Source organism: Streptomyces turgidiscabies Car8 (genome assembly GCF_000331005.1).
Lineage (GTDB): Bacteria > Actinomycetota > Actinomycetes > Streptomycetales > Streptomycetaceae > Streptomyces > Streptomyces turgidiscabies.
Map to the genome: position 1 here is coordinate 1 of NZ_AEJB01000332.1, position 40,462 is coordinate 40,462.

Here is a 40,462-nt window from a genome sequence, read left to right on the forward strand (position 1 = left end):
GAGACGTACGACGTCTACCTGCGACCGCTACTTCTTCCTGCCGCGCTTCTCGCGCACCCGCACCGAGATGTGGATCGGCGTGCCCTCGAAGCCGAACTCCTCGCGCAGACGGCGCTCGATGAAGCGGCGGTAGCCCGCCTCGATGAAGCCGGAGGCGAAGAGCACGAACCGCGGCGGCTTGACGCCCGCCTGGGTGCCGAACAGGATGCGCGGCTGCTTGCCGCCCCGGATCGGGTGCGGGTGGGCGGCGACCAGCTCGCCGAGGAAGGCGTTCAGCCGGCCCGTCGGGACCCGGGTCTCCCAGCCCGCCAGGGCGGCCTCGATCGCGGGGACCAGCTTCTCCATGTGGCGGCCGGTGCGCGCCGAGACGTTGACGCGGGGCGCCCACGCCACCTGGGCGAGCTCGGTCTCGATCTCCCGCTCCAGGTAGTAGCGGCGCTCCTCGTCGAGCGTGTCCCACTTGTTGTACGCGAGGACGATCGCACGGCCCGCGTCGACGGCCATCGTGACGATCCGCTGGTCCTGGATGGAGATGTTCTCGGAGCCGTCGATCAGGATGACGGCGACCTCGGCCTTCTCCACGGCGGCGGCCGTACGCAGCGAGGCGTAGTAGTCGGCGCCCTGCTGGAGGTGGACGCGCTTGCGGATGCCCGCCGTGTCGATGAACTTCCAGGTGACGCCGCCGAGTTCGATCAGCTCGTCGACCGGGTCACGGGTGGTGCCCGCGATCTCGTTGACGACGACGCGCTCCTGGCCCGCCACCTTGTTCAGCAGCGAGGACTTGCCGACGTTCGGGCGGCCGATGAGGGCGATGCGGCGCGGGCCGCCGACCCCGGTGCCGAACGTCTGCGCGGGAGCCTCGGGCAGCGCCTCCAGGACGGCGTCCAGCATGTCGCCGGTGCCACGGCCGTGCAGCGCGGAGACGGGGTGCGGCTCGCCGAGACCGAGGGCCCAGAGATACGAGGCGTCGGCCTCGCCGCTCAGCCCGTCGACCTTGTTGGCGCACAGGACGACGGGCTTGCCGGCCTTGCGCAGCAGCCGGACGACAGCCTCGTCGGTGTCGGTCGCGCCGACCTTGGCGTCGACGACGAAGACGACGGCGTCGGACGCCTCGATCGCGTACTCGGCCTGTGCGGCCACGGAGGCGTCGATGCCGAGGACGTCCTGCTCCCAGCCGCCGGTGTCGACGAGCTTGAAGCGCCGCCCGGCCCATTCGGCCTCGTAGGTGACGCGGTCGCGGGTGACGCCGGGCTTGTCCTCGACGACGGCCTCACGGCGCCCGATGATGCGGTTGACGAGTGTCGACTTGCCGACGTTCGGCCGCCCCACGACGGCGAGGACGGGCAGCGGCCCGTGTCCCGCCTCGTCGAGCGCGCCCTCGACATCAGCTACATCGAAGCCCTCGACCGCGGCGAGCTCCATGAACTCCGCGTACTCGGCATCGCCAAGCTCTCCGTGCTCGTGCTCTCCCGAGCCGTCGGAGGGAATGTGGTCGTTCATGAAGTCCGTACCTCGTTCATCGTGGTGATCGGTGTAACCCCCCGTTATCGGGTGATCCACTACTCAAACTGCTCAAGTACTCAAGTGTCGCTCAGCGCCCGGCGGGGCGCCCGGCGTTTTCCTGACGGCCGGTGAGCCGTCTGGCGTTCTCCAGGTGCGCGGTGAGCTGCTTCTGGATGCGTACGGTCGCCTCGTCCAGCGCCGCGCGCGTACGCCGCCCGGTGCCGTCGCCCGCCTCGAACGGGTCACCGAAGACCACGTCGACGCGGCTGCGCAGCGGCGGCAGCCCCTTTATCAACCGCCCGCGCCGGTCGGTACTTCCCAGGACGGCCACCGGAACGACCTGCGCACCGCTGCGCACGGCGAAGTAGGCCAGACCGGCGCGCAGCGAGGCGAAGTCGCCCTCGCCACGGCTGCCCTCGGGAAAGATCCCGAGGACTCCGCCGTTCGCCAGCACCGCCAGGGCCTGGGCGATCGCCGTCCGGTCGGCGGTCGAGCGGTCCACCTTGACCTGTCCGAGGGCGTGCATGGCGGGCCCGAGCAGCCCGATGAACGCCTCTTTCTTGACCAGGAAGTGCGACGCCCGGGGCGCCACACCGATGACCATCGGGCCGTCGATGTTGTGCGAGTGGTTCACGGCGAGGATCACCGGACCGGTCGCGGGGACCTTCCAGGCGCCCAGGACGCGCGGCTTCCACAGCCCGTACATCAGACCGACACCGATACGCCGCCCGACCTCGGCACCCCGCTGCGTGGGAACCTCGGCCGCCTTCGACTCCCTCGACGTCTTCGACGGAACGCTCACTTCGCGTCCCGCTTCTCCTCGACGAGGGTGACGACGCATTCGATGACCTGCTGCAGAGTCAGCTCGGAGGTGTCGACCTCCACCGCGTCGTCCGCCTTGGCGAGCGGCGAGGTCTTACGGCTGGAGTCGGCCGCGTCCCGCTTCAGCAGCGCCTCACGGGTGGCGTTGACGTCGGCACCCTTCAGCTCACCGCTGCGGCGGGCGGCACGCGCCTCCGGGGACGCGGTGAGGAAGATCTTCAGGTCGGCGCCGGGCAGAACGGTCGTCCCGATGTCCCGCCCCTCGACGACGATCCCCTTCTCGGCCGACGCGGCGATGGACCGCTGCAGCTCCGTGATCAGCGCACGCACCTCCGGTACGGCGCTCACCGCGCTGACCTTGGAGGTGACCTCCTGGGTACGGATCGGACCACCGACGTCGGTGCCGTCCACGGTGATCGTCGGGTTCTCCGGGTCCGTACCGGAGACGATCTCGGCCTTGCCCACCACGGCGGCGATCGCGGAGGGGTCCGTGAGGTCGATCCCGTTGGTCACCATCCACCAGGTGATGGCCCGGTACTGCGCCCCGGTGTCCAGGTAGCTCAGCCCGAGCTGCGCGGCGACAGCCTTCGACGTGCTCGACTTGCCGGTGCCGGAGGGCCCGTCTATGGCGACAATCACTGCGGCGCGATCCACTGTGGAGGCACCTTTCCTGGTCCGGGGTGGTGGGGCGGGGGCGCATGGCACCCCGGACAAGGTTACTGGGTACTGGTCACTCATCCGGCCGCAAGCCCTTCTGGCCCCGGCCCGCACCCCCAGCCCGTCCGGCGATTGAGGACAAGGCCCGTTCAGGGCCGGAGCGGGGGCCTGGGGACGGCAGCCCCCAGCGACGCCCACACCAACACCGCTCACGACTGCCGAATCGCCCACCCACGCTCCCGCAGCGCAGCAGAAAGCACGGGTGCGGCCGACGGCTGCACCATCAACTGCACAAGCCCCGCCTGCTGCCCCGTCGCATGCTCGATCCGCACATCCTCGATGTTGACCCCCGCCCGCCCCGCATCGGCGAAGATCCGGGCCAGCTGCCCGGGCTGGTCGTCGATGAGCACGGCCACGACCTCGTACACCAGCGGAGCGGCCCCGTGCTTGCCGGGCACCCGCACCTGCCCCGCGTTACCGCGCCGCAGCATGTCCTCGACCCCGGACACACCCGCACGGCGCTTCGCCTCGTCGGAGGACTGGAGGGACCGCAGTGCCTGAACCGTCTCCTCCAGGTCCGCGGCGACGTCCGTGAGGAGGTCGGCGACCGGCCCGGGGTTGGCGGAGAGGATGTCGATCCACATGCCGGGATCGGAGGCGGCGATCCGGGTCACGTCCCGGATGCCCTGCCCGCACAGCCGTACGGCCGCCTCCTCCGCGTTCTCCAGCCGCGCGGCGACCATGCTGGAGACCAGGTGGGGCATGTGGGAGACAAGGGCGACGGCGCGGTCGTGGGCGTCCGCGTCCATGACGACGGGGACCGCACGGCAGTGCGAGACCAGTTCGAGGGCGAGGTTCAGCACCTCCGTGTCGGTGTCCCGCGTCGGGGTCAGCACCCAGGGACGGCCCTCGAAGAGGTCGCCGGTCGCGGCCAGCGGGCCGGACTTCTCGCGGCCCGACATGGGGTGCGAGCCGATGTAGGACGCCAGGTCGAGGCCCATCGCCTCCAGCTCGCGGCGCGGGCCGCCCTTGACGCTGGCCACGTCGAGGTAGCCGCGCGCGACACCCCGGCGCATCGCGTCGGCGAGGGTGCCTGCCACGTGCGCGGGCGGAGCGGCGACGATCGCGAGGTCGACCGGCCCCTGCGGCGCCTCGTCCGTCCCGGCGCCCAGCGCGGACGCCGTACGGGCCTGCTCGGGGTCGTGGTCGGCGAGATGGACGACGACGCCCCGCGAGGCGAGGGCGAGCGCGGCGGACGTACCGATGAGGCCCGTGCCGATGACGAGTGCGGTTCTCACTGGGCGATGTCCTTGCGCAGGGCCCCCGCGGCACCGAGGTAGACGTGCGCGATGTCCGCGCGGGGCAGGTCCGACTCGATGTGGGCGAGGATCCGTACCACCCGCGGCATCGCGCCCTCGATGTCCAGCTCCTGGGCGCAGATCAGCGGTACGTCGACGATGCCGAGCTTGCGGGCCGCGGCGGCCGGGAAGTCGCTGTGCAGGTCGGGGGTGGCCGTGAACCAGACGCTGATCAGGTCGTCCGCGGTGAGGCTGTTGCGCTCCAGGACCGCGACGAGCAGTTCACTGACCCGCTCGTCCATGTGCCCGGCCTCGTCCCGGTCCAGTTGGACGGCGCCCCGCACCGCTCGTACCGCCACGGTGATGCTCCTTGCTGATGTACGTGGGTGGAGCTGATGTACGTATTCGTATCTACGTATCGGCTCTTGGCGCATCCAGCCTAGTCAGCCCGCATGAAGAGGACCCGCGGCGCCCGCCCGCTGAGACGCGCCCCCGCCTCACACCGGGCTCTGCCAATGTCACCCGATTCGCCCCAATCCGCGACTTGGGGTGCGAACACGCCCGTGCGCTCTGGACGCGGGGGCCCAGGTCCGCTCTCATGGCAGGAAACTCGCCTCGGGGGAGGCCCGATGAAGCGCACCGGACCGCTTTTCACACTGCTCGCGGGACTGTTGTTGGCCCTGTTCATGCTGTCGCTCAACGCGACGACAGGAACGAAGCCGGCGTCCACGTCCCAGGCGGACTCACCCGGCTACGAGGTGTCACCGTCACCGTCACCTCCGAACACGAAGGCGTCTCCTTCGCCTTCCCCGCCCGTGACCCCGTCACCGACTTCGTCTCCGTCGCCCACCAAGGCCCCCGCGCCGAACGCGGACTACGCGGGCCGTACGGACGACGACTCCTCCGCGGTGTCGGTCTCGCTGCGCGACGGCAAGCGATCGCGTACTTCTGCGACGGACGTGACAAGGAGTCGTGGCTGAAGGGCGATGCCGAGGCCGACGGTTCCATGAAGCTCACCGGCGAGGGCGGCTCCGTACTGAACGGCACCCTCAAGGGCAGCAGCATCCGCGGCACGGTCGACATCGAGGGCGGGCACTACGCCTTCACCGCGGACAAGGCGGTCAAGCCGTCGGGGCTGTACCGGGCGACCGCGACCGTGCGGAACGCCAAGATCGACGGCGGCTGGATCGTGCTGTCGACCGGGGAGCAGGTCGGCATCCTCAACCGCGACGGCAAGCCCTCCCCCGCGCCCCGCATCGACCCGGAGACCGGCGCGGTCACGATCGACGGCCGGCGGCTCACGGCCCGCCCGGTCACACCCTGAGCCCCCTTCCCCGACTCCTCCCGCTCCTCCCACTCCTCGCAGGGAGCCGAACATGACCGTGGACCCGAACGCCGCAACCCAGAGCTTCCCTCCGCGCCCTCCTGCCCCCAGCGGCCCGAGCGCGGCCCGCTATCTCGTCCCGGCGCTCGTCGCCGCCGCCGTGGCGGTGGGCCTGGGGGTGTACGGCAAGGTCCACGACCCGGAGGGCACCGCCTTCAACCTGGCCGGGTTCAGCAGCACGGGCGCGGTGAAGTCGTGGCTCGCGACGACGGCGTTCGGCTTCGCGCTCGTCCAGGTCGTGTCGGCGCTCATGGTGTACGGGAAGCTGCCGGGCCCGAGCTGGTCGGCGGTGCTGCACCGCTGGTCGGGGCGGATCGCGTTCCTGGTGGCCGTTCCGGTGGCAGTGCACTGTCTGTACGCTTTCGGATATCAAACATACGATTCACGTGTGATGTGGCACTCCCTCCTGGGATGCTTCTTCTTCGGCGTCTTCAGCGCGAAGATGCTGCTGCTTCGCTGGGACCGGCTGCCCGGCTGGCTGCTGCCGGTCGTCGGCGGACTGGTCTTCACCGTTCTGACGATCATCTGGCTCACTTCCGCCCTCTGGTTCTTCCGCAACATCGGAGTGACGACATGACGCAAGGCCCGACGCGCCGCACGATCCTCCTCGCGACGGGCGCGGCGGCGCTCACAGCGGGATGCAGCGAGTACGGCGACGAATCCGGGTCGTCGACGGTCTCCGCCGGCTCCCCCGGTCAGGAGCTGGCCACGACGGCCGACATCCCGGTCGGTGGCGGCAAGATCTTCAAGGACGAGCAGGTCGTGGTGACCCAGCCCAAGGACGGCGAGTTCAAGGCCTTCACCTCGATCTGCACGCATCAGCAGTGCCCAGTGGCCAATGTCGAGGGCGGCACCATCAACTGCACCTGCCACGGCAGCAAGTTCAACATCGCGGACGGTTCGGTGGCCAACCCGCCGGCTGCGCGGCCACTGGCGGAGAAGAAGATCACGGTGACGGGAAATTCGATCCGCCTGGCGTGACCTTCCCCCGTACGCTCCCGGAATGAGCCCGCAATCCGACCCCCAGAGTTCCGAGACCCCCGAGAACCTGGTGCGCGACCACACGGTCTACGCCTGTGTGATGGGTTCACGCGCCTTCGGCCTGGCGACGGACGGCAGCGACACGGACAGGCGCGGGGTCTTCCTCGCGCCCACTCCCCTGTTCTGGCGCTTCGAGAAGCCGCCCACGCATGTGGAGGGCCCGGCGGAGGAGCAGTTCAGCTGGGAGCTGGAACGCTTCTGCACCCTGGCTCTGCGGGCCAACCCGAACATCCTGGAGTGCCTCCACTCGCCCCTCGTGGAGTACGCCGACGACATCGGCCGTGAACTCCTCGCCCTGCGCGGAGCGTTCCTCTCCCGCCAGGCGCACGAGACGTTCGCGCGCTACGCGCTCGGCCAGCGCAAAAAGCTGGAGGCCGATGTCCGCGTCCATGGCGCCCCGCGCTGGAAACACGCGATGCACCTGCTGCGCCTGCTGATGAGCTGCCGCGACCTGCTGCGCACGGGCACGCTGACGATCGACGTCGGTGACGAGCGCGGTCCGCTGCTGGCGGTGAAACGGGGTGAGGTGGGCTGGCCGGAGATCGAGTCCCGGATGAACCGCCTCGCGGAGGAAGCCGAACAGGCCTCCCGCACCAGCCCGCTCCCCGAGGAACCGGACCGCCGTCGCGTCGAGGACTTCCTGATCCGCACCCGCCGAGCCTCAGCTCACCAGCCGGACCCGCACGACGAGGTCGTGCAGGGCGTCGTACGCGGTGGGGACGTCCGGCAGCCCTGAGGCGGCCTGCGCGTCGTCCAGTACGCGGTGCAGCCGCTCCACATCGGCCGCCACGCGCGCGTGGCCGACGTCGGCCACCCCGTGTTCCCGCTCGGCCTTGGCCGCGACGAGCTCGGGCAGATACGCGGGGGCCTCGCCGATCTCCCCGACGAGCGTGGGCAGATGGGCCTGTACCTCGCCACTGCGCATCAGGTGGACGCCGGTGAGCAGCACGCGGAACGTGTAGAGCAGCGGCTTGAGTTCGCCGGTCTTCTCGAAGAGCCGCCACTGCGTCACCGCGAAGCCTCTGTAGTGGTGCGCGTGGTGGCCGGTGAGGACACCGGGGGCGAGCGCGGCCAGTTCCCTGTGCGTGTCGGACGTGTGCACGACCAGCGGGGACAGCAGCCTCAGCGGCGCGGCATCAGCCACCCACAGCCCGTCCGGCGTTTGAGGACGAGGCTCCTTCAGGGCCGAAGCGGGGGTCTGGGGGCGCAGCCTCCGGCAAGGACCCATACCGACATGACGCGCTACTCCGGCAGCGCACCGTTCATCCGTCAAGCGTCCCAGAGCGCGCCCAGCGTCTGCAGGTCACCCCCGTACTCGATACGGTCCGCCCAGGGGGTCGGCCAGGCGTCGGTGCCGTGGTGGGCGCCGGCGAAGGCTCCGGTCAGGCAGGCGATGGAGTCCGAGTCGCCGGAGGTGCAGGCGGCGCGGCGCAGGGCCGTGAGGGGCTCGTCGGGGAAGAGCAGGAAGCACAGCAGGCCGGTGGCCAGGGCCTCTTCGGCGATCCAGCCGGCGCCGGTGGCGATGCAGGGGTCGTCCTCGGGCGAGGCGGTACGGACGGCGAGCTGGAGCTTGTCCAGGATCGCCAGGCACTCGTCCCAGCCGCGGGCGATGAAGTGCTCGGGGCTCGGATCGTGGCTGTGCGTCCACAGGTCGCCCAGCCAGCGGTGGTAGTAGTGGCTCCGGCTCTCGTGCGCGTAGGTACGCAGCAGGGTCACCAGCCCGGCCGGTTCGGCGCCCTGGGCGAGCAGCCGTACGGCGTGCGCGGTGAGGTCGGACGCGGCCAGGGCCGTCGGATGGCCGTGGGTGAGCGCGGCCTGCAACTGGGCGGCGCCCGCGCGCTGTTCGTCACTCAGGGCCGAGATCAGACCGAGGGGCGCGACGCGCATGTTGGCGCCACAGCCCTTCGAGCCGATCTGGCTGGCCTCCTGCCAGGGCAGCCGCTCGTTCTCCAGCAGGTCGCAGGCGACCAGACAGGTGTGGCCCGGCGCCCGGTTGTTGTCCGGCGACCGGTACCACTTGACGAACTCCTCGCGCACCGGCCGTTCCATCCCCGCCGGGGCGAGCAGCCCCCGATCCATCGCCGCGCGCAGCCCGTGGGCGAGCGCCAGCGTCATCTGGGTGTCGTCGGTGACGATCGCGGGCGTGGGCAGCTCCATACGCCGCCACGGCCCGCACTTGGCGAGGATGGACGGGATGTCGTTGAACTCGGTCGGGAAGCCCAGTGCGTCGCCGAGCGCGAGCCCGATCAACGCCCCGCTGGCGGCGCGCTTCCTGACGGTGGTGGTGGTCATGCGGGGCGTCCTTCCGGTGACGTGGGAGACGGTGACGAAGGGGACGGCGAGGAGGGGGACGGTGAGAACGGGGGCGGGGCCGGCGACGCCGACGTGGTCGGGCGCAGCAGCGGCGGGTGCAGAGTGGCCGCCGTACCCGCGCGGTACAGCGCGGCGGGTTTGCCCCGGCCGCCGGTGAGGCGTGCGGCACCCGGCACGGGCTCGACGAAGCCCGGGGTGGCGAGCACCTTGCGGCGGAAGTTGGGCGGGTCGAGCGCGGTGCCCCACACGGTCTCGTAGACCTGCCGCAGCTCGCCGAGGGTGAACTCGGGCGGGCAGAAGGCGGTCGCGATGCAGGAGTACTCCAGCTTGGCGCCGACCCGGTCGTGGGCGTCGGCCAGGATGCGGTCGTGGTCGAAGGCGAGCGGCCCGAGCGCGTTGTAGCGCAGCCATTGGGCCTGTGCCGCGTCCCCGCCGCCGTGCGGTTCGGGCGCGTGCGGCAGCAGCGCGGCGAAGGCCACGGACACGACCCGCATTCTCGGGTCGCGGTCGGGCTCGCTGTACGTGCGCAGCTGCTCCAGGTGCAGCCCGGACACGTCCGACAGGCCGGTCTCCTCGGCGAGTTCACGCCGGGCCGCCGTCTCCGCGGACTCGTCGGGCAGGACGAACCCTCCGGGCAGCGCCCAGCGGCCGGCGTACGGTTCGTGACCGCGCTCGACGAGCAGCACGTGCAGCGCGCCCGCGCGCAGGGTGAGGACCGCCAGGTCGACGGTGACGGCGAAGGGTTCGAAGGCGTACTTGTCGTACCCCTCGGGGGCCTGGCCCCGAGCCGCTCCGTTCACAGGTGCGGTCATGCCCGCCCACCCCTCCTGCCATCGCTCTTTATGGTCACCATGACCAATAGTCATACCGACTATAAAGAGCGCGAGCGGGACCCACAACCCTTCTTGACGACTCCCATACGCCCAAAGTCCCTCAGCGGCCCTCAGCGGCCCCTCAGGCGCCCCGAAGGGTCGGGAGGGCCCGGGAGGGCACCCGAAGGCCGTCCTGCACCCCCAGCCGCACCCAGGGGCCGTCCCGGCGCACGAAAAACGGCCGGCCCCGGAAAGCTCCGGGACCGGCCGCGAGTGCGGACACATCCGCTCGTCTACAGGTCGACTTCCTGCATCAGCATGCCGACCTCGGTGTTGGACAGGCGGCGCAGCCAGCCCGACTTCTGGTCGCCGAGGGTGATCGGACCGAAGGAGACGCGCACCAGCTTGTCGACCGGGAAGCCGGCCTCCGCGAGCATGCGGCGCACGATGTGCTTGCGGCCCTCGTGAAGGGTGACCTCAACGAGGTAGTTCTTGCCGGTCTGCTCCACGACGCGGAAGTGGTCCGCGCGGGCGTACCCGTCCTCCAGCTGGATGCCGTCCTTGAGCTGCTTGCCCAGGTCGCGCGGGATCGGGCCCACGATGTGCGCGAGGTAGACCTTCTTCACGCCGTACTTGGGGTGCGTCAGCCGGTGCGCCAGCTCACCGTGGTTGGTGAGCAGGATGACGCCCTCGGTCTCGGTGTCGAGGCGTCCGACGTGGAAGAGTCGCGTCTCGCGGTTCGTCACGTAGTCGCCGAGGCACTGCCGGCCCTCGTTGTCCTCCATCGTGGAGACGACGCCGGCGGGCTTGTTCAGCGAGAAGAACTGGTACGACTGCGTGGCCACCGTGAGCCCGTCGACCTTGATCTCGTCGTGCTCGGGGTCGACGCGCAGCCCCTGCTCCACCACGATCTCGCCGTTGACCTCCACACGCGCGTGCTCGATCAGCTCCTCGCACGTGCGCCGGGAGCCGTAGCCCGCGCGCGCCAGGATCTTCTGGAGCCGCTCGCCCTCCTGCTCGGCGCCCGGGAACGTCTTGGGCAGCTTGACGTCCTTCTTCTCGGCGTAGCGCTCCCGGTTGCGCTCCTCGGCCCGCGCGTCGTACTCGCGGGAGGTCGCCGGGACCCAGCGCCCGCGTCCGGTGCTGTTGTGGCCCTGCCTGGGCCCGCCCTTGGCGCCGCCGCGCGCGGAGGCACCGCGCCCGGACTTCGGACCGTCCGGGGTGGCGCCCGGTCCCACGTCGTAGCGGCGCTCCTCGGGGCGCGGCTTACTGGGACGCCCCTGGGGCTGCCCCTGGCCCGGGGCCTGACCCTGACCGCGGCTCTGGCCCTGACCCTGGCCCTGACCGCGCCCCTGACCCGAACCCTGGCCTCGCCCCTGACTCGGACCCTGACCGCGGCCCTGGCCCTGACCGCGCCCCTGACCCTGACCCTGGCCGCGCCTGTCGCCCCCACCGCTGCCGGCGCCGCGAGAGTTACCGCGCCCGCCACCACTCTTGCCGCCACCGCTACCGCTGCCGCTACTGCTTCGCATCAAAATTCCGTCTGGTCGTCTGCGTCGTCTGCACCCGGAGCATCGGGAGCATCCGGATCGAACGACGGAACACCTTCCTGCGTCTCGGCCTCGATCGCGTCCGCCTCCGGAAGGAAGGGTGCGAGCTCCGGGAGTTCGTCCAGGCCTCGCAGGCCCATCCGCTCCAGGAAGTAGTTCGTCGTCGTGTACAGGATCGCACCTGTTTCGGGTTCCGTGCCCGCCTCCTGGACCAGACCGCGCTGCAACAGGGTCCGCATGACCCCGTCACAGTTCACTCCGCGGACGGCCGAGACCCGGCTGCGGCTGACCGGCTGCCGGTACGCGACGACCGCGAGCGTCTCCAGCGCCGCCTGGGTGAGCCGGGCCTGCTGGCCGTCCAGCACGAAGCCCTCGACGGCCGCCGCGTACTCGGGCCGGGAGTAGAAACGCCAGCCCCCGGCGATGAGCCGCAGCTCGAAACCGCGCCCCTGAACGGTGTACTCGTCGGCCAGCGCGCGCAGGGCGTCCGCGATCTGCCGCCGGGGCCGCTGAAGGATCTTCGCGAGGTGCTCCTCGGTCGCGGGTTCGTCCACGACCATGAGGACGGCCTCCAGGGCTGGCCCGAGATCGAGATCGGCGACGGTCCGCGGCCCGGCCGGCACCTCTGTGGTCTCCTCGCTCACGCCTTCTCGTCCTTCCCTGGCTTCACCGGCTCAGGCGGCCGGTCGAACTCGTCGGTGACCGTCGGCTCCCGATCGCCCTCCCCGCCCGTCCAGCGCACCACCAGCTCCCCGAGCGCCGTCTCCTGGTCCAGGACGACGACCTTCTCCCGGTACAGCTCCAGAAGGGCCAGGAAGCGCGCCACGACGGTCAGTGTGTCGTCGGTGTCGTCGACGAGGTCCTGGAAGGTGGCCTCGCCCAGCTCCCTCAGCCGCGCGACGACGATCTGGGCCTGCTCCTGCACGCTCACCAGGGGTGCGTGGATGTGGTCGACGTACACCTGTGGTCTCGGCCGGGGCTGCATCGCCTTCACGGCGAGCTTCGCGAACCCCTCGGCCCCGATGCTGATGACGACCTCGGGCAGCAGTTCGGCGTGGTGCGGTTCCAGTCCGACGGTACGGGGATAGCGGCGGGCCTCGTCGTCGAGGCGGCGGCTGAAGATGTCGGCGACCTGCTTGTACGCGCGGTACTGGAGCAGCCGCGCGAACAGCAGGTCGCGGGCCTCCAGCAGGGCCAGGTCGGCCTCGTCCTCGACCTCGGCGGCGGGCAGCAGCCGCGCGGCCTTCAGGTCCAGCAGAGTGGCCGCGACGACGAGGAACTCGGTCGTCTGATCGAGATCCCAGTCGGGGCCCATCGCCCTGATGTGTGTGATGAACTCGTCGGTCACCTTGGAGAGGGCGACCTCGGTGACGTCGAGCTTGTGCTTGGAGATCAGCTGGAGGAGGAGATCGAAGGGCCCCTCGAAGTTGGCGAGGCGGACCTTGAAGACCCCGTCATCGGGTTCGGCCGCCGGAACCGCCTGAACCGGGGGCTCCGGCAATTCCTCGGCGACCGCGGGGGCCTCCACCGGTACCTCGGAGACCTCGGGGGACGCCTCGACGGGTTCCTCGGCCGAAACGGGTGGCGAGCCCCCCGGACCCCGCCCCAGCACACGCCGACGACCGGCGGAGCCGGGGGCAGGGGCGTCGTTCGAGGTCATGGCCCACGCAGGCTACCGCTAGCGGCCACGCAACCGTCGTACGAGGATGCTCGCGTCCCCACGGGACTCGAGATCCGCGAGCACCACCGCGACCGCCTCGCGCACGATCCGGCCGCGGTCGACCGCAAGCCCGTGTTCGCCCCGCAGCACGAGACGCGCGTGCTCAAGGTCCATCAGCTCCTCGGCGGAGACGTACACCGTGATCTTCTCGTCGTGCCGCTCACGCCCGCTGGGCCGCCGCGAGGGGGCCCGGCCGCGCTTGCGGGACGCCGACACCGACTGGGGCGAGGGACCCTGCTGTCCGGAGGCAGAACCTTCCTGCTCGCCCTGGCGGCGCATCGAACGCTCCGCGGCGGCCTGCCGGCTGCGCGACTCCCCGGCCGGGTCCACGCCGGCGGCGGCATGTTCGTCGCCGTCACCGTCACCGCCCTGGACGGGTACCGAGTGCGGCGCGTCCTCCGAGGCGGCGGCCCCGTCGCTCTCCCCGGCGGGACCCGGAACCCGGGCCTCGCCGCCCGCCTGACGCCTGGGAGAGGACGACTGGAGCGCCATGCCCCCGGTGGTACGGAACAGTTCGTCGGCCCCCGGCAGACTCACTCGGCGTGACACCGGGCGAGCACCTCCCTGGCGAGCTGGCGATAGGCGGCGGCACCGACGGAGTTCGAGGCGTACGTGGTGATCGGCTCACCGGCGACCGTGGTCTCCGGGAAGCGGACCGTGCGTCCGATGACCGTGTGGTAGACGTGGTCATCGAAGGCCTCGACGACACGTGCGAGCACCTCACGGCTGTGCACCGTGCGTGAGTCGTACATCGTGGCGAGGATGCCGTCGAGCTCCAGTTCCGGGTTCAGCCGCTCCTGGACCTTCTCGATGGTCTCCGTCAGCAGCGCGACACCTCGCAGCGCGAAGAACTCGCACTCGAGAGGCACTATCACCTTGTGAGCGGCCGTGAGGGCGTTCACGGTGAGCAGGCCGAGCGAGGGCTGACAGTCGATCACGATGTAGTCGTAGTCGGCCATGAGCGGCTTCAGGGCGCGCTGGAGCGTCGACTCGCGCGCGACCTCCGACACCAGCTGCACCTCGGCCGCCGACAGGTCGATGTTGCTCGGCAGCAGGTCCATGTTCGGGACCGCCGTCTTGAGCAGCACCTCGTCCGCGGACATCCCCCGCTCCATGAGCAGGTTGTAGACCGTCAGGTCGAGTTCCATCGGGTTCACACCGAGGCCCACGGAGAGGGCGCCCTGCGGGTCGAAGTCGACCAGCAGGACCCTTCGTCCGTACTCCGCGAGCGCGGCACCCAGGTTGATGGTCGACGTCGTCTTGCCCACGCCGCCCTTCTGGTTGCACATCGCGACGATCGTCGCGGGGCCGTGACTCGTCAGCGGACCCGGGATCGGGAAGTACGGGAGCGGGCGGCCGGTGGGGCCGATGCGCTCACGGCGCTGACGGGCCGCGTCGGGCGCGAGCGTGGCCGCGTACTCCGGATCGGGCTCGTATTCGGCGTCGGGGTCGTAGAAGTGCCCGTCGGGCAGTTCGTCGTAGTCGGCGAAGTGGTTGTGGACCCCGCCACTACCGTCGCCGGCCATGGCGTTCACGTGATGACCATCCATGCTCATGTGTCCTGGCCGAGTCACCTCGGACATCGGGTGACCTTGGTGGGCTGCGAAGGTGCGGACCGCGACGGAGCCGACAGCCGCGAGCCCCGTGGGGCCCGATCCCCGCGCCGGCATTCCTGGTTGACCACCCCCGGGAGTAAATGTCGACTCATTCACAAGTCGTCTTACCTCCTTGGTGACCAGGAAACTTCTCGATAGGTCAGCGTGGCACCATGCCGACGGTTGGCGACTCTATGGCGTGTCGGCCGTTCGCAGCAACACAATCCGCCGGACCCGGCCCGATGTGTCGGCAATGAAACATCCCGCTGTCAAGGGCGTACGGCCGTCGCACGGCAGGGTTCACCGGTGCGCGAATCGGTTGAAGCGTTACGTTCGAGGCGAGTTGAACGAGTGTCGCAAAGTGACCATACACACATCCGGCCGGACCTTGTCGGGCAAGGTCCGGCGGGGTGCGGGGCGTTGACGACCCCTGTTGACGTATCGCCTTTTACCCGTTGATGACTTGGTCGTTTAGTCGACCGGCAGCACCTTCGGGGCGACCCCGAACGTCAGCCGAGCAGTGACTCCAACTCCGCGTGCTCCAGCCCGTGCGCCTCTGCGACCTCCCGGTAGACGACCTTGCCGTCATGGGTGTTGAGACCCCGGGCGAGGGCGGGATCGCGACGCAGCGCCGCCACCCAGCCACGGTCGGCGAGTTCCACGATGTACGGCAGCGTGGCGTTGGTGAGCGCGTAGGTCGAGGTGTTGGGCACCGCGCCGGGCATGTTGGCGACGCAGTAGAAGACCGATCCGTGGACCGGGAAGGTCGGTTCGGCGTGGGTCGTCGGGCGCGAGTCCTCGAAGCAGCCGCCCTGGTCGATCGCGATGTCGACGAGAACACTCCCCGGCTTCATCCGCGACACCAGCTCGTTGGTGACCAACTTGGGGGCCTTGGCGCCGGGGATGAGCACCGCGCCGATGACGAGGTCGGCGTCCAGGACGGCCTTCTCCAGCTCGAAGGAGTTGGACATGATCGCCCGGACCTTGGTGCCGAAGACCTTGTCGGCCTCGCGCAGCTTGTTGATGTCACGGTCGAGCAACGTGACGTGGAAGCCCATGCCGACGGCGATCTGCGTGGCGTTCCAGCCGGAGACGCCACCGCCGATGACGACGGCCCGCGCGGGCTGCGTGCCGGGGACGCCACCGGGGAGCACGCCACGTCCGCCGACCGAGCGCATCAGATGGTAGGCGCCAACCTGCGGGGCCAGTCGGCCGGCGACCTCCGACATCGGGGCGAGCAGCGGCAGGGCGCGGCCGGGCAGCTCGACGGTCTCGTAGGCGATCGCCGTGGTGCCGGACGCGACAAGCGCGTCGGTGCACTCCTTGGACGCGGCCAGGTGCAGGTAGGTGAAGAGCGTCTGATCCTTGCGGAGGCGGTGGTACTCCTCGGCGATGGGCTCCTTGACCTTCAGCAGCAGGTCGGCGGTGGCCCACACCTCGTCGGCCGTCGGGAGGATGCGCGCACCGGCGGCCACGAACTCGTCGTCCGTGATCGAGGAGCCGACGCCGGCGTTCCGCTCGATGACGACCTGATGGCCGTGGCGCACCAGCTCGTGCACGCCGGCCGGGGTGATGGCCACGCGGAACTCGTTGTTCTTGACCTCGCGGGGGATACCGACCTTCACGTCGATCACGGTCCTTGGCTCAGAGGGTGCGGGGGCATAGCAATACATACCCGGACGTGCGGGGGCACACCAGGAGACCGCAGGAGAAGGCGCGGTGGAGCCAGTCTAATGAAGGTGTTCTCGGTGTCTAGCCTTTCAATGCATCAATCTTCGACTGATGCGCTACGGATTTCGTAGGTGTTAGCGCCGTGTTCCAGGTCAGGTTCGCCTTCGGGGAGCTCAGGGCCGCCCTCCTGAGGGTCCGGCTCGTCGCCCAGCAGCCGCTCGGCGGCGCTCCGGTGCAGCCCCGCCGCCACCGGATCCCCGAGGTGCTCGAGCGTGTCGGCCAGCCGCAGCTGAAGCGCTCCCTGCAGCCGTACGTCGTCGGCGCGGCGCGCCCACTCCACCGCCTCCTGGCAGGTGCGCAGCGACTCGTCGGGCCGCCCCGCGTACTCCTGGACCCGCGCCAGCTCGCTCAACGCCCGTGCGTGCGCGCCCACATCACCGTTCTTGCGGTGACCGGCCACCGCGGCACGCCAGTTGCGCAGCGCCTCTCCGTAGCGGCCCGCGTAGGTGTGCGCGGCGGCGATACGGCCGTACAGCCGGGCGGCGTCCTCGCGCTCGTCGCGCGCCAGCCGCTGGGCGAGCGCACGCCCGTACCAGTCGGCGGCGCGGTCGTAGTCCCCGAGCTCCTGGTGCGCGCCCCCTACGGATTCCATCGCGCGGCCGGTCGCGTACGGGTCGTTCGCCTCGCGTCCGGCGTCCAGCGCGGCCCGGTAGCGGGTCAGCGCGTCGTTCGTACGGCCGGTCTGCGCGTCCAGGTCGGCGAGGTTCAGCAGGGCGGCGGCCCGCTCACGGGGCAGTTCGCGGCGCTCGGCGATGTCGAGGACGAGACGGTGGACGCCGTACAGGTCGGGCGCGGCGGCCTGGGTGCCCACGTGCGCGACCATCGCCTTGACCAGGGCGGACATCAGGCGTCTGGCCAGGGTGTCCAGTTCCCCGTCGGCCACGGCGAGGCGGGCCGCGGCGAGCAGGGCGGGCCTGCGGATGGTGAGCCAGTCCGCCGCCGCCCTCGGGTTCGGGAAGCGCAGCGCACTGGGCATGCCGAGGAGCTTCTCGCGGGCCAGTGGGCTGTCGGTCTCGGTGATCGCCCGGCAGGACACCAGCAGCCGTACCGTCCGCTCCAGCATCCGGGCCCGGGCCAGCTGGAGCTCGGCCGGGCGGTCCTGGGACACCGCGAGAGGGCGCAGGAGGGGCATCAGGCAGCCGGGGACCTCGTACTGCGGCAGCGGCGAGTCCACGGCCGTCAGAAGGCTCAGGGCGACGAAGTCGTCCAGGGTGGCGCGCGCGCCGCCGACCGAGCAGCCGGCCAATGCGGAGGCCGTCTGCGGGTCGACCAGGCCGCCGGGGGCGAGGGCGAGCAGTCGCAGTATCCGGGCGGCCGGGGTGGGCAGCGAGGCGTACACGAGGCGGAACACGCGGCTGAGGGCGGTGCCCTCGTCGCCCTCGGCGTGCAGCTGTTTGGCGAGGTCGGAGACGGCCGCCTTGGGCCGGGCCTCCAGCCAGCCGCCGGCCAGCATCAGTGCGGCGGGCTGTCCCTGGCACACCTCGGCGAGGGCTTCGGCGGAGCGCGGGTCCACGGTGACGCGCACCGACCCGGTGAAGCGTTCGAGCAGTTCGACGGCGGACTTGGTGTCGAGGCCGCCCAGGGTGCACGGCCGGACGTCGGAGATCCCGGTCAGTGGGCCCCCGGAGACGGCGACGGCCAGACAGTCCGGGTTGTCCGGCAGGAGCGCGTCGACCTGCTCGGCGTCGGCCGCGTCGTCGAGCAGGAGCAGCATCCGGCGGTCGGCGAGCGCGTCGCGCAGGGCCTCGGACAGCTCGTCCTCGTCGGCGCCGGGCGGGGTGGGCAGCTCCAGGGCGGTGAGCAGCTCGCGGGCGGTGCGTTCGGTCGGCACGCGCGTGCCGTCGGGCTCGGTGAGCCGGGCGCGCAGCACCCCGTCCGGGTAACTGTCCGCGACCTGGCGGACCAGCTCCCCGGCGAGCGCGCTGCGGCCCGATCCGGGCTTGCCGGCGATGAGGAGCACGCGCGCGCGGGGAGCCTTCCGGCCCGCGAGAGTGTCGAGTCCGGCGCGCTCGATGTCGGCGCGCAGTTCCTTCAACTCTCTTGTCCGGCCGAGGAACTGACTGTCCGTAGGAACGGGCGGCCGATCGTTTCCGGACAGCTTCGTGCCGTCTGTGTCCACCGCCTGATCCGTCACGGGCCACACTCCCGTCCACCTGCACGCGCAAGCCCGCCGGGACTCCGGTTCGGGCGTTTCCAGAGCCTAGTTCACGCTCTGCGACGATCTGTGCGGAGCACGGCGGGCAGGTCGCTCGATCGGATCAGCCGATGGTCACACCGGGCGCGGCAGACGGCCCGTACGGGCGTCTCAGGCGTCGAAGGGCCTGGCCGGCCACGGTGCCTCGGCCGGGCGCAGTGCGTCGAGTCCGTCGCCCTTCTCGGCCGCCACCAGCGAAAGGACGCCCACGACCAGACAGTTGCTGTGCACCTCGCCGGCGAGGACACCCCGGACGAGTTCCTCGACGGGCACGCGCGCGTACTCCATGTCGGCCTCCTCGTCCTCGACCTCGAAGCGCTCCCCCTCGGCCTCGGACAGATTCCGGGCCAGGAAGATCCGTACGGCCTCGTCGCAGCCGCCCGCCGTGGGGTAGACGTCGGTCAGCACCCGCCAGTCCTCGGCCTTGACGTGCGCCTCCTCGTACAGCTCGCGCTGGGCGGCGTGCAGCGGGTTCTCGCCAGGTACGTCGAGCAGGCCGGCCGGGATCTCCCACATCCGCTGCCGGACGGGGTGGCGGTACTGACGGATCAGCAGGACCCTGCCTTCCGCGTCGAGGGCGAGGACACCCACGGAACCGGGGTGGACCTGGTAGTCGCGGCCCACGACCGAGCCGTCGGGCATGACCACCTCGTCGGTGCGCACGGAGGTCTTGTTGCCCACGAAGGGGGTCTCCGTCGCCCGGATCTCCCACTCCTCCGGAGTGTCCTTGATGGTGGTCATGTCGACTTGTCCTCCCGCATCCCGCGTCCCGCCCCGTACACAAGAAACCGGCCTGGAAGCCGGCACAGAAAACCGGGGCACGCACCCCCAAAGGCGCGCACCCCGGTCACCGTACAGCCCTGGCTCTACTTGCCCGTCTTGCGTCGGACAGCGGCCTTGACGAGGCCGGCGAAGAGCGGGTGGGGGCGGGTGGGGCGGGAACGCAGCTCCGGGTGGGCCTGGGTGGCCACCAGGTAGGGGTGGACCTCGCGCGGGTACTCGACGTACTCCACCAGCTTGCCGTCCGGGGAGGTGCCGGAGAACTGCAGACCGGTCTGCTTCTCCAGTTCGGCGCGGTAGCTGTTGTTGACCTCGTAGCGGTGGCGGTGGCGCTCCTCGACGTACTCCTTGCCGTCGTACACCTCGCGCACGATGGAGCCCTCGGCGAGCTTGGCCGGATACATGCCCAGGCGCATCGTTCCGCCCATGTCGCCGTCGCCCGCGACGATGTCGAGCTGCTCGGCCATGGTCGAGATGACCGGGTGGGCGGTGGCGGCGTCGAACTCGGTGGAGTTGGCGTCCTCGATGCCGGCCAGGTTGCGGGCCGCCTCGATGACGATGCACTGCAGGCCCAGGCACAGCCCCAGCAGCGGGATCTTGTGCTCACGGGCGTACTGGATCGCGCCGACCTTGCCGGACACACCCCGGTCGCCGAAGCCGCCCGGGATGCAGATCGCGTCCACGTCCTCCAGCTGCTTCCTGGCGCCCGCCGGGGTCTTGCAGTCGTCCGAGGTGACCCACTTGATCTTCACGCGCGCGTGGTTCGCGAACCCGCCCGCGCGGAGGGCCTCGGTGACCGAGAGATAGGCGTCGGGCAGGTCGATGTACTTGCCGACCAGCGCCAGGTTGATCTCGTGGGCGGGGTTGTGGACGCGGTCCAGGAGGTCGTCCCAGGTCGTCCAGTCCACGTCCCGGAAGGGCAGGTCCAGCTTGCGGACGACATAGGCGTCCAGGCCCTCGCGGTGCACGGTCTTGGGGATGTCGTAGATCGAGCGGGCGTCCGGACAGGCGACGACCGCGGCCTCGTCGACGTCGCACATCAGGGAGATCTTGCGCTTGATCGCGGTGGGGACCTCTCGGTCGCAGCGCAGCACGATCGCGTCCGGCTGGATACCGATGTTCCGCAGGGCGGCCACGCTGTGCTGCGTCGGCTTGGTCTTCAGCTCGCCGGAGGGGCCGATGTAGGGCAGCAGCGAGATGTGCACGACGAACACGTTGTCGCGGCCGACCTCGTGGCGGACCTGGCGCACGGTCTCCAGGAAGGGCAGCGACTCGATGTCGCCGACCGTGCCACCGACCTCGGTGATGACGACGTCGACCTCGTCGGTGGCCATCCGGCGGATGCGGTGCTTGATCTCGTTGGTGATGTGCGGGATGACCTGGACGGTGTCGCCCAGGTACTCGCCGCGCCGTTCCTTCGCGATCACCGTCGAGTAGATCTGGCCGGTGGTGACGTTGGCCGAGCCGTCGAGGTCGCGGTCGAGGAAGCGCTCGTAGTGGCCGATGTCCAGGTCGGTCTCGGCGCCGTCGTGAGTGACGAACACCTCGCCGTGCTGGAAGGGGTTCATCGTGCCGGGGTCGACGTTCAGGTAGGGGTCGAGCTTCTGCATCACGACACGCAGGCCACGCGCCTTGAGGAGCATGCCGAGGCTGGAGGCCGTCAGACCCTTGCCGAGCGAGGAGGCGACACCCCCGGTGACGAAGATGTGCTTGGTCGTCGTGGCTGTGCTGTTTCGGAAAGCAGCGGGTGTCATGGCCAAGGCGGGGCTCCCGTGGTCGCGGTCTGGGGTGCGGTACGGCCGCCCGGCCCGGAGCTTTCCGGGTTTTCAGGGGAGGATCCGTCGCTGCGGTTCGGGGGTTTCGTGCCCACCGGTCCACGGGCTACCAGGGTATCAGCGACCCGGGGAGATGGCTTCCGACCACGCTCCGCGCACACGTGGGCACGCATCCCGTACACGAGTCACCATCACCCTGTCCGGCGCTCACCCGAAACAGTGCCCGCTCACCAGAGCTTCACTCTTTCAGCGGACCCTGGTTCTCCGGAGCGGCACGCGGACCGTCTGAGTGCGTCGTATGCTCCTCGGACACTCGCTGCCGAGCCCTTCCGACAACACGGCACCACCCCCGCCCGTGACACCGGAACACCGAGCGCTCGTCAGTCCGTTGAGCAAAGATTGGTGTTTGCTTCACCGCTCAACGATGCTGGACAACGAACCCTTGACCGCAAGATCGAGACCCCCGTTTTTTCCTTCTGGGGGCGACGTGGCCGTTCGACTGGAGTTGCACGTGGCCGGGCTCATCGAAGACTACGCACTCATCGGGGACATGCAGACTGCCGCGCTGGTCTGCCGGGACGGCACAGTCGACTGGCTGTGCCTGCCCCGCTTCGACTCCCATGCCGTCTTCGCGGGACTGCTCGGCACCGAGGAGCACGGCTTCTGGCGCCTCGGTCCCGCGCACGCGGCGGACGCGAAACCCCCCGTGGCGGCCCGTCGCCGCTACCGGGGCGACTCGCTGATCCTCGAATCCGAGTGGGACACCCCACGCGGCACGGTCAGAGTGACCGATTTCATGCCCCCTCGCGACGGCGCCCCGCAGCTGATCCGCATCGTGGAGGGCGTCAGCGGCCGGGTGCCGATGCGTTCGGCCCTGCGTATGCGGTTCTCGTACGGCCGTGTCGTGCCCTGGGTGCACAAGCACGAGGGGCGGACGGTCGCCGTCGCGGGCCCCGACTCGGTGTGGTTCGACACCACCGCCGAGACCTACGGCAAGTCCCTGACGACGTACGCCGACTTCACGGTGGCGCCGGGCGACCGCATCGCGTTCACGATCTCCTGGGAGCCCTCGCACAAGCAGCCGCCCGCGCTGCCCGAGCCGGAGCAGTCCCTCGACGCCACCGAGGAGTTCTGGCGCGAGTGGGTCGAGCAGTGCACGTACCACGGCCCCTACCGGGAGGCCGTCGTCCGCTCGCTCATCACGCTGAAGGCGCTGACGTACGCACCGACCGGCGGCATCGTCGCCGCGCCCACCACCTCCCTCCCGGAGGACATCGGCGGCGTACGCAACTGGGACTACCGCTACACCTGGCTGCGCGACGCGGCCATCACGCTCTCCTCCCTGCTGCGCACCGGCTATCGCGACGAGGCCCGCGCCTGGCGCGAGTGGCTGCTGCGCGCGGTGGCCGGCGACCCGGAGAACCTGCAGATCATGTACGGGATCGCGGGCGAACGGGAGCTGGGCGAGGCCGAGTTGGACTGGCTGCCCGGCTACGAGAACTCGGGCCCCGTCCGGGTCGGCAACGGCGCGGCCCACCAGCTCCAGCTGGATGTGTACGGCGAGGTCACCGAGGCCCTGCACCTGGCCCACATGACGGGTCTGGCCCGCAACGACTACGCCTCCCTGCTCCAGCTGAAGCTGATCCGCTACCTGGAGCAGCACTGGGACGAGCCCGACGAGGGCATCTGGGAGGTGCGCGGTCCGCGCCGCCACTTCGTGCACTCCAAGGTCATGGCCTGGGTCGCGGTGGACCGCACGATCAAGCTCATCGAGTCCGGCGACGCGGACGGCCCGCTGGAGCAGTGGCGCGAACTGCGCGACGACATCCACCGGGACGTGTGTGAGAAGGGTTACGACAAGGAGCGCAACACCTTCACACAGTCGTACGGCTCGAAGGAGCTGGACGCCTCCCTGCTGCTGATCCCGCAGATGGGCTTCCTGCCGCCCGACGACAAGCGCGTCATCGGCACCATCGAGGCGATCCAGCGCGAGCTGTCCACCTCGGACGGCTTCATCCTGCGCTACCCGACATCGGGCGGCGAGGAGAACCTCGACGGCCTCCCCGGCGACGAGGGCGCGTTCCTGGCCTGCTCGTTCTGGATGGCGGACGACCTGGCGATGATCGGCCGGGTCGACGAGGCCCGGAAGCTCTTCGAGAAGCTCCTCGACCTCCGCAACGACCTGGGCCTGCTGGCCGAGGAGTGGGACCCGCGCCTCAAGCGCCAGGTGGGCAACTTCCCGCAGGCCTTCAGCCATGTCCCGCTGATCGACACGGCCCTGCGCCTGACGGCCTCGGGGGCGTACGGCGGCTGAGCACCCCGAAGGGGCGCGGGGCTGTGACATCTGCGGCTCCGCCACGTGGGCGCGACCAGCCACGACGGCGCCGCGCCTCAAAGCGGCGCCCTCAAAGCGGGGCGCCTACCCTGGAAGCACACAAATGCCCCTTATCGGAAGGGGGCCGCCATGGCACCCCCCTCAAAGGCGGGCGCAGCCCTCTCCGCGCTCCGCGAAGACCTCACCGGCGACGTACTCGCCCCGGGCGACCCCGGATACGACGACGCCAGCACCGTCTTCAACGCCATGATCGACAGACGCCCCGCGGCGATCGCGCAGTGCGCGGACGAGGCCGACGTCACCCGCTCCGTCCGTTTCGCCCGCGATCTGGACCTCCCCATAGCCGTCCGCGGCGGCGGCCACAGCGTGGCGGGCATGGGCGTGAACGACGCGGGTCTGGTGATCGACCTGCGCCGGATGCACGACGTGACCGTCTACCGTGCGGCGCAGTCGGTACGGGTCCAGGGCGGGGCGCTGATGAGCCACCTGGACCGGGCGACCCAGCCGTACGGGCTGTCGACCACCGGCGGCCGGGTCTCCACGACCGGGGTCGCCGGCTTCGTGCTCGGCGGCGGCAGCGGCTGGCTCGACCGGCCCCAGGGCCTCGCCGTCGACAACCTCCTCGGCGTCGACCTGGTCACCGCCGACGGCACCCCGGTCCACGCGAGCGCCGAGCAGAACCCGGAGCTGTTCTGGGCCCTGCACGGCGGCGGCGGAAACTTCGGCGTCGCCACCTCGCTCACCCTGCGGCTGCACGAGCTGCCCGCGTTCTCCATCGCGCTGCTGCTCTACCTCCCCGAGTTCGGGCCCGAGGTCACCCGTACCTACCGCGACATGATCGAGGCCGGCCCGGTCGAGGCGAGCGGCGGGGTCATCCATCTCACCGCCCCGCCCGAGGAGTTCGTCCCGCCGCATCTGGTCGGACATCTGCTGTGCGGGGCACTGCTGACGTACGCGGGTACCGAGGAGGACATGCGCAAGCTCGCCGAGCCGCTGCTGGCGCTGCCGCACGAGGTGGAGATCGTCACCGCGATCCCGTACGCCGACTTCCAGTGCATGCTCGACGACCCGCCCGGGATGCGGAACTACTGGTCGGCCGAGTACCTGACGGGCGCGCCCGACGAGCTGGTGGACGTCTTCTGTGCTCTCGGGGACGCCGTTCCCGTGCCCACCGGAACCCAGAGCGCGCTGTTCCCGCTCGGCGGCGCCATCGCCGACGGCCCGCCGGAGTACCCCGTCCCCTACCGGGACGCCCGATGGGCCGTCCACCCCTTCGGCTGCTGGGAGGACCCCGCGGACGACGAGCGCTGTATCCAGTGGGTCCACGACGTCCGGACCCGCGTCCGGCCCTGGAGCACCGGCGCGGTCTACCTCAACTTCATCGGGGACGAGGGCGCGGAGCGCGTGATCGCGGGCCTGGGCGCCGAGAACACGCGCAGGCTGGCGTCGGTGAAACGCGAGTACGACCCGGACAACGTGTTCCGCTTCAACCACAACATCGTTCCGGCGTAGCCGAGCCGCGCGTACCGCTGATGCGCGGATCGTCAGTGCTACGCAGGTGCGGGTAGCGTCCGCTGCATGGACAGCCGTACGGACAGCCGTTTGGAGACCCGGGGCGCCGGCATCACCGTGCGGCGGGCGCTCGACCTGCCCGGGCTGCGCAGCGGGCTGCCGGAGGTCCTGGCGGGCGCCGACCGGCTCGGGCGGACCGTGCGGTGGGTGCACGCGGGCGAGGTCCCGCACATCGCCTCGCTGCTCAAGGGCGGCGAACTGCTCCTGACGACCGGGTACGGGCTCGGCACGCGTCCGGCCGAGCAGCGCGCGTTCGTCCGTACCCTCGCCGAGCGGGGCATCGCGGCGCTCGTCGTGGAGCTGGGCCCGCGCTTCACCCGGCTGCCCGCGGCCCTCGTGGAGACGGCCCGAGCGACCGGCCTCCCCCTGGTGCAGCTGCACCGCGAGGTGGCGTTCGTGGCCGTCACCGAGGAGATCCACACCGAGATCGTCAACGGCCACTACGCGCTTCTCCAGCGGGCCGAGGAGGTCCACCGGCGCTGCACGGAGGCCCTGCTCGGCGGCGGCGGTGTCCCGCAGGTCCTGGGCATCCTGGCGGACTTCAGCGGCAACCCGGTGTTCCTGGAGACGGCCGACGGCCAGCTCCTGTACGCCGCCGGAGCCGGCCCCGAGGGCGCCGACCCGCTCCAGGTGTGGGAGGGCCTGCGCGCCCAGCACAAGGACTCGCCGCCGCCCGCCGGTTCCGCGCTCGTCGACGTCCCCGGGGGCGGCCCCGGCACCGGGTCGGTCCGCGCACGTCTGGTCCTGCTCCCCGTCCTCGAACCGCTTGCCCCCGTGCACCGTATGGCCGCTGAACGGGCCGCGGGCATCCTGGCCGTCGTCCTGATGCAGGCCCGCCAGGAGGAGGAGCTGGCGGCGCGTGGCCGCGGCGACTTCCTCACCGACCTCGCCGAGGGCCGTGTCGACGCGGAGGCCGCGCCCGCGCAGGCCCGCGTTCTCGGCTTCAGGCCGGGCGCCGGGCCGTTGCTGCCGATGGTGATGCGGCTCGGCGACACACTGACCCCGGGCGGGGGCTGGGCGGTGCTGGCCCGCGCGGTCACCGAGGAGCTGGCGTCGGTGGGTGTGCCGGTACTGCTGGGCGTACGGCCCGTTGAGGGCCGGGTGCCGCTGCTGGTGAGCCTGCGCGCGGAGTCGGAGCGCCCGGCGGTCGCCGACCGGGTGGCGACGGCACTGCGGGCGGGTGTGGAACGCGCCGGGATGCAACGCCCGGGCGCCCAGCCGCCGGTCGTCGTGGTCGGGGTCGCCGGCGACTGGGCGGCGGCCTCGGCGGGGCTGCGCCACGCGGCGGAGACGGCGACGGCGGCCCAGGGTCTGCCGGACCTCCCGTGGTACGACGCCCGCCGACTGGACATCGACCTGTTGCTGTGGCGGCTGCGCGACCACCCGGACCTGGCGGCCTTCGTGGAGCGGGCGATCGGTCCGCTGCGCACCCACGACCACCGCTCCAAGCCGCCGTTGCTGCCCACCCTGGAGACCTATCTGGCCCATGCGGGCCGCAAGGCGGAGACGGCCCGCGAACTCCACCTCAACCGCCAGACCCTCTACAACCGCCTCGCCCGGATCGGGGAGTTGCTGGGCACCGACCTGGACGACCCGCAGACCGTACTGGCGTTGAGCCTGGCGCTACGGGCCCGCAGACACCTGCCCTGACCCCCGGCGAGCTCCCGATCCCTCAAGGCAGCGGCCGGGGCTGGGTGAACTCGTCGTAGACACTGAGCACTTGGGCGACGGTCTCGTCCTCGGTGGGCCAGGTGGCGATCTGCCGGACACCCCGCTCCCGGAGAATTTCCCGGCGCTCCGGATCACCGAGAAGCCGTACGACAGCCCGGCCGAGCGCCACCGCGTCGCCGTAGGGGACGAGTTCGGCCGCCTCCCCGACCAGTTCCGGAACGCCTCCCACGGCGGTCGCGATCAGCGGCACGCGCGCGTGGAGGGCCTCCTGGGCGAGGACGGAGCGCGACTCCCAACGGCTGGGCAGCAGGGCGAGGTCGGCGGCGGACAGCAGTTCGCTCACGTCGTCGCGCCGCCCGATGAGCCGGACCGGCAGCCCCTCGTTCTCGATGCGGCCCTGCAACTCGGCCCGCAGCGGCCCCTCCCCCGCGATCACGAGGAGCGGCGCCGGATCGAGACCACGCCACGCGTGTACGGCGTCCAGCAGGACGTCGTACCCCCGGTGCCGGTCGAGGGAGCCGACGGACACGAGCAACGGGCGGGCCGTGGCACCGAGTTCGGCCCGTGTCTTGCACCGGTCGGACTCGTCCCGCCCGGCCCCGCGCGGGGCGGACAGCGCCACGGCGGACAGCCGGACATCCCGGGCACCCCGCCGCCGGGCCCGGTCCACGAGGTCGGAGGAGGTTCCCAGGACGACGGCGGCGGCCTTCACGACCCGCCGCTCCAGCACCCTCAGCAGTTGGGCGCGCGGCCCCTCCGCGTACGCCCGGTTGTGCCAGGTGACGACGAGTGGGGTGCGGCGCCCGCTGAGCGCGAGGGCGGCCCGGAAGGAGGCGTGCAGCCCGTGCGCGTGCACCAGGTCGGCGTTCGAACAGGCCGCGCGCAGCGCCGCCACCGAGCCGGGGTCGCTGCTGCGCGGGATGGGCATGTGTTCGGCGCCGGCGCCCGTGAAGTCGTAGGCGCTGTCGGCGTCGGAGGGGGCGCACACGATGACCCGCACGCCCCTCGCGACGAGCCCCGCGGCCAGCGAGCGCACGTGCGCGCTGCTGGCGGCGTTGCCGCCGCCGAGCACCTGCACGGTGCGCAGCGGCGACTGACCGTGCGGTGAGTGGCTGCTCGCGAGGCTCACGTGGCCGGGGGCTCCTGGTTCGGCGTCGGGCGGTCACGAAGAAAGGACACGGAGAAACGTACAGAAGGTTTGAGCGGAAGGGGTGTACCGCGCTGCTTCCTCCGGGTACGGGGGTATTCCGTACCCCTTCAAGGATGCCAGTACGTACGGGTGTTCCGGACCACGGAGGGGTGGGGCGGGTCACTCGCTCGGGTGAGAGAGACCCCACTAAACGCCAGCTGTTCGAACGTCAGCCGTCCGCCCGGGCCGCCGCCAGCAGTTCCTCCGCATGCGCCCGCGCCGTCTCCGAGTCCTCCTGCCCGGCCAGCATCCGGGACAGCTCCCGTACCCGCTCCTCGCCCTCCAGGACCTTCACGCCCGACCGGGTCACCGAGCCGTCGCTGGTCTTCTCCACCAGCAGCTGCCGGTCGGCGAACGCGGCGACCTGCGGCAGGTGCGTCACGACGACGACCTGGGCGCTCTTCGCGAGCTTGGCAAGGCGGCGGCCGATCTCCACGGCCGCCTTGCCGCCCACCCCGGCGTCCACCTCGTCGAACAGATAGGTGGGGACGGGATCGGTCCCCGCGAACACGACCTCCACGGCGAGCATCACGCGCGAGAGCTCACCCCCGGACGCCCCCTTGGCGATGGGCCGGGCGGGCGCCCCGGGGTGCGGGGCGAGGAGCAGCTCGACCTCGTCGGCGCCGGACGGCCCGTAGGCGACCGTGCGTCCGTCGACCTCGACGCCCTCGGGGTCCTCGGTCTGCCGGATGTCGAACGACACGCGCGCGTGGGGCATGGCCAGCGAGGCCAGCTCGGCGGTCACGGCGGCGGCGAACCGTGCTGCCGCCTCCGTCCGCGCGTCCGTCAACGACTGTGCCATCCCGCCCAGTTCGCCGCGCAACGCGTCCCGCTCGGCGGTCAGCTCGCCGATCCGCTCGTCGTCGCCGTCGAGTTCCAGCAGCCGCGCGGAGCCGTCCTCGGCCCACGCCAGCACACCGGCGACATCGGAGCCGTACTTCCGCGTGAGCGCGGTGAGCGCGGCCCGCCGTTCCTCGACGGCCGCCAGTCGCAGCGGATCGGCGTCCAGGTCGTCGGCGTACCCCGCCAGCTCCCCGGCGACGTCCCCGAGGAGGATGCCGACCTCGCCGATCCGGTCGGCGAGCGCGGCCAGGGCCGAGTCGTGCGACCGTACGGCCTCCAGGGCCCGGTGGGCACCCGCGACGAGCGTGGCGGCGTCGATGCCCTCGGGGTCCTCGGGGTTGCCGGCGAGGGCGGCGTGGGCGACGGTCGCGGCCGAGGCCAGCGCCTCCGCGTGCCCGAGCCGCTCCGCCTCCTCGGCGAGCTCGGCGTCCTCCCCGGCCCGCGGGTCCACGGCGGCGATCTCGTCGAGCCCGTACCGCAGCATGTCGGCTTCCTGGGCCCGCTCACGCGCGCGGGTGGTGATCTCGTCCAGCTCGCCCGCGACGGCCCGCAGCCGCCGGTAGGCCTCCCCGTACTTGGTGAGGGGCGCGGCGACCGCGTCCCCCGCGTACCGGTCGAGCGCCGCCCGCTGCCGGGACAGCTTGAGCAGCCCCTGCTGGTCGGTCTGCCCGTGTACGGCCACCAGCTCGTCGGCCAGCTCGGCCAGCACCCCCACAGGCACCGAACGCCCGCCCAGATGCGCCCGGGAGCGCCCCTCGGCGGAAACGGTACGGCTGATGAGCAGCGCCCCGTCGTCCAGCTCGGCACCGGCCTCCTCGGCCCGTACGACGGCCGCCCCGCCCGGAGGCACGGTGATCCGCCCCTCCACGACGGCGTTCCTGGCCCCGATCCGCACCAACGCCGCGTCAGCCCGCCCACCGAGCAACAGCCCCAGGCTGGTCACGACCATGGTCTTACCCGCACCGGTCTCACCGGTCACGGCGGTAAAGCCGGGCGACAACTCGACGACCGCGTCGTCGATCACGCCGAGCGACCGTATCCGCATCTCCTCCAACACGAACACGACCATACGAGGTCAGCCACTCAATGTGCGACGCCCCCCACCTCGAATGAGAGAACCCGCAGGTAACGAATGGAGATCGGCGTCGCCTTGTCACTCGGGCGAGTGGCCTGACGCAGGGGCGCGGGGAACTGCGCGACAAGCCACGGTGGACCGCACACGCGCACAGACCCCCGCCACCCCCTACAGAGCGCTAGTGAGGCGCCCCCCGCCACCCGGAAACCGGCAACGCGAACTTGGCGACAAGCCGATCGGTGAACGACGCATGATGCAGCCGGGCCAACCGAACCGGCACAGCCCCCCGCCGAACCTCCACCCGCGCCCCGGGCGGCAACTCGACAGTCCGCCGCCCGTCACACCAAAGAACACCCGGCGGAATATGAGGCAGAACCTCCACAGCGAGCACGGAATCCGGCGACGTCACCAACGGCTTCGCGAACAGCGCGTGCGCACTGATCGGCACCATCAGCAGCGCCTCCACCTCCGGCCACACCACCGGCCCACCCGCGGAGAAGGCATAGGCGGTCGACCCGGTGGGCGTCGACAGGCAGATGCCGTCACACCCGAACCCGGTCACCGGCCGCCCGTCGATCTCCAGGACGACCTCGAGCAGCTTCTCCGCTGACACCTTCTGCACGGCCGCCTCGTTCAGCGCCCAGTCGGTGTGCACGATGTTGCCGTTCTGGCTAACGACGACGTCGATGGTCATGCGTTCCTCGACCTCGTACGCCTTCGTCACCACCCGGTCGACAACCTTGTCGAGGTCGTCGCGCTCGGCCTCGGCGAGGAAGCCGACGCTACCGAGGTTGACGCCGAGCATCGGCACCCCGGAGGCCCGGGCGAACTCGGCTCCACGCAGCAGCGTGCCGTCGCCGCCCAGCACGATGAGCAGCTCGCAGCCGTCGAGACACTGGGCCGTGGCCTCCTCGATCAGCTCCACCTCGGGCGGCAACGGCAGGTCGGCCGCCTCGGCCGCGAGCACCCGCACCCCGAGTCCGGAGCGCACCAGCCCCTGGACGACGAGTTCGGCGCTTCTGATCGCGGCCGGCCGCCCGGTGTGGGCGAGCAGGAAAACAGTACGATCTCGGGTCTGAGTCAACGAGGCCCCTCCGCCACTGCACGGTCGACATCGGCCGGGTTGAGTTCAGGTGCGCCGGCCCGCAGCCACAGAAAGTACTCGACGTTCCCCGACGGCCCGGGCAGCGGGCTGGCGGTCACGCCCTGCACCCCGAGCCCCAACTGCCCTGCGCGGGTGGCGACTCCGCGTACCGCCTCGGCACGCAGTTCGGGACTGCGTACGACTCCTCCACTGCCCAGCCGTTCCTTCCCCACTTCGAACTGTGGTTTGACCATCATCACCAGGTCGGCATCGGGTGCCGCGCACCGCGCAAGGGCGGGCAGCACGAGACCGAGCGGGATGAAGGACAGATCCCCCACGACAAGATCCACTGGTTCCCCATCGATCGCTTCGAGCGTCAACTCGCGTACGTTCGTACGGTCCTTGACGGTGACGCGTTCATCGCTCCGGAGAGACCACGCGAGTTGTCCGTACCCCACGTCGACGGCGACGACGTGGGCGGCACCGGCGCGCAGGAGTACGTCGGTGAATCCGCCGGTGGACGCGCCGGCGTCCAGCGCCCGCCGTCCGTCGACCTTCAGCCCCTGCGGGACGAAGACCTCCAGGGCGCCGGCCAGCTTGTGGCCGCCACGGGAGACGTACTCGGGATCGTTGTCGTCGGTCACGACGACGATCGCGGCGGCGGTCTCCACCTGGGTGGCGGGCTTCGTCGCGACGGTCTTGCCGACGGTGACCCGCCCGGCGGCGATCAGCTGGCTCGCGTGCTCGCGCGAGCGGGCGAGCTTCCGCCGCACCAGCTCGGCGTCAAGGCGGCGGCGTGCCACTCCTGCCACGTTCGGTTCAGCTCCTATTGCCGTACGTCGATGGGGGCGCCGGAGGTCCCGGGCGGGCGTCGAGCGCGGTGAGCGTGTCGCGCAGCCCCCGGTGTACATCCTCGTACACCTCGACATGACCGTCAGTGGCGAGGTGGTCGGCGTCACCGAGCCGGTCGAGCAGGGCGTCGACGTCGGCTTCGCCCGTGGGGGTGCGGGGGACGTCCAGCGGGGCCGGCGCGGCGGGGTCCGCCTCGGGTTCGACGGCCGTTTCCGCGGCCACGCCGGGAGCCGGATCCGGAACGGGAAGCTCCGCCGGGCCCGCGGCCGGGGGCACTGAGTCGTTCATGCCCCGACGCTACCCCGAACGGCTGAGGTACCGTCGTTCGCGATGGCCACGAAAGAGGAGTGCCGCAGCGCACTCGACAAGCTCTCGGACAACATGGCGGGCGCGAGCGGGGACGTACGCGAGGCGGCGTCCCTGGACCGCTCGCTGAGCTGCCACATCACCGACCTGGACGTCACCTTCGCAGGGCGCCTTCGGGGCGGCCGTATCGAGGTCCGGGACACCCTCCAGGGTCCGCCCCGGGAGAAGGCCGAGATCCGGCTCAGCATGACCGGCGACGACCTGCTGGCGATGGTCGCCGGGGAGCTGAACTTCGCGAAGGCGTGGGGTTCGGGCCGGGTGAAACTGGAGGCGGGCCTGCGGGACCTGTTCCGCCTCAGGAAACTTCTGTAGCCACCCTCGTACGGGCCTTGCGCGCGGCCGGCACCACCAACGGCGTCCCCGTCTCCGGATCGTCGATGACCTGGCAGCGCAGCCCGAACACCTCTTCGACCAGCCCGGCGGTGACGATGTCGCCCGGCGCGCCCTCGGCGATGACGGAGCCCTCGCGCAGTGCGATCAGGTGCGTGGCGTAGCGGGCCGCGTGATTGAGGTCGTGCAGTACGGCGACCAGGGTCCGGCCCTGTTCCTCGTGCAGCTCGGCGCAGAGGTCGAGGACGTCGATCTGGTGCTGGATGTCGAGATAGGTCGTCGGCTCGTCGAGCAGCAGCAGCGGTGTCTGCTGGGCGAGCGCCATCGCGATCCACACCCGCTGCCGCTGGCCACCGGAGAGTTCGTCGACATATCGATCGGCGAGTTCGGCGACGCCGGTCGACTCCATGGACTCCCGGACGATCCGCTCGTCGTCGTGTGACCACTGACGCAGGATGCCCTGGTGCGGGTAGCGGCCCCGGCCCACCAGGTCGGCGACGGTGATCCCGTCGGGCGCGACCGACGACTGGGGCAGCAGTCCGAGGGCCCGTGCGACCTTCTTCGCGGGCATCGACTGGATGACCTGCCCGTCGAGCAGCACCCGGCCCTCGCTCGGCTTCAGCATCCGCGACAGGGCGCGCAGCAACGTGGACTTGCCGCAGGCGTTCGGGCCGACGATGACGGTGAAGGAGTTGTCGGGGATCTCCACCGACAGCTGCTCGGCGATCACCCGCCGGTCGTAGGCGAGGGTGACGCTCTCGGCGGACAGGCGGTTCACGGTGTGGGTGCCTTTCTCGACGTTCTTGTTCACTTGACCGCTCCCGGTCGGCTCGTTCGCCGGCCGGCTCATATCCGGCCCGCCTTCCGCTCGGTGACCAGCAGCCACAGCAGGTACACCCCGCCGAGCACTCCGGTCACCACGCCCACGGGCAGCTGGTCGGCACCGAAGAGCCGCTGCGAGGCCCAGTCGGCCACGATCAGCAGGGTCGCGCCCATGCACATGGACGCCACCAGGTTCGGGCCGGGTGAGCGGGTCAGCCGCCGGGCGAGCTGCGGCGCGGTCAGCGCCACGAAGCCCACGGGCCCGGCGGCGGCCGTGGCAGCCGCGGTGAGCAGCACGGCGGCAAGCATCAGCACCAGCCGTACGCGTTCGACGCGCACCCCGAGGGCGTACGACACGTCGTCGCCCATCTCCGTCATCCGCAGCCCGCGCGCGTTCGCGAGCACCACGGGTACGAGGACCGCGCACAGCCACAGCAGCGGCCAGACCTGGTCCCAGCCACGCCCGTTGAGGGAACCGGTCATCCACACGACCGCACGGGCCGCGTCGACGAGGTCGGCCTTGGTGATCAGGTAACCGTTGACCGCCGTGACGACCGCCGAGACCCCGATTCCGACGAGCACCAGCCGGTACCCGTGCACGCCCTGCTTCCAGGCCAGCAGATAGATGGCGAGCCCGGTCACCAGCCCGCCCACGAGCGCCCCGGCGGTGACCTGGGCAGCGCTCCCGGAGAACAGCACGATCACGACCAGCGCACCGGCTGTCGAGCCCTGACTGAGACCGAGTACGTCCGGACTGCCCAGCGGATTGCGGGAGATGGCCTGGAACAGGGCACCGCCCAGCCCGAGCGAGGCTCCGACCAGCAGCCCGACCAGCACCCGGGGCAGCCGCAGCTGGTTGACGATGAACTCCTGGCCCGCGTTCCCGTCGCCGAACAGCGTCCTGAGGACGTCACCGGCCGGGATCGGGAAGTCACCGGTACCGATCAGCACCACGCTCCCGGTGAGCGCGGTCAGCAGCAGCGCCAAGACGACGACCAGCGCACGCACATCGAGGCGGAGGGAGAGGCCCCCCGGCGTCCGTACGAAACGTCCCGCGCGGGCGCCTCCCCGGCCGGGCCGGACAAGGTTGCTCTTCACAGCTGCGCCGTCCTCCGCCGTCGTACGAGAAAGATGAAGACCGGTCCGCCGATGACCGCGGTGACGATGCCGACCTGGAGCTCGGCGGGCCGGGCGACCATCCGCCCGATGACATCGGCGCCGAGCAGCAGCACCGGCGACAGGACGGTCGCGTACGGCAGGATCCAGCGCAGGTCGGGGCCGGTGAAGGACCGGACGACGTGCGGGACCATCAGCCCGACGAACACGATCGGACCGCAGGCGGCGGTCGCGGCCCCGCACAGCACGGTCGCGGCCGCCATGGACAGCGCGCGGGTGCGGTTCAGGTTCGCGCCGAGGGCGCGGGCGGTGTCGTCGCCCATCGCCACGGCGTTGAGCGGCCGGGCGAGCAGCAGCGCGAGGACCGTGCCGACCACGATGAACGGCAGGACCTGCGTGATGGTGTCGTCGGTGGCCGAGGCCAGCGACCCGACCGTCCAGAAGCGCATCCTGTTGAGCGCGGCGTCGTCCGTGATCATCACGGCCTGGAGATAGCCGTAGAGCGCGGCGCTGATCGCGGTGCCCGCGAGAGCGAGCCGCACGGGCGTGGCACCCCGGCTGCCGCCCAGGAACCAGACCAACGCGCCGACGGCGGCGGCTCCGACGAAGGCGAACCAGACATAGCCCTTGAGTGAAGTGACGCCGAAGAAGGTGATGGCGGTGACGACGGCCGCCGAGGCGCCGGCGTTGATGCCGAGCAGCCCGGGATCGGCCAGCGGGTTGCGGGTCAGCGCCTGGAGAACGGCTCCGGACAACCCGAGCGCGGCGCCGGCCAGGAGGCCGAGAAGGGTGCGCGAGACCCGCTCCCCCACGACGACGTCGCCGTAGGTCCCCGAGTCCTGGAACAGGCCGTGCCAGACCTGCTCCACGGACAGCTCCTTCGCGCCGATCGCGATGCTCGCGAGGGCGACGAGAAGCAGGATCCCCAGACAGACGACGAGCCCAACGGCCCGTATCGCCCGGCGTTTCGGGGGCGCGGGGGCGGTCTCCGCGCGAGGTTCAGGAGGACTGTCGACAAACACAAGGTTAGGTTAGCCTACCCTCGCCTTCACCTCGTTGTCCGTCCTTAGGAGCGCCGCGAGCCCCCGCCCCTCACAACCCCAGCCGTGCCAGCGCCTTCTCCCCGTCCAACGCACATGTCCCGTCCCCCGCAGCCGTCCAGGCCGCCGCGCACAGCGCGCGAAGCCCGTCGAGCGCTTCCCCGTCCCCTGTCAGGTCCAGCTGCTTCTCCCCCGCGGTCGCCGTCCACCCGCCGCAGCGGAAACCGTCGCCCGCGTCCGTCACCTCGGGCTGCCCGGTCAGCAGCCCCCGCAGGTCGGCGTCGACATAGGTGGGCCGGTGCTGCGGCGGCGCGGCCAGCAGTTGCGCGCCGTCCGCCACGCCGGTCAGCACCAGCAGCGAGTCGACCTCCCCGTTGAACGCGCCCTCGATGTCCGTGTCCAGCCGGTCCCCGACGACCAGTGGACGCGTGGCCCCTGTCCGCAGCACGGTCTCCCTGTGCATCGGCGGCAACGGCTTGCCCGCCACCTGCGGTTCGGCCCCGGTCGCGATCCGTACGACCTCCACCGCGGCCCCGTTGCCCGGTGCGATGCCGCGTGCGCTCGGAATCGTCAGGTCGGTGTTGGACGCGAACCAGGGCACCCCGCGCGCGATGGCGTAGCACGCCTCCGCGAACCGCCCCCAGGGCAACTCGGGCCCGCCGTACCCCTGCACGACCGCCACCGGCTCGTCCTCGGCGGACTCGACGGGTTCGAGCCCCCGTTCGCGCAGCGCGACCCGGAGCCCCTCGCCGCCGATCACCAGCACACGCGCCCCCGCCGGCACCTGGTCGGCGATCAACCGGGCCACGGCCTGCGCCGAGGTGATGACGTCCGAGCCCTCCGTCGCTATGCCCAGCTCGGTGAGGTGCGCGGCCACCGCGTCCGGGGTGCGCAACGCGTTGTTGGTGACATAGGCGAGCCGCATCCCGCCGTCCCGCGCGACACCGAGCGACTCGACGGCGTGCACGATCGCGTTGCCCCCCGCGTACACCACCCCGTCGAGGTCGAGCAGCGCCGTGTCGTACGCCTCACCGAGGGTCCGCGCACTGCTTCCGGGCCGCGTCCTGACGGTCTGGCTCATTGTGCATCGCTCCTCGTTCGACCGGCTTTCCCCCGATCATCCCCCATGCCACTGACAGCCCTACGATGCACCAATGAACACTGCAGGTCCCGCGGACGTACCGGCTCGCATGGGCCTTCAACTGACCCCGTTCCGGGGCCTGCGCTACGACCCCGACCGGGTCGGCAGCCTGGCCGCCGTGACCTCACCGCCGTACGACGTCATCGTGCGCCCCGACGGCCTGATACACCTCGAATCGGCCGACCCGCACAACATCGTCCGGCTGATCCTCCCCCAGGCGGCGACCCCGTCCATCCGCAACGAGCAGGCGGCGGACACCCTGGACGACTGGCTCGCCGAGGGCATCCTCACCACCGACCCCGAACCCGCCCTGTACGTCTACGAGCAGCGCGACACGACAGGCCACCTCCAACGCGGGGTCATCGGCGCCCTGCGCCTGTCGGAGCCGTCGGAGGGCGTCGTCCTGCCGCACGAGGACGTCATGCCGCACGTCGTGGCGGACCGCGCGGCCCTGATGCGCGCCACCACCGCGAACCTCGAACCCCTCCTCCTCACCTACCGGAGCGACGACTCCGCCGACACGTCGCCCCACACCACGAGCGCGGTGGTCGAACGCGCGGTCGGCCGCCCCCCGCTGCTCTCGACGACCACGGAGGACGGTTTCGGCCATCGCCTGTGGGCGGTCACCGACCCCGCCGAACTGGCCGGTATCCAGGCGGATCTGGCACATCACCAGGCCCTCATCGCCGACGGCCACCACCGCTGGGCGACGTATCTGCGTCTACGCGCGGAGCATCCGTCTCCCAGCCCCTGGGACCACGGTCTGGTACTCCTCGTGAACACCGCCCGCTACCCCCTTCGGGTCCGCGCGATCCACCGTCTGCTGCACGGCCTCCCCGTCTCCGAGGCCCTGGCGGCCCTGGAGGGCCGCTTCCGGGTACGTCACCTGGCCACCCCACTCCCCGAGGCGCTCACCGCTCTCGCGGAGGCGGCCGGCGCGGGCAACGCCTTCCTCCTGGCCGGCGACGGCGCCTTCCACCTCGTGGACCGCCCGGACGAGGCCCTTCTGTCCCGTACCATCCCGGCCGGCCATCCGCAGGCCTGGCGCACCCTGGACGCGACGGTCCTGCACGCCACGCTCCTCGACCACGTCTGGCACATCCCCGAGGACTCCCCGGCGCACATCGCGTACATCCACGACACGGCGGCGACGGTGGAGAAGGCGGAGCAGGACGGCGCCACGGCCGTCCTGCTGCACCCGGTCCGCGAGGAGGTCGTACGCGACCTGGCCCGTCAGGGTGTCACGATGCCCCGCAAGTCGACGTCCTTCGGTCCCAAGCCGGCCTCCGGCCTGGTCCTTCGCAGCCTGGCGCACTGAAACGCGAAAGGGCGGGACCCCTGACCGGGATCCCGCCCTTCAACCGCCTAGGTCAGATCAACGCTTGTCGTCCTCGACGACGTCGTCCGAAGCCCCGTCGTCGCTGCCATCAATGTCGCCCATGTCGTCGGGGTCGTCGATGTCGTCGTCGGCCGAAGCCGCTTCCACAGCCCCGGTCGAGGCGGCGGACCCGGACTCGACGGACTCGACGGCCTTGGCGAGCTCGACCCCGTCCTCGGCCTCGTCCGTGTCCTCGCTCTCGTCGAAGGCGTCGACGAACTCCACACCGTCCAGCTCGGCAAGGCGATCCGAGGCGTCCGTGCTGCCGTCCTTGTCGGACTCGACGGCCTTGGCGAACCACTCGCGTGCCTCGTCCTCACGCCCGGCTGCCAACAGCGCGTCGGCGTACGCGTACCGCAGGCGCGCGGTCCACGGCTGTACGGAGCTGGAGGCCAGCTCGGGACTCTGCAGAGTCACGATGGCCGCGTCGAGCTGATCCATGTCACGCCGAGCGCCCGCCGCGACGAGCCGCATCTCGACCTGTCCGGCCTTGTCCAGCTTGTGCACCTCGGGCGCCCCGGCCATGTCGAGCGCCTTCTCGGGCCGCCCGAGCCCACGCTCGCAGTCGGCCATGACGGGCCACAGGTCGACGTTCCCCGTCATCCGCCGAGCCGCACGGAACTCGGCCAGCGCCTCGCTGTACTTCTGGTTCGCGTAGGCGGCGAACCCGGCCGCCTCTCGTACGGCAGCCACGCGCGAAGCCAGCCGCAGGGCCACCCGCGAGTACCCGTAAGCACCCTCGGGGTCCTCGTCGATGAGCCGGGCGACCATCACCAGGTTCTTGGAGACCTCTTCGGCCAGCCCCTTGGGCAGGCTCATCAGCTCCTGGCGTACGTCCTTGTCGATCTCGTCGCCCGTGACGTCCTCGGCGATCGGCAGCCGCTTGATCGGCTCCCGGTCCCGGTCACGCTCGTCACGGAACCCGCCGCCACGCCGGTCGTCGCCCCGGCTGTCGTCACGACCCCGATAGCCACCGCCGCCACCGGGCCGACCTCCACGGTCGTCCCGCCCACGGAAGCCACCGCCGGCGGGACGGCCGCCACGGTCGTCACTCCGGCCACGGAACCCACCACGATCATCGTCACGCCGCACGAAGCCGCCGCGGTCACCGCCACCACCACGGCTGTCGTCCCGACGGAAAGCGGGACGGTCCCCCCGGTCGTCATCACGCCGGAAGCCACCACGGTCACCGCGGTTGTCGTCCCGCCCCCGGAACCCGCCGCCTCCGGCGGAGCTGCCACCACGGTTGTCGTCACGACGGAAGCCACTGCCGCCTGCGGGGCGGCCACCCCGGTCATCCTGGCGGTCGTCACGACGGGCAAAACCACCACCGGCCGGACGACCACCACGGTCATCACTCCGCCCACGGAACCCACCACGATCGTCATCACGACGGAACCCGGAACGCTCTCCGTCCCGTCGATCGTCTCGTCGGTCGTCGCGACGGGGGGCTGCCGGCCGGTCGTCGCGCCCACGGAAGCCACCACTGGTGGGACGGCCACCGCGGTCGTCACTCCGGCCACGGAACCCACCACGATCATCGTCACGACGGAACCCGCCACCGGCGGGACGACCACCACGGTCATCCTGACGGTCGTCACGACGGGCGAACCCGCCGCCGGCCGGACGGCCACCACGGTCATCCTGGCGATCATCCCGCCCACGGAACCCACCGCCGACGGGACGGCCACCGCGGTCGTCACTCCGGCCACGGAACCCACCACGATCATCATCACGACGGAACCCGCCGCGGTCACCACGATCGTCGTCACGACGGAACCCGCCGCCGGCCGGACGGCCACCACGGTCATCCTGGCGATCATCCCGCCCACGGAAGCCACCGCCGGCGGGACGGCCGCCGCGGTCGTCGCTCCGGCCACGGAACCCACCACGATCATCGTCGCGCCGCACGAAGCCGCCGCGGTCACCGCCACCACCACGGCTGTCGTCCCGACGGAAAGCGGGACGGTCCCCCCGGTCGTCGCGACGAGGCCCTGCCGGACGGTCGGAGCGCTCCGGACGGTCCGAACGGTTGTCACGCTGGAAAGCGGGACGAGCCCCGCGATCTCCGTCACGCCGGTCGTCGCGGCGCGGAGCACCGCCACGCTCACCACGGTTGTCGCCACGGTTGTCGTCGCGGCGGAAGCCTCCGCCGGCGGGCCGGTCACCCCGGTCGTCACGTCGGGGTGCCGCCGGTCGGTCCTCACGGCGACCATAGGCACCCGCGGGTCGGCCACCTCGGTCGGAACCGCCACGGTTGTCGTCGCGGCGATCGTTGTCGCGGCGCGGCGCCCCTCGGTACCCGCCACGGTCGCCGCGGTCACCACTGTCCCGGCGGCGCTGGTCGCGCTCCGGGCGCTCGTCGGGAGAGTTGGTGGACATGATGGGTGACTCCTGTCTTCGGTACCGCAAGTCATTCTCGCGCAGCCGACTAGCCGGCGCGCTCCGGGCGGTGTGCTTGCCAAAAAACAAA

General features: G+C 71.2%; 35 protein-coding genes and 2 pseudogenes. 9 read left to right on the forward strand and 28 right to left on the reverse strand.

What is annotated here, in order from left to right; genetic code table 11:
• Positions 1-27: 27 nt before the first annotated feature.
• The 5 genes from der to aroH form a co-directional block, all read right to left on the reverse strand.
• Positions 28-1,500 carry a ribosome biogenesis GTPase Der gene (gene der, locus STRTUCAR8_RS22280; RefSeq protein ID WP_044472667.1) on the reverse strand — a complete coding sequence of 491 codons (1,473 nt, stop codon included), beginning with the start codon at positions 1,498-1,500 and terminating at the stop codon, positions 28-30.
• A 91-nt stretch (positions 1,501-1,591) separates the two neighbouring features.
• Complete coding sequence (locus STRTUCAR8_RS22285) at positions 1,592-2,344, reverse strand: lysophospholipid acyltransferase family protein (protein ID WP_078507271.1); 753 nt, start codon at positions 2,342-2,344, stop codon at positions 1,592-1,594.
• Positions 2,302-2,979 carry a (d)CMP kinase gene (cmk, locus tag STRTUCAR8_RS22290; protein ID WP_006378180.1) on the reverse strand — a complete coding sequence of 226 codons (678 nt, stop codon included), beginning with the start codon at positions 2,977-2,979 and terminating at the stop codon, positions 2,302-2,304. The genes STRTUCAR8_RS22285 and cmk overlap by 43 nt, the downstream gene beginning before the upstream one ends.
• A 212-nt stretch (positions 2,980-3,191) precedes the next feature.
• Positions 3,192-4,280, reverse strand: coding sequence for a prephenate dehydrogenase (locus tag STRTUCAR8_RS22295; protein ID WP_006378177.1), 1,089 nt, complete (start codon positions 4,278-4,280; stop codon positions 3,192-3,194).
• Positions 4,277-4,639 carry a chorismate mutase gene (gene aroH, locus STRTUCAR8_RS22300; protein WP_006378196.1) on the reverse strand — a complete coding sequence of 121 codons (363 nt, stop codon included), beginning with the start codon at positions 4,637-4,639 and terminating at the stop codon, positions 4,277-4,279. The genes STRTUCAR8_RS22295 and aroH overlap by 4 nt, the downstream gene beginning before the upstream one ends.
• Positions 4,640-4,909: 270 nt before the next feature.
• On the opposite strand from aroH, the pseudogene STRTUCAR8_RS22305 reads away from it, so the two are divergent.
• The 4 genes and pseudogenes from STRTUCAR8_RS22305 (at position 4,910) to STRTUCAR8_RS22320 (ending at position 7,441) form a co-directional block, all read left to right on the forward strand.
• Positions 4,910-5,604 (forward strand): annotated as a pseudogene (locus STRTUCAR8_RS22305) (hypothetical protein).
• 52 nt (positions 5,605-5,656) lie between these two features.
• Positions 5,657-6,241: a DUF6529 family protein gene (locus tag STRTUCAR8_RS22310; protein ID WP_006378201.1), complete on the forward strand. Its 585-nt coding sequence runs from the start codon at positions 5,657-5,659 to the stop codon at positions 6,239-6,241.
• The gene (locus STRTUCAR8_RS22315; protein WP_006378184.1) at positions 6,238-6,645 is read left to right on the forward strand and encodes a Rieske (2Fe-2S) protein; all 408 of its coding nucleotides are present in this window, start codon (positions 6,238-6,240) and stop codon (positions 6,643-6,645) included. The genes STRTUCAR8_RS22310 and STRTUCAR8_RS22315 overlap by 4 nt, the downstream gene beginning before the upstream one ends.
• Positions 6,646-6,667: 22 nt before the next feature.
• A complete protein-coding gene (locus STRTUCAR8_RS22320) occupies positions 6,668-7,441 on the forward strand; it encodes a nucleotidyltransferase domain-containing protein (RefSeq protein WP_006378185.1) in 774 nt (257 codons plus the stop codon).
• Here STRTUCAR8_RS22320 and STRTUCAR8_RS22325 read toward each other — a convergent pair.
• From STRTUCAR8_RS22325 to STRTUCAR8_RS22380, 12 genes and pseudogenes are all read right to left on the reverse strand, one after another.
• A pseudogene (locus tag STRTUCAR8_RS22325) lies at positions 7,367-7,828 on the reverse strand (nucleotidyltransferase domain-containing protein); the annotation flags it as partial. The gene STRTUCAR8_RS22320 and the pseudogene STRTUCAR8_RS22325 overlap by 75 nt on opposite strands.
• A 146-nt stretch (positions 7,829-7,974) precedes the next feature.
• Positions 7,975-8,997 (reverse strand): ADP-ribosylglycohydrolase family protein, encoded by a 1,023-nt coding sequence (locus STRTUCAR8_RS22330; RefSeq protein ID WP_006378194.1) that lies wholly within the window; start codon positions 8,995-8,997, stop codon positions 7,975-7,977.
• Positions 8,994-9,830, reverse strand: a complete 837-nt coding sequence (locus tag STRTUCAR8_RS22335; RefSeq protein ID WP_006378204.1) for an NUDIX hydrolase — start codon at positions 9,828-9,830, stop codon at positions 8,994-8,996. Before STRTUCAR8_RS22335 ends, STRTUCAR8_RS22330 begins: the two co-directional genes overlap by 4 nt.
• Before the next feature lie 293 nt (positions 9,831-10,123).
• Positions 10,124-11,362: a pseudouridine synthase gene (locus tag STRTUCAR8_RS22340; RefSeq protein ID WP_048818802.1), complete on the reverse strand. Its 1,239-nt coding sequence runs from the start codon at positions 11,360-11,362 to the stop codon at positions 10,124-10,126.
• Positions 11,362-12,024 (reverse strand): SMC-Scp complex subunit ScpB, encoded by a 663-nt coding sequence (scpB, locus tag STRTUCAR8_RS22345; protein ID WP_006378176.1) that lies wholly within the window; start codon positions 12,022-12,024, stop codon positions 11,362-11,364. Before scpB ends, STRTUCAR8_RS22340 begins: the two co-directional genes overlap by 1 nt.
• Positions 12,021-13,040, reverse strand: a complete 1,020-nt coding sequence (locus STRTUCAR8_RS22350) for a segregation and condensation protein A (protein WP_006378178.1) — start codon at positions 13,038-13,040, stop codon at positions 12,021-12,023. Before STRTUCAR8_RS22350 ends, scpB begins: the two co-directional genes overlap by 4 nt.
• Positions 13,041-13,058: 18 nt before the next feature.
• Positions 13,059-13,649: a hypothetical protein gene (locus tag STRTUCAR8_RS22355; protein ID WP_006378175.1), complete on the reverse strand. Its 591-nt coding sequence runs from the start codon at positions 13,647-13,649 to the stop codon at positions 13,059-13,061.
• On the reverse strand, positions 13,634-14,770 hold the full coding sequence (locus STRTUCAR8_RS22360; protein ID WP_078507273.1) for a ParA family protein: 1,137 nt from the start codon (positions 14,768-14,770) through the stop codon (positions 13,634-13,636). Before STRTUCAR8_RS22360 ends, STRTUCAR8_RS22355 begins: the two co-directional genes overlap by 16 nt.
• A gap of 434 nt (positions 14,771-15,204) precedes the next feature.
• Positions 15,205-16,320, reverse strand: a complete 1,116-nt coding sequence (gene ald, locus STRTUCAR8_RS22365; protein ID WP_006378193.1) for an alanine dehydrogenase — start codon at positions 16,318-16,320, stop codon at positions 15,205-15,207.
• A gap of 143 nt (positions 16,321-16,463) precedes the next feature.
• A complete protein-coding gene (locus tag STRTUCAR8_RS22370) occupies positions 16,464-18,560 on the reverse strand; it encodes a tetratricopeptide repeat protein (RefSeq protein WP_006378190.1) in 2,097 nt (698 codons plus the stop codon).
• Positions 18,561-18,731: 171 nt separating this feature from the next.
• Complete coding sequence (locus STRTUCAR8_RS22375; RefSeq protein WP_006378195.1) at positions 18,732-19,361, reverse strand: NUDIX domain-containing protein; 630 nt, start codon at positions 19,359-19,361, stop codon at positions 18,732-18,734.
• Between the two features lie 125 nt (positions 19,362-19,486).
• Positions 19,487-21,154, reverse strand: a complete 1,668-nt coding sequence (locus STRTUCAR8_RS22380; RefSeq protein ID WP_044472669.1) for a CTP synthase — start codon at positions 21,152-21,154, stop codon at positions 19,487-19,489.
• Between the two features lie 532 nt (positions 21,155-21,686).
• On the opposite strand from STRTUCAR8_RS22380, the gene STRTUCAR8_RS22385 reads away from it, so the two are divergent.
• From STRTUCAR8_RS22385 to STRTUCAR8_RS22395, 3 genes are all read left to right on the forward strand, one after another.
• Entirely contained in the window at positions 21,687-23,489 is a 1,803-nt protein-coding gene (locus tag STRTUCAR8_RS22385) for a glycoside hydrolase family 15 protein (protein ID WP_006378187.1), read from the forward strand.
• A 150-nt stretch (positions 23,490-23,639) separates the two neighbouring features.
• Positions 23,640-25,022 (forward strand): FAD-binding oxidoreductase, encoded by a 1,383-nt coding sequence (locus STRTUCAR8_RS22390; RefSeq protein WP_006378200.1) that lies wholly within the window; start codon positions 23,640-23,642, stop codon positions 25,020-25,022.
• A 66-nt stretch (positions 25,023-25,088) separates the two neighbouring features.
• Complete coding sequence (locus tag STRTUCAR8_RS22395) at positions 25,089-26,732, forward strand: PucR family transcriptional regulator (RefSeq protein WP_006378181.1); 1,644 nt, start codon at positions 25,089-25,091, stop codon at positions 26,730-26,732.
• Positions 26,733-26,754: 22 nt separating this feature from the next.
• Here STRTUCAR8_RS22395 and STRTUCAR8_RS22400 read toward each other — a convergent pair whose 3' ends face one another.
• The 5 genes from STRTUCAR8_RS22400 to STRTUCAR8_RS22420 form a co-directional block, all read right to left on the reverse strand.
• Positions 26,755-27,882, reverse strand: coding sequence for a glycosyltransferase family 4 protein (locus STRTUCAR8_RS22400; protein WP_006378189.1), 1,128 nt, complete (start codon positions 27,880-27,882; stop codon positions 26,755-26,757).
• A 229-nt stretch (positions 27,883-28,111) separates the two neighbouring features.
• Positions 28,112-29,854 (reverse strand): DNA repair protein RecN, encoded by a 1,743-nt coding sequence (gene recN, locus STRTUCAR8_RS22405; RefSeq protein ID WP_006378183.1) that lies wholly within the window; start codon positions 29,852-29,854, stop codon positions 28,112-28,114.
• Positions 29,855-30,038: 184 nt separating this feature from the next.
• Positions 30,039-30,944: an NAD kinase gene (locus tag STRTUCAR8_RS22410; protein ID WP_006378188.1), complete on the reverse strand. Its 906-nt coding sequence runs from the start codon at positions 30,942-30,944 to the stop codon at positions 30,039-30,041.
• On the reverse strand, positions 30,941-31,756 hold the full coding sequence (locus STRTUCAR8_RS22415) for a TlyA family RNA methyltransferase (protein WP_006378179.1): 816 nt from the start codon (positions 31,754-31,756) through the stop codon (positions 30,941-30,943). The genes STRTUCAR8_RS22410 and STRTUCAR8_RS22415 overlap by 4 nt, the downstream gene beginning before the upstream one ends.
• 7 nt (positions 31,757-31,763) lie before the next feature.
• Entirely contained in the window at positions 31,764-32,084 is a 321-nt protein-coding gene (locus STRTUCAR8_RS22420; RefSeq protein WP_044472670.1) for a hypothetical protein, read from the reverse strand.
• 42 nt (positions 32,085-32,126) lie between these two features.
• Between STRTUCAR8_RS22420 and STRTUCAR8_RS22425 the strand changes: the two genes are divergently transcribed.
• The gene (locus STRTUCAR8_RS22425; RefSeq protein ID WP_006378173.1) at positions 32,127-32,474 is read left to right on the forward strand and encodes an SCP2 sterol-binding domain-containing protein; all 348 of its coding nucleotides are present in this window, start codon (positions 32,127-32,129) and stop codon (positions 32,472-32,474) included.
• Here the strand turns inward: STRTUCAR8_RS22425 and STRTUCAR8_RS22430 are convergent.
• The 4 genes from STRTUCAR8_RS22430 to STRTUCAR8_RS22445 all read right to left on the reverse strand — a co-directional run bounded on the left by STRTUCAR8_RS22430 (position 32,458) and on the right by STRTUCAR8_RS22445 (position 36,551).
• The gene (locus STRTUCAR8_RS22430; RefSeq protein ID WP_044472671.1) at positions 32,458-33,342 is read right to left on the reverse strand and encodes an ABC transporter ATP-binding protein; all 885 of its coding nucleotides are present in this window, start codon (positions 33,340-33,342) and stop codon (positions 32,458-32,460) included. The genes STRTUCAR8_RS22425 and STRTUCAR8_RS22430 overlap by 17 nt on opposite strands.
• Positions 33,339-34,412 (reverse strand): FecCD family ABC transporter permease, encoded by a 1,074-nt coding sequence (locus STRTUCAR8_RS22435; protein ID WP_006378206.1) that lies wholly within the window; start codon positions 34,410-34,412, stop codon positions 33,339-33,341. The genes STRTUCAR8_RS22430 and STRTUCAR8_RS22435 overlap by 4 nt, the downstream gene beginning before the upstream one ends.
• Positions 34,409-35,452 (reverse strand): FecCD family ABC transporter permease, encoded by a 1,044-nt coding sequence (locus tag STRTUCAR8_RS22440; protein WP_006378205.1) that lies wholly within the window; start codon positions 35,450-35,452, stop codon positions 34,409-34,411. Before STRTUCAR8_RS22440 ends, STRTUCAR8_RS22435 begins: the two co-directional genes overlap by 4 nt.
• Before the next feature lie 70 nt (positions 35,453-35,522).
• Positions 35,523-36,551, reverse strand: a complete 1,029-nt coding sequence (locus STRTUCAR8_RS22445) for an HAD hydrolase-like protein (protein WP_006378207.1) — start codon at positions 36,549-36,551, stop codon at positions 35,523-35,525.
• 73 nt (positions 36,552-36,624) lie between these two features.
• Between STRTUCAR8_RS22445 and STRTUCAR8_RS22450 the strand changes: the two genes are divergently transcribed.
• Positions 36,625-37,929 carry a DUF1015 domain-containing protein gene (locus STRTUCAR8_RS22450; RefSeq protein ID WP_044472672.1) on the forward strand — a complete coding sequence of 435 codons (1,305 nt, stop codon included), beginning with the start codon at positions 36,625-36,627 and terminating at the stop codon, positions 37,927-37,929.
• A 57-nt stretch (positions 37,930-37,986) separates the two neighbouring features.
• Here the strand turns inward: STRTUCAR8_RS22450 and STRTUCAR8_RS22455 are convergent, their stop codons facing one another.
• Positions 37,987-38,808, reverse strand: coding sequence for a tetratricopeptide repeat protein (locus STRTUCAR8_RS22455; RefSeq protein ID WP_086025793.1), 822 nt, complete (start codon positions 38,806-38,808; stop codon positions 37,987-37,989).
• A complete protein-coding gene (locus STRTUCAR8_RS55695; RefSeq protein WP_158697420.1) occupies positions 38,808-40,313 on the reverse strand; it encodes a hypothetical protein in 1,506 nt (501 codons plus the stop codon). The genes STRTUCAR8_RS22455 and STRTUCAR8_RS55695 overlap by 1 nt, the downstream gene beginning before the upstream one ends.
• Between the last annotated feature and the right edge of the window lie 149 nt (positions 40,314-40,462).

What these genes read in the sequence shown, in the direction of transcription:
- der (WP_044472667.1), bottom strand. Translation starts at nt 1,500, where the DNA reads ATGAACGACCACATTCCCTCCGACGGCTCGGGAGAGCACGAGCACGGA.
- STRTUCAR8_RS22285 (WP_078507271.1), bottom strand. Translation starts at nt 2,344, where the DNA reads ATGCGTCGTCACCCTCGTCGAGGAGAAGCGGGACGCGAAGTGAGCGTT.
- STRTUCAR8_RS22310 (WP_006378201.1), top strand. Translation starts at nt 5,657, where the DNA reads ATGACCGTGGACCCGAACGCCGCAACCCAGAGCTTCCCTCCGCGCCCT.
- STRTUCAR8_RS22315 (WP_006378184.1), top strand. Translation starts at nt 6,238, where the DNA reads ATGACGCAAGGCCCGACGCGCCGCACGATCCTCCTCGCGACGGGCGCG.
- STRTUCAR8_RS22320 (WP_006378185.1), top strand. Translation starts at nt 6,668, where the DNA reads ATGAGCCCGCAATCCGACCCCCAGAGTTCCGAGACCCCCGAGAACCTG.
- STRTUCAR8_RS22330 (WP_006378194.1), bottom strand. Translation starts at nt 8,997, where the DNA reads ATGACCACCACCACCGTCAGGAAGCGCGCCGCCAGCGGGGCGTTGATC.
- STRTUCAR8_RS22335 (WP_006378204.1), bottom strand. Translation starts at nt 9,830, where the DNA reads ATGACCGCACCTGTGAACGGAGCGGCTCGGGGCCAGGCCCCCGAGGGG.
- STRTUCAR8_RS22340 (WP_048818802.1), bottom strand. Translation starts at nt 11,362, where the DNA reads ATGCGAAGCAGTAGCGGCAGCGGTAGCGGTGGCGGCAAGAGTGGTGGC.
- STRTUCAR8_RS22350 (WP_006378178.1), bottom strand. Translation starts at nt 13,040, where the DNA reads ATGACCTCGAACGACGCCCCTGCCCCCGGCTCCGCCGGTCGTCGGCGT.
- STRTUCAR8_RS22360 (WP_078507273.1), bottom strand. Translation starts at nt 14,770, where the DNA reads ATGCCGGCGCGGGGATCGGGCCCCACGGGGCTCGCGGCTGTCGGCTCC.
- STRTUCAR8_RS22375 (WP_006378195.1), bottom strand. Translation starts at nt 19,361, where the DNA reads ATGACCACCATCAAGGACACTCCGGAGGAGTGGGAGATCCGGGCGACG.
- STRTUCAR8_RS22380 (WP_044472669.1), bottom strand. Translation starts at nt 21,154, where the DNA reads ATGACACCCGCTGCTTTCCGAAACAGCACAGCCACGACGACCAAGCAC.
- STRTUCAR8_RS22390 (WP_006378200.1), top strand. Translation starts at nt 23,640, where the DNA reads ATGGCACCCCCCTCAAAGGCGGGCGCAGCCCTCTCCGCGCTCCGCGAA.
- STRTUCAR8_RS22395 (WP_006378181.1), top strand. Translation starts at nt 25,089, where the DNA reads ATGGACAGCCGTACGGACAGCCGTTTGGAGACCCGGGGCGCCGGCATC.
- recN (WP_006378183.1), bottom strand. Translation starts at nt 29,854, where the DNA reads ATGGTCGTGTTCGTGTTGGAGGAGATGCGGATACGGTCGCTCGGCGTG.
- STRTUCAR8_RS22420 (WP_044472670.1), bottom strand. Translation starts at nt 32,084, where the DNA reads ATGAACGACTCAGTGCCCCCGGCCGCGGGCCCGGCGGAGCTTCCCGTT.
- STRTUCAR8_RS22425 (WP_006378173.1), top strand. Translation starts at nt 32,127, where the DNA reads ATGGCCACGAAAGAGGAGTGCCGCAGCGCACTCGACAAGCTCTCGGAC.
- STRTUCAR8_RS22430 (WP_044472671.1), bottom strand. Translation starts at nt 33,342, where the DNA reads ATGAGCCGGCCGGCGAACGAGCCGACCGGGAGCGGTCAAGTGAACAAG.
- STRTUCAR8_RS22445 (WP_006378207.1), bottom strand. Translation starts at nt 36,551, where the DNA reads ATGAGCCAGACCGTCAGGACGCGGCCCGGAAGCAGTGCGCGGACCCTC.
- STRTUCAR8_RS22450 (WP_044472672.1), top strand. Translation starts at nt 36,625, where the DNA reads ATGAACACTGCAGGTCCCGCGGACGTACCGGCTCGCATGGGCCTTCAA.
- STRTUCAR8_RS22455 (WP_086025793.1), bottom strand. Translation starts at nt 38,808, where the DNA reads ATGAGCCTGCCCAAGGGGCTGGCCGAAGAGGTCTCCAAGAACCTGGTG.